Origin of the sequence: Amycolatopsis sp. NPDC051106 (assembly GCF_040682775.1) — a bacterium.
In the GTDB taxonomy this organism is placed as follows: domain Bacteria; phylum Actinomycetota; class Actinomycetes; order Mycobacteriales; family Pseudonocardiaceae; genus Amycolatopsis.
On the sequence record NZ_JBFBBQ010000006.1, the window covers coordinates 56,769 to 112,079 of the forward strand.

The window sequence follows — 55,311 nt, forward strand, 5'->3', positions numbered from 1 at the left end:
GTGACGCCCGGCCGCCCCGGCTCCGAGGTGGTCACCGTCCGGGCCGGGGCGGAGCTTCCCGATGCGCGCGTCGCGACGGAGACCTTCGCGCCCGCCTGGGACGCGCCTGCCGGTGCCGAGATCGTCATCGACCTGTCGGCCGTGACCTACCTGCCGCTGGAAGCCGTCGTTCCGCTGGTGACCCTGGCCCACCACCGCGAGGCTCGGGGCGGCGCGGTGCGGATCATCACCTCACCGCAGGCCCACCGGAAGCTCACGCTGCTCGGGCTGCACGCCGTGCTCACGCTCCACCCCGTCGGCTGAAGACACCACCCGTATGGACACTTCGCGGCTCAGGTCGCGGTGCGCCCACCGTCCACGTCGAGGATGGCGCCTTGCACGAAACTCGCCTCGCCGCCGGCGAGGTAGGTGATGGCGGCGGCGATCTCTTCGGCCGCCGCCGGCCGTCCGGCCGGTGCCGCGGCGGCCATGCGGTCGAGTCCCGGCCCGAAGCTCCGGGTCCCTTCGGTTCGGGTGGGGCCCGGGCTGACCGCGTTGACCCGCACGCCGTCCGGCCCGAACTCGGCGGCCCAGGCTTTGGTCAGCAGGGCCAAGGCGGCCTTGCTGGAGCCGTACACGGCGAAGCCGGGCATCCCGAAACGGGCGGCCATGCTCAGCACGTTGACGATGGTCCCGTGGCCGCGGGCGGCCATGGCGGGTGCCAGTCCGGCCACCAGGAGCAGCGGTGCCCGGACGTTCACCGCGTAGACGGAGTGCAAGTCGTCGTCGTGGACGTCGGCCGTCGGTGCCGGGGGCGGATAGACGGCGGCGTTGTTGACGAGGACGTCGACGTGTCCGCCGCCGAGGTCGGCGGCTTGGCGGGCCAGGGCGCGCACCGAACCGGCGTCGCCGAGGTCGGTGGCGAGGAAGTCGGCCTTGCCGCCCGCACGGCGGATCGCGGAGACGACCGCGTCGCCTCGGGCGGTGTTCCGCCCGCCGACGATCACATGGGCGCCACGTCCGGCGAGCGAGACCGCCACCGCCCGGCCGATCCCGCTGGTGGCGCCGGTGACGAGGGCCGTGGAACCCGGCAGGTCGGTAGTCACTCGAAGAAGTCCTTTCGGTGGTGCACGGGAAAGTTCAGGCTCGGTCGTGGACGGTGATGGCATAGCCGTCGGGGTCGGTGAAGGTGAACGTTCGCCCGAACGGGCCGTCGAAAGGCGCCACCGTGATCGGGACGCCGCCGCCGGCCAGCCGGTCGTGCAGCGCTTGCGGGTCGTCGGCGCCCAGCCACAGGACGACCCCGGCACCGGGATGGGGGGTGACGGCGTCGAGGTCGACGCCGGGCAGCGCCTCGCGGACGGCGAACGCGGGCGTCGTGGCGAAGACGACGGCGTGCGCAGGAGCGCCCGGCACCCGCTGCAGCCCGAGCTGGGATGCGTAGAAGTCCGCGGCGCGGCCGAGGTCGCGAACCTGCAGGCCGATGAAGTCGGGGCCACTGACGGTCATGCCATCTCCTCCGAGAGTGTGTCAACATGCTGACACGCCCATCTTGTGTCAGCATGTTGACATGAGTCAAGAGCAGATTCTTCAGCCGGTCGACGAGTCGGTCGGGTACATGCTGAAGAAGGCGTCCACCGCGCTGCGCTCGGCGATGGATCAGGCGCTGCGGCCGCTGGACCTGACAGTGCCGCAGTACGCGTGCCTCGAGGTGCTGCGACAGCGGCCGGGGCTGTCCGGAGCAGAGCTGGCCCGGGCGGTCTTCGTCTCCCGTCAGTCGATGAACCTGGTGCTGAAGGGCCTGGAAGACCGCGGATTGCTGACGCGGCCGCCCGTGTCCGGCCACGGCAAAGCCTTGCCGACGGAGCTGACCTCCGTCGGCCGGGAACGGTTGCTGGCCGCGAGTCAGGTGCTCGGCGTCGTGGAGCACAAGATGCTCGCGGCGTTGGCGCCGGCCGCCCGGCGTCGGCTGTGCGCGGACCTCGCGTCCATCGCGGCCGCACTGGGCGACGAGGCTGGGCCAGGCGGAAGCTAGCGGCTACGGCAGAGCGTCAATCTCGAGAGACGCTCTTCACGCGTCAGGTCAACCGGGGGTCTCGCGGATCCGCAGGCGGCTGGGGTGGCCGGAACGAAGGCGGGTCACAGCTTCTTGAGCCGCCGCCGGTTGACCGTCAGGACCTCGTCCGACAGGTCCGGGGCCGCGTCGGCGATCGCCCGGGAGAGGAGCAGTGCGCCGACCATCTGGCTGAACAGCGCCACCGCGCGCTCGCGGGCTTCGGCGGGCGTGAGTTCGGTGCCGGACTGGCGGGCGCGGTCGAGCAGCATGTCGGTGATGGTGGCGAAGTAGCCGTCGAGCCCGCGCCGGTATTCGGCCTGGGCGGCGGCGCCGTGGCGGCCGGCGTCGGAGACGAGGGCGGCCGAGGCGCAGCCGATCTCGGGGTGGTCGCGGTGCTCGGCGTTGACGTACTCGTCGATCATGTCGTGCAAGGCCGCGCGCGCCGAGCGGGGATGCGCTTCGCGGATGGCGTCGAGCGTCGCGAGCGAGTCGGTGAAGCCCTGGTGGAGGACTTCGAGAGCGAGGTCGTCCTTCGAGGCGAAGTGGTTGTAGAACCCGCCGTGCGTCATGCCGGCCGACTTCATCAGCTCCTCGATGCCGATGCCGTCGATGCCGCGCAGCCGGAATCCCGCGCCGGCCGCGTTGACGATCTTCTCGTGGTTGAGCCGCTTCTGCTCCTGCGTGATGCGGGGCACGTCGACCACCTCCCTGGCGAGCTCGCTACCGATGATACTCATCATCAAACCGAGTGTCCACGGAGGAGCCCGGCTTGACAGTTAATGATGACGACTGCAATCATAAATTATGATGATGAACGTCATCGAAGACTGAGGGGACGGTCATGGACTTCGGAACCATCGGCGCCGGGACGGTCGCGCAGGCGATCGCGGGCCACCTCGTGACGGCCGGCCACCAGGTGACGCTCGCCAACAGCCGCGGCCCGGACACACTGCTCGACGTCGTGACCCGGCTGGGGCCGCTCGCGAGCGCGGGCACCCCCGCGGAAGCGGCCGCCGCCGACATGGTCTTCCTCGCCGTGAGGTGGCCGCAGGTCGGCGACGCGCTGGCCGGGCTGCCCGAGTGGGACGGCCGCATCCTGGTCGACACCACCAACACCTTCGCCGACCTCGAGGCCGGGACGGCGAGCGAGCTCGTCGCCGACCGCGCGCCGGGCGCGCGCGTGGTCAAGGCCTTCAACACCCTCCACGCCCCGTACATCGCCGCCGATCCCCGGCACGCGGAAGGACGGCAGCTGCTGTTCCACGCCGGTGACGACAAGGCCGCCAAGGCGGATTTCCACGCCGTCGCCGACGCCCTCGGATTCGCGCCGGTCGACGCCGGGACGCTGCGCGAGGGCGGCCGCCTGATGCAGGTCGGCGGCCCGCTCTCGGCACTGCACGCCCTGAAGCAGGACTGAAGCCATGAAAGCCTTGGCCTATGAGAAGGCACACGCGCTCGACGCGTTCGCCATCGAGCTGACCGAAGTCGCCGAACCCCGGCTGCGCGACGGTGACCTGCTGGTCGAAGTCCGGGCGATCGGCATCAACCCGGGCGAAGCCGCGATCCGGCGGACGCGCAGCGCCGAACCCGGCGGGCGGGTCGTCCTCGGCTGGGAGTTCGCCGGGGTCGTCGCCGCGGCCGGGCCCGCGGCCACCGGATTCGCGGCCGGGGACCGGGTGCTGGGTACCGGCGACTTCACCCGCGACGGCAGCTGGGCCGAGCGCGTCGCGGTCGACCACCGGGTGGTCGCCAAGATCCCGGACCGGCTCGCGTTCACCGACGCCGCGTCGCTGCCCATCGGTGTCCTCACGGCCTGGGAATCGCTGTTTCGCGACCAGGACGCGCTGCTGCCCGGTGTCGGCCGCGTGCTCGTCGTCGGTGGAGCCGGCGGCGTCGGGTCGATGGCCACGCAACTGCTCAAGGCCACGACCCCGGCCTTCGTGATCAGCACGGCCTCGCGGCCCGAGTCGCGGGAGTGGGCGACGGCGATGGGTGCCGACCTGGTCGTCGACCACCGCGGCGACCTGGCCGGGCAGCTCCGCACGGCGGGGATCGACCACGTCGACCTGGTGTTCTCGACCTCGGGCACCAGCGGCCACCTGGGGGCGATCGTCGAGGTGCTGCGCCCTTTCGGTCACCTGGCCGCCATCGACCTCACCGGCTCCTTCGACCCGGGGGCCTTGACGGGCAAGTCGCTGTCGCTGCACAGCGAAATGGTGTTCAGCAAGATCGTGGCCGGCGGTGACGCCGGCAGCCAGGGCCGGATCCTCGCCCGGGCGGTGGACGACGTCGCGGCGGGCCGGCTGCGCCCGATCGTCACCACCACGCTCGAGGGGTTGACCGCCGAGACCATGAAGACGGCGCACACCCTTGCCGAAAGCGGCCGGACCATCGGGAAGACCGTGATCCGGGTAGCCGGCTGAAGCCGGTGAACGCGTTACTCGACGAAAGGAATTCCCTGACATGACAACGGATCTGCTCGACGGTGAGTACGTCCCCAGTGCCGACGCGACGACCCGCGGTCAGGTCGAGCTCTACGAGCGCACCGACGGCCGCGAAGGCGCGACGATGGGGGGTGGCCCGGTGGTGGTGGTGACCATGCGTGGCGCCCGTTCGGGCAAGCTGCGCAAGGTCGCCCTGATGCGCATCGAGCGTGACGGCGTCTACGCCATCGGCGCGGCGGCCGGCGGCCAGGCTCGCAACCCGAGCTGGTTCCACAACCTCGTGGCGAACCCGACGGTGCAGCTGCAGGACGGCCCCGACCGCCGGCTGATGACCGCCCGGGTGGCCGAAGGCGCGGAGCGCGAGAAGTGGCTGGCCTACACCGAAGAGCTCTACCCGTTTTTCGCCGGCCTTCGCGCCCGCGCGATCGAGGCCGGCAACCGCGAGGTGCCGCTGATCCTGCTCGAACCCACCGAGGGCTGACTCGCCACGGGCGCCCGGGCTCGCGCCAGGGTGCCGGCAAAGTCGGTCGCCGGTCGCCTCCGCGATGCAGTGAACGACTCTTTCATGGCGCTGGACGACAGGAATGAGTCATTCACTGCATCGCTGCCGCCTGATCGCACCCTTCGAACGGCGTACTGGCGTCGCCAGATCCCCGAGCCGCCCAGGCGGACCTGACTTCGCCGGGATCCCGGGGCTCGCACCCGGGCGCCCGGCCGCCCGCCGGGAATCGCTTTCACGGAATCCATTCGTTCTCTTTTCGTGCTGGCCGGGAGAAGTGAAACTTTCATTTCCGGCTGGACGTCCTTCGGAAATTTGTGCTAGAACGCAAATACCCTTGGGCGGACGTCTTACGCCGAGGGCCGAGGATTTCCGCCGAAGGGATTTCGCATGCCCAGGCTCAGCTCTCCGTTCCGGATCTTGGTGACTGCCGCGCTGCTCGTGCTGGCCGTCGGTGGCTCTCCTCCGGGTGCCGCCGCCACGACGACGGCCCAGACGGCCCAGGCGGCCACGCCGAGCGCCGGGTGCGGCAAGAGCCCCACGCTCACCAGCGGCAAACGCACGATCCAGAGCAACGGCAAGAGCCGCAGCTTCATCCTGAAGATCCCCGACACCTACGACACCAGCACGCCGCACCGGCTGGCCTTCGGCTTCCACTGGCTGGGCGGCACCGCCGAGCAGGTCGCCTCGGGCGGGAGCGACGGCTACGCCTGGGCCTACTACGGCATGCAGTCGCAGTCGGGCAACTCCACGATCTTCGTGGCGCCCCAAGGTCTCAACAACGGCTGGGGCAATTCCGGCGGCGAGGACGTGACCTTCACCGACGACCTGGTCCGGCTGATCGAGAACGACCTCTGCGTCGACACGACGCAGCTGTTCTCCGTGGGCTTCAGCTACGGCGGCGCGATGAGTTACGCGCTCGCGTGTGCCCGGGCGAACGTCTTCCGCGCGGTCGCGGCGATCGCCGCCCCCGGCGCGATCAGCGGGTGCAGCGGGGGCACCCAGCCCATCGCGTACATGGGGATCCACGGCGTCTCGGACAACATCGGCGCCGGCCGCGGGCTGCGGGACACCTTCGTCCGCAACAACGGCTGCACCCCGCAGAACGCCCCCGAACCGGCGGCGGGCAGCAAAACCCACTACCTGACCACCTACTCGGGCTGCCGGACCGGCTACCCGGTGGTCTGGGCCCCGTTCGACGGCGGTCACCAGCAGGGCCCGGTGGACGGCTGCACCGGGTGCGAAAGCGGCGCGCGGAGCTGGACGAAGACCGAGATCTGGAAGTTCTTCAGCCAGTTCGGCACCACCGACCCGAACCCCACATCGCCGGTGCAGGTCGGCGTGAACTACTCCCTGGTGGCCGCGCACAGCGGCAAGTCCGCGGACATCAGCGGGGCGTCCACCGCCGCGGGCGCCACGCTGGTCCAGTGGGCTTCGCACACCGCGGCGAACCAGCAGTTCGACTTCCTGGCGACGAGCGACGGGTACTACCGGATCCGCGCCCGGCACAGCGGACTCGTCCTGCAGGTCGCGAGTTCGGCCTCGGGCGCGGACATCACGCAGCAGCCGGACACCGGCGCGGCGGCCCAGCAGTGGCGGGTGACCGACCTGGGCGGCGGCGCAGTGAGCCTCGTCAACCGGGCCAGCGGCCTCGCCATGGACGTCTGGGGCGCCTCGACCGCCGACGGGGCCCGGATTTCGCAGTACGCCGCCTCCGGCGGCACCAACCAGCGGTTCCAGCTCCAGCGCGCCTGAGGATCGGAGAACGCAGATGCCCGACCTGACCCGGAGACAGGCGATCCGGCTGGGCGCCGCGGTGGTGCCCCTCATGTGGACCGCGACGGCGCGGCCCGGCTCGGCCGCGCCCGCGGACGTCCGGGCGGTGAACGACCTGGCGCTGTGGTACGACAAACCCGCCGGCACCGAATGGCTGCGCGCGCTGCCGATCGGCAACGGCAGGCTGGGTGCCATGGTGTACGGCAACACCGACACCGAACGCCTGCAGCTCAACGAGGACACGGTCTGGGCGGGCGGCCCGCACGACTACAGCAACACCCAGGGCGCGGGGGCGCTGTCGCAGATCCGGCAGCTGGTGTTCTCCAACCAGTGGACGCAGGCGCAGTCCCTGATCGACCAGAAGATGCTCGGCTCCCCGGCCGCCCAGCAGCCGTACCAGCCCGTCGGCACCCTCAGCCTCGCGCTCCCCGGCGGCAGCGCCTCTTCGTACCAGCGCTGGCTCGACCTCACCACGGCCACGACGGTGGTCACCTACGTCGCGAACAACGTGCGGTACCGGCGTGAAGTGTTCGCCAGCGCCGTCGACCAGGTGATCGCCCTGCGGTTGACGGCCGAGACGCCCGGCTCCATCTCGTTTTCGGCGTCGCTGGGCACCCCGCAGCGGGCGACGACGTCCAGCCCGAACGGCACCGCCATCGCGCTGGACGGCGTTTCGAGCGACAGCCGGGGCATCGCCGGTTCGGTCCGGTTCCTCGCCCTGGCGAGCGCCACCGCCGAGGGCGGGAGCACCAGCAGTTCCGGTGGCACGCTGCGGGTGTCCGGCGCCAACGCCGTGACGCTGCTGATCTCGGTCGGCACCAGCTACGTCGACTACCGCACGGTGAACGGGGACTACCAGGGCATCGCGCGGTCGAGGCTGGCCGCCGCCCAGGCGCTTTCCTACGACGCCCTGCGCGGCCGGCACGTGGCCGACTACCAGAAGCTGTTCGGGCGGACCACCCTCGACCTCGGCCGCACCCCGGCGGCCGACCAGCCGACCGACGTCCGGATCGCCCAGCACAACAGCGTCAGCGACCCGCAGTTCGCCGCCCTGCTCTTCCAGTTCGGGCGCTACCTGCTGATCTCCTCCTCGCGGCCGGGCACGCAACCGGCCAACCTGCAGGGCATCTGGAACGACCAGCTGAACCCGTCGTGGGAGTCGAAGTACACCCTCAACGCCAACCTGCCGATGAACTACTGGCCGGCCGACGTCACCAACCTCGCCGAGTGCTACGAACCGGTGTTCGCCATGATCTCCGACCTCGCGGTCACCGGAGCCCGCACCGCGCAGGTCGAGTACGGCGCCCGCGGCTGGGTCACCCACCACAACACCGACGGCTGGCGTGGATCCTCCATTGTGGACTTCGCGCAGGCCGGCATGTGGCAGACCGGCGGGGCCTGGCTCGCCACCATGATCTGGGACCACTACCGGTTCACCGGCGACGTCGAGTTCCTGCGCACGCGCTACCCGCTGCTGAAGGGCGCCGCCCAGTTCTTCCTCGACACCCTGGTGACCGAGCCCTCGCTGGGCTACCTGGTCACCAACCCGTCGAACTCGCCCGAGCTGAACCACCACGCGAACGCGTCCGTGTGCGCGGGGCCGACGATGGACATGCAGATCCTGCGCGACCTGTTCGACGGCTGCGCCGGCGCGTGCCAGGTGCTGGGCGTCGACGGCGCCTTCGCCGACCAGGTCAAGGCGGCCCGGCAGCGGCTGGCGCCGATGAAGGTCGGCTCGCGCGGGAACGTCCAGGAATGGCTCTACGACTGGGTGGAGACCGAGCGGACCCACCGGCACATCTCGCACCTGTACGGGCTGTACCCCAGCAACCAGATCAGCAAGCGCGGCACGCCCCCGCTGTTCGCCGCGGCCCGCAAGACGCTCGAACTGCGCGGCGACGACGGCACCGGCTGGTCACTGGCCTGGAAGATCAACTACTGGGCCCGGATGGAAGAGGGCGCCAAGGCACACGACCTGCTCCGGCTCCTCGTGCGCACGGACCGGCTGGCGCCCAACATGTTCGACCTGCACCCGCCGTTCCAGATCGACGGCAACTTCGGCGCGACGTCCGGCATCGCCGAACTGCTGCTGCACAGCCACAACGGCGAGCTGCACGTGCTGCCCGCGCTGCCGCCGGCCTGGCCGGCCGGCAGCGTCACGGGCCTGCGCGGCCGCGGCGGCTACACGGTCGGCGCGGCTTGGAGCAGCGGCTCGGCGACGCAGCTGACCATCACGCCGGACCGCGACGGCGACGTCAAGGTCCGCAGCCGGATGTTCACCGCGGCCTACGAAGTGCTCGACACCACCAGCGGCGCCAAGGTCCAGCCGGTGACCGTCGAGGCCGATCTGGTCCGCTTCGCGGGCCAAGCGGGCCACACCTACCGCGCCACCGCGCTCGGCGGACCCCCGCCGGTGGTGGAACCCGGGGTGAACTACCGGCTCGTCGCCCAGCACAGTGGCAAGTCGGCCGACATCAGCGGCGGCTCCACCAGTGCCGGGGCGGCGTTGATCCAGTGGCAGGCCACCAGCGGACCGAACCAGCAGTTCGACTTCCTCGCTTCGGACGGCGGTTTCCACCGCATCCGCTCCCGCGGCAGCGGTCTGGTCCTCCAGGTCGCGTCCACCGCCACCGGCGCCGACATCACGCAGCAGCCGGACACCGGCGCGACGACCCAGCAGTGGCGGGTGACCGACCAGGGCGGCGGCGTGGTGAGCCTGGTCAACCGCGCCAGCGGCCTCGCGATGGACGTGTGGAGCGCGTCGACCGCCGACGGCGCGCGCATCTCGCAGTGGACCGTGACCGGGGCCGCCAACCAGCTTTTCCAGCTCCAGCGCGGGTGAGGAGGCCGGCCACGCGATCCGGGACACCGTCGGCCGGATCCTCGAAGTGCCCCGCCCGGGGCGGGGCTGTCATCGGGAGAGCCGGAGGTCGACGAACCGGGGCCGGTTGTTGTCGATGTTCGCGTAGAGGTCGGCGAGCTTCTCGCTGTTGGTGTTGTACGAGATGACCAGGTGCCCCGGCCGGCTGATCTCCGGGTGCGCGGCGACGTTGTAGGTGTAGCGGCCGTTCCCGGCTTCCGGCGCGGTGTACACCGTCTCGCCGCCGGTGAACGGACCGGCCGGGGTCCTCGCGTGGTAGGCGTGGATGGTGTCGGTCAGGCCCGAGTCGAACGTCGTCAGCAGGTATTCGCCGCCGACCGGGGTGACGCCGAAGGAGCTGCCGACGTTGCCGAGCAGCCGCGCCGACGCCGCCGGGTCGCCCGTCCAGCCGGCCGCGGTGCGGAACTGCCACGGCCCGTCGAGCCGGCCGATCGGGGCGCGGGCGAGGTGCAGGTACTTCGTGAAGCCGTCCCCTTCGACGCCGTAGATGTAGGTCCACGCGCCGTCCCGCATCAGCTCGGTGCCCCACTGGACGCCGCCGGCCGAAGGCACGTCGGTCAGTTTCTCGAGCCGGAACGTGCGCGGGTCGAGGGTCGCGAGCTTCGTGCGCGTCCAGGCGAAGTTGAACGGTGGCGGGTCGTCGGTCGGCTGCTGCTCGAATTCGAGGACGCGCAGCTTGCCGCCGTCGACGATGCCGTCGCCGTTCCAGTACCAGTGGTCGTTCGGCACGCTCGGGCTCTGCGGCGTCGGCCCGACGAGCGATTGCGGGTGCTTCGGCGGGCCAGGCGCTATGGTCGTCAACAGGTGCTTCGCGTCCGATGTGGACAGTACGGCCGAGTTGTGCGTGAACGGCGACGACTCGGGCAGGCTGTCGTCGGCGCGCACCGGTCCGAAGAAGGTGTCGTTGAACAGCCACGCGACCAGTCCGGACGGCAGCGTCGTGGAGTAGGTGCCGTCGCCCGCGGCCCAGCCGACGCCGGGCCGGCGGCCGAAGTCCTGCCAGCGCTGGGTGAGCGCGGTGTCGGCCTGCGCGCCGACGATCCGCAGCGGCCGGCCGGCTGCCGCGGCGGGCCCGGCCAGGGCGAGCGAGGCGATGACGGCGGCGCACAGCGCCAAGGTGCGGCGGGCGATCATGAGCCCGGTCCTCTCCGACGAGGCTGACAACGTTGACAACGGCTTCAGTGTCGGGCCGCGTTGTCAGCGTTGTCAACGCATGGAGCAGGACAGAAACGTGGTCAAGAGGCGTTTCGGCAGCCTGCGTACCGGCTGCTTTGGCCGGGCTCGGCGCAGCGCGACGTCTCGGCCTTCACAGGACTCCACGGGAGTTCGCCGGTCTGTCCCGGGGTAGTGGAGTTCGGGTGCATGGCGGGCAGCGGTCGAGACCTGGACTCCGATGGCGACCAGGTGGTGTCCAAGTATCAAACCGTGGCGCTGGAGCGACATACTCGTCAGGCGCGCAGTCCGGCAGTGGAGGCAAAATGGGCGAGCCGTTCACCCTGTCGCTCATCTGGCTGGGCCAGACCGTGGGCGCCGCCATCGTCGGGCGCCTTGCCGAACGGGCGGTGGACCACGTGCTCGGCGAAGCGCGGCAGAGCGTCATGCTGCCGGGAACCCCGCCTCGCCGCCACCGCCTTGGTGAGGAGACCAGCGACATCGACATCGTTGTCCACCACACGCCGGCCGGGCGGCGGCCCGTGCTGCTGGCTTTCCAGACCGCACCTGATCGCGCCCCGGTCGGCGCGCCCTCCTACGGAGTGACCGTGCCAATGGTGCTCGGCGAGACCGCGCACTTGACCTTGCCCCGGGACTACTACCTGATCAGCGCCCTGGTGCTAGACCCGCCCGCGAAGCTCGGCGGCAAGCCGGTATTGCACGGTATCGGCTGGATCTACCACTGGGCCGCGAGCACTACGACCAGTGAGCTCGAAATCAGGACCACGGTGCCGACGAAGAAGCTCCTCGTCGAGCTCGGGCTGCGGTCAAAGGACGGAACCAGCCCGTTCAAGCTCCCCAGGTCGGTGGCCGCCCCTCCGCGACAGCTGCCGCGCGCGGCCAGCGCGCCGGCACCGACCCTGCCCAGTACGCCGCCGTCCGAAACGGAACTCGCCTCGCTCAGAGCCGAGGAAGAGCACAATCGGCAGTGTCGCGCCAGGGCGTTTCCGTACAGTCACCGCTGCACCGACGTGGTCGGCGCTTTCGGCGGCAATGGACTATGTCTAGACCACCGCCGGGCGTGGGAACAAGGCGACACCGTCTTCGACTGGACCAGCCGGCAGCCGATCACCTAGCCCAAGAGCGCGTCCACGATCACGCGCCGGTTCGAACAGTGCCAGGCTGTTAGGGGTGTCCCCAATTCATTGCCTGGTGGTGGGTGCTGATCTGCTGATGACTCGTTGATGAACATCTGGGCAGGCTCGGTGCTGGTGCGGGGTCCGGCGACCGGGCGCGTCAGGGTCCGCCTGATTGCCATGAGTCACCGGTGAACCCGGCCGGACCGGCGGGCCCGGCCGGCGGGTACGGCATGCCGTACGGGACGGGTGCGGCCTGGCGCTTGGCCGAGGTGAGCCTGACGAGACCGATGACCCCGTTGACCACGAGCGCGACGAGGAGGAACGGAATCGCGACCAGCTGGACCACCCGGAACCCGATCGCTTCGGAGATCAGCTGGCCGATGACCGGCGCGAGCAGCAAGGCGAGCACGGCGAGCGCGGCGGTGACCCCGGCGACGACGCCGCGCCGTTCGCGGAGCTTCAGGATCAGCGCGACGGTCGTGCCGGCGGCTGCGCCCGTGCCGAGTCCCGAGAAGGCGCGGCCGGCCATCAGGAGGCCGCCGGCGCCGGCGAAGGCGGCCAGCAGGACGCCGATGAGCAGGAGGCAGGTCCCGGCGATGGCCACCGCCGTGGGGAAGCGGGCGCCGAGCAGCAGTCCGGCGGGCACCGCGAGCGCCGCCCCGGCCAGGTAGGCGACCAGTCCGACCAGGAGCAGGCTCTGGCCGGACAAGCCGAGGGTGCGCTGGAGCTCGGACATGCCGTCGAACCGGTAGATCACGGTCAGCATGAACAGCCCGATCAGCATGGTGAACGCCGGTCCGAGCACCTGCCACCAGGCGGGCGCGGCTGCCGGGCGGGTGACGTGTGGCGTCGGTGGCGTCACATACATGCGTTCACCGTATAACGTCGAGGGCCGGCTTGTACGGCGTTCTCGCAAGTGGGACAAGCTCAGGCCGGTGAATGCGGACGACGGTTCGCCGACAGTAATTTCGCTGCGAAGAACACGCGTTACGCGGCCCGTCTGAGCACCCAGAGACCGCTGCGCAGGGTGTCAGCCTGATTTATAGTCCCACCGTGGCGAGGCATTCCGCCGTTCACCTGGCGAACCTGGATCTCAACCTGCTGGTGGTGCTGCGGGAGCTGCTCCGGGAGCGGAACGTCACCCGGGCGGCGGCTCGGCTCGGGGTGTCGCAGCCCGCGGCGAGTGCCGCGCTCGCCCGGTTGCGCCGGCACTTCGGCGACGAACTGCTCGTGCGGTCCGGGAACGGCTATGTGCTGTCCGCGCTCGCCGTTCAGCTGGCCGACCCGGTCGAGGCGGTGTGCACCGGCGCGGAGCGGCTCTTCGGGACCGGTCACGACTTCGACCCCGGTGCGTCCGCCCGCGAGTTCACGCTGTTCATGGCGGACTACACGATCGAGGTGCTGGGCTCGCGGCTGTCCGCGCTGCTCGCGGACCAGGCGCCGGACGTCCAGCTGCACGTCCGGCTGGTGCGGGAGGCGTTCGCGAGCGACATCGCGGACACGATCCGCTTGATCGACGGGATGGTGGCACCCCCGGCCGGCCGCTTCGAGCTGCCCGACGTGCGCTCGGTCGCGTTGTTCACCGACCGCTGGGTCTGCGTGGTCGACGCGGCCAACGCCCGGGTGGGTGCCGAACTCGGCCTCGAACAGCTCGCCGCGATGCCGTGGGTCGCCCCGTTCCAGCCGGATCGCGGCTTCCCGCCCGCCGCGCCGATGAGCCGTCAGCTCGCGCTCTTCGGCATCCAGCCGAAGATCCGCGTCCGCGTCGAGAGCTACCAGGCCGTACCGCACTTCGTGGCGGGGACCGACCGGGTCGCGCTGCTGCAGGAACGTCTCGCCACGCGCGTCGCCGGACGTCTCGGCCTGCGCGTCCTGCCGTGTCCAGGCGATCCGGAACCGATCGTGGAACGGTTCTGGTGGCACGCCGGCTACGACGGCGACCCGGCCCACCGCTGGCTCCGGACCGTGCTGACCGACCTCGCTCGCGACCTCCAGGTATAACTCCGGCTGATACTCCCGCAGCGCGATTCTCTATTTCCGGGGGCGCGGCACCGCGACCTAGCGTGTGATCCATGCCGCACCCCCTCACCGAGCTGAAGGTCCACACCGTCCGCAAGCCCGCCGGCGCGAGCGCCCACCAGGTCGCCGCCGACGTCTGCGTCGTCGGCGCCGGCATCGCCGGGCTGTCCGCCGCCATCGAGTCCGCCCGGCTCGGCCGCGACGTCGTGCTCGTCGACGCGCTGCCGGTGCTCGGCGGCCAGATGGTCAACTCCCTGATCGGGTTGTTCTGCGGGGTGTTCGGGAACGCCCCGGACTACCGCCAGCTGACGCACGGGATCTTCGACGACATCTTCCGCGACCTGGACGCCACGGGCGACCTCTTCCGGCAGCGACGGCACACGATGACGGTCGGCTACGACGAAGTGGCGCTCGGCCGGTGGGTCGAAGACACCGTGCGGGAGCACGGCATTCGGGTGATCACCGGCGCGGCGATCACCGGCGTCGTGCGCGGCGGCGACCGCATCGACTCGGTCACCTTCGCGACCAGGTACGGCCCGGTCGACGTCGCCGCCACCGGGTTCGTCGACGCGAGCGGGGACGCCTCCCTGGTCTGGGAGGCGGGACTGCCGTGCCGCCTGCCGGAGCGCGAGATCTACGGCTCGCAGCAGCTCGTCGTCGAGCACGTCGCCGAGCAGGCCGCGCCCGAGCCGGACGAGCTGGCCGAGCGGGTCGGAGCCAAAGCCGCCCAGTACGGCCTGCGCCGGCACGACGGGCTCGCCTTCCACTTCCCCGGCCGGGGAACCTCGGTGCTCAACATGACGCACATCGAGGCCCCGCTCGAGCCGATCGCCGCGGCCCAGGCCCAGCTCGAAGGCAAGGCCCAGGCCGACCGGGTGGTGGCGTTCCTGCGGGCGGAGTTCCCCGAGGCGTTCGGGAGCGCCCGCGTCCGGGCTTACGGACTCCCCGGCCGGCGGCAGACGCGCTGGGCGCAGGGGGTGCACCAGCTGACCCTCGACGAAGTGCGGGCCGGCACGCGCTTTCCCGACGCGGTCGCGCGGACCGCATGGCCCGTGGAACTGCACGACACGGCCGAAGGCTACGTGTGGGAGACGTTCGGGCCCGAGCACGTGCACTACGTCCCGCTGCGCTCGATGACCCCGCCCGACGTCCACAACGTCCTGGTCGCGGGCCGGTGCGTCGACGGTGACGCGGCCGCGCTGTCGAGCGTGCGCGTCATGGGCCCGTGCGGGGCGATGGGCATGGCCGCCGCGCACGCCCTGGACCTGGCCGGGAAGGACAGCGTGCACGACATCGACCACGGCGAGCTGGCCGGCCGGCTGGCCCCCAACCTCGAGAACTGAACGGAGGGAACGCGATGGTCCGCAGCGACTTCCCGCCCGGCTCGGTCCGCTGGGCGACCCGCCGCGCGCAGTGGCGCGCACTCGGGCTCACCGACGAAGACCTCCGCAAGCCGAAGATCGCCGTCGTCAACTCTTCGTCGGATCTGGCGATCTGCTTCAGCCACCTCGACGCGATCGCGGCGCGGGTCAAGCAGGGGATCGCGGCCGCCGGCGGACTGGCGTTCGAGGTGCGCACGACCGCGCCGAGCGACTTCATCCACTCGGCCGGGCACGGCGGCGGGTACATCCTCTCGGCGCGGGACCTCATCGTGAACGACATCGAAGTCAGCGTCGAGGGCGCGCAGCTGGACGGCATGGTCTGCCTGGCCAGCTGCGACAAGACCGCACCGGCCCAGCTGATGGCCGCCGGGCGGCTGGACCTCCCGACCCTGCTCGTGGCCTGCGGCTACCAGCCCAGCGGCTGCTTCCGCGGCGGCCACTGCGACATCGAGGACGTCTTCCTCCACGCCTGCGGCAAGTCCACTGTGGACGAGCTGACCGAGATGAGCGACGGTGCCGTCGGCGGCCCCGGCGTTTGTCCCGGCATGGGGACCGCCAACTCGATGCACGTCGTCGCCGAAGCACTCGGCATGGCGCTGCCGGGAACCACCCCCGTCGCGGCGAACTCGACGTCGATGTGGGCCGCGGCCGACGCCGCCGCGGCGCGCATCGTGCGGATGGTGGAGGAGGACCTGCGCCCCCGCCGGATCATGACGGCCGCCGCGTTCGGCAACGCCGTCCGCGTGGCCCTCGCGGTGGGCGCCTCGATCAACACCGTGAAGCACCTGCAGGCGGTGGCCGAAGAGTCCGATGTGGACGTCGACGTCCTCGGCCTCTACGCCGAGCTCGGCGCGGACACCCCGGTGGTGGCGGCGGTCCGGCCGAACGGACCGCACCTCATCGAACAGTTCGAGGCCGCGGGCGGCGCGCGGGCGGTGCTGAAACAGCTCGGCGACCTGATCGACCCGGCGCCGACGACCGTCAGCGGCTCCACGGTGGGCGACAACGTCGCCGCGGCCGAGGTCGCGGACCCGGAGATCATCCGCCCGGCCGATCGGCCGTTCACCGCCGAGCCGTTGCTCGTGGTCCTGCGCGGTTCGCTTACCCCCGACGGCGGGATCGTCAAGCTCGCGGTCGGCGACGAGCGCCCGGCCGCGTTCACCGGCCCCGCACGGTGTTTCGAAAGCCAAGAGGACGCGGTCGCCGCGCTGGCGGACGGAAAGATCACCGTGGGCGACGTCGTGGTCGTCCGCGGGCTCGGACCGCGGGGCCGGCCCGGCATGGGCATGGCGTCGCAGATCGTCTTCGCCCTCGACCGCGCCGGGCTCACCGGCCAGGTCGCGGTGGTCACCGACGGCCAGCTGTCCGGGCTCGTCAACCGCGGCATCGTCGTCGGCGAGGTCCGTCCCGAAGCCGCCGACGGCGGTCCGCTGTCCCTCGTCCGCGACGGCGACACCGTCCACATCGACCTGCCCGGACGGGTCTGCGAACTGCGCGTCGAGCCCGGCGAACTCGCCGCGCGAAAGCCGCAGCCCGTCACGGACCACCACGAGACCGGCTGGTTGTCGGTCTACCGGCGCACCGTGCGCCCCCTCGGCCAGGGAGCCGTGCTGCGTCCTTGACACGAGAGCCCCTCCGCACCCCCCGACCAAGGCACCCCCACGACCCGGAGGCCGCAATGGCGCTGCCCGAAGTCCCCCCGTCCACCGTCATCACCGAGGCCGACGAACGGCGCTCCGCCCGCGGCGGCGCGTTCTCGATGTTCGTCGACAGCTTCGACGTCTACCTGCCCGCGCTCGTGCTGCCGGCCGCCATGGCGTACTTCATGCCCGCGAACCTGTCGCCGGAGATCCGCGCGACGTTCACCACCCTGCTGTTCACGGTCGGCCTGCTCGCGCGGCCGATCGGCAGCGTCATCTTCGGCAACCTGTCCGACCGGATCGGCCGCAAACCCGTCACCATGATCAGCGGCTGGGGCTTCACGATCGTCACCCTGCTCATCGGGCTGCTGCCGGGCTACGCGGTGTGGAACTACGGCGCGATCGCCGTGTTCGCCGTGCTGCGGCTGATCGGCGGGATCTTCCTCGCCGGCGGCTACGCCGCACCGATGCCGCTCGCGCTGGAACAGGCGAAGCCCGCGCGGCGCGGCCGGGTCGGCGGGCTCATCGGCGTCGGCGCGCCCGGCTCGTTCCTGGTGATCAACCTGCTCCTGCTCGGCCTGCTCGACGTCCTGCCGCACGGCGGTTTCCTGTCCTGGGGCTGGCGGATCCCGTTCTTCCTCGGGTTCGTGCTCGGCCTGGTGTACCTGTGGCACTACCGCGGCGTGAAGGAAGACGACTCGGTGTTCCGGGGGCGCCGCACGGGGCGGCAGCCGGTGGCGGAGCTGTTCACCACGCACCGCGCGCTGTTCTTCAGCGTCTTCCTGTTCACCTGCGGGTACTGGTTCGCCACCCAGATGTCGGTGTCGTTCCTGCCGACCCTGCTGGTGCAGGTGCTGGACCAGAGCCCGCGGATGTCCTCCACGGTCGAGATCATCAGCTCGGTCCTCACGATCGTCCTGATCCTGGTGCTCGCCGCGGTCGGCCAGCGGATCGGCAGGCGCGCGCTGCTGATGCGCTGGGCGCTGGTGCTCACGTTCGTCGTGGGCGGCGCGTTCGCGGTGCTCGCGGTGGCCGGCCGGGCCGGGGCGCCGACGTGGGTGATCGGGCTGATCGCCGTGGTGGCGAAGGTCCTGCCGTCCGCGCCGCTCGGCGTCATCCTGGTGTACCTCAACGAGCGGTTCCCGGCATCCGTGCGGGCGAGCGGGTACGGCATCGGCTACATGTTCGGGCTGATCCTGCCCGGGCTCTACACCTTCTGGCTGCTGGCGCTCAGCTCGATCATGCCTTACGAGTTCACCCCGATCGCGTTGATCGTCTTCGGCGGCCTGCTGATGTTCGAGGCCGTGCGCCGGGGCCCGGAGACCAACGGCGTCGCCGACCCCGTCCCGGCGGCCGCCCGGCAGGAGGTCGCGCCGTGATCCTCACCGACGGCGAAAAGGCCATGCGCGACGGCGCCGACGGGCCCGCGGTCGCGGCGGCCATGGACCTGCTCATCCGCTACGGCGACGCGCTGGGTGCCGAGCACCTGTGCGACACCCGCAACGTCGCGGGGACGAGCACCCAGCCGTCCCCGGTGAAGGCGAAGCTGGTGGCCGAAGGGGGCTGGAACAAGGCGTTCGCGGTGCTCAACCTCGACTGCGACGACGTCGTCGAGATCCCGGACATGCGGGTACCGACCTGTCAGCTGCAACAGGGTTTCGGCCCGGATTCCGTCGGCGTGGTGCCCTACCCGAAGGAGTTCGTCGAGCTGCAGAGCGACGCCGAAGCGTTCTACGGGCGGCGCGGGGTGAACATCCTCGCCACCTGCACGCCGTACCAGGTCGGCAACCTCCCGGTCCGCGGCGAGCACTGCGCGTGGATGGAGTCGTCCGCGGTCGTGTACGCCAACTCCGTGCTCGGCGCCCGGACCAACTGCGAAGGCGGGACGTCGACCGGTGCGGCGTCGCTGACCGGCAAGATCCCGTGCTGGGGCAACCACCTGCCGGAAAACCGGTTCGGCACGCACCTCGTCGAAGTGGACGCGGGCGTCCGCGACTTCATGGACTGGGGCATGCTCGGCTACTTCGCGGGCGGGCTGGTCCAGGACGAACGCCCGGTGGTCACCGGGGCGTTCCCGCGGCCTGATCTGGTGGATCTGAAGCACTTCGGCGCGGCCGCCGCGTCTTCCGGCGGGGTCGAGCTGTACCACCTGCCGGGGATCACGCCCGAGGCGCCGACGGTCGAAGCGGCCTTCGCCGGCCGCCCGCCTTCCGCCGTCCACTATGGACCTCGGGAACGGCGCGAGGTCTACGAGACCCTGAACGACCAGGGCCGCTCGACCGACGTCGACTTCGTGCTGCTGGGCTGCCCCCACGCGTCGATCGACCAGATCCGGGCCGCCGCCCGCGCCCTGGACGGCAAGCGGCTGCACTCGGGCACGCAGTTGTGGATCATGACACCCCGCGCGCTCAAGGCAGTCGCGGACCGCAGCGGCTACACGGCCGTGATCGAGGCGGCGGGCGGGCGGCTGCTCGCGGACTCGTGCCCGGCCATGTCCCGCGTCGCGCCGCCGGGCACCCGCGTCTTCGCCACCGACTCGGCGAAACAGGCGCACTACCTGCCCGCGATCCTCGGGATCGAGGCGTGGTTCGGCTCCCTGGAGGACTGCGTGGACGCCGCGGTCACCGGGCGCTGGCGAGGTGACCTGCGATGACGGTCTTGCGCGGCCGGACGATCGTGCCCGGCGTCGTCGAGGGTGAAGCGCTGGTGTCGCACGAGACGATCTCAGGCTGGGGCGGCATCGATCCGGCCACCGGGACCATCATCGAGCGCCGCCACGAGCTGCACGGGGTGTGCTTCACCGGGAAGATCCTGGTCTTCCCCGGGGCGAAGGGCTCGTCGGGCTGGTCGGGGTTCTTCCAGTCGACCCGCCTGCTGGGCACGGCGCCGCTGGGCATGATCTTCACGGTCGTGACGACGAAGGTGGCACTCGGCGCGGTGGTGACCCGGGTACCCGCGCTGAGCGACCTCGACCGCGACCCGGTCGAGGCGATCCACACCGGCGACCGCCTCCGCCTCGACGCCGACCACGGCCTCGTGGAGATCCTCCACCGAGCCCAAGACCGGCTCGCGAACGCTTGACTGTCCTGCGGGCCAAGGGCATCGGCGGCCGGCGGCGCGAATCGTCGACCAGGGACCGGCTCGACCCGTCGACCGAGGCGCAATCGTAGTTGTGCAGGTTGGCCATGGAGACTTAGATGACCCCGGCGTAGGTCGAGTGGTTGCCGGAGTCGGTGAATGTGGTGGCCCAGTCATCGCGCCCCAGCGTGACACCCGGCCAGTGCGAGCCGGACATGGTGTCGGAGGTCCTTGCGCAGACAGTGCCGCCGCCCGAAATGCCCCGCCCGGGCGGGGCGGCTGACGCGGAACCCGCACCGCCGAGCATGGCAACCGCCAGAACCACGCAGAGCGTCGCCGCGGACAAGATGCGCTTTTCGTCCTGGTGACCGGAAGGTCCACGCGCGGATGCGTGATGCGGTTCAGCAGCGGGGCCCGGGCAGCTCGCGGAGCACTGGGAAGCCGCCATCGACGAAGCGGCTCGGGACGGTTCTGGACCGCGCCTGCCGAGCTCGGCTCCAGAGCCTGACGGCTAACCGGAGGTCAGGTTCTGCGTGCCCATCGCCGCCAGGAAGGCGAGCTTGTCCCGCGCGTCGGTGCCCGGCCGGGGTGTGTAGACCACGACCCGGAGGTTCGAGCCCTGGGTGGTGAGCACGTCGGAGTCCAGGTCGACCGGACCGAGTTCCGGGTGCTCGATCACCTTGTGCCCGCTCTGGTGCTCGGCGACCGACGCGGCCGCCCACAGTTCCCGGAAGCGGGGTGCCCGCTGCAGCCGGGTGATCAGCGCCTTGACGTCCGGGTCGCCGGGGTAGCGGCTGGTCGTGGCGCGCAGGTCGGCCACGAGGGACTCCTCGAACGCGGCCCGTTCCCCGGGGCTGAACCGCGCTGGGTTCGGCATGCCCTCGAACTGCATGAGCAGCAGGTTGCGGTGGTCCTCGGTCACCGTCGTGGGGTCGCCGAAGGTCGCGGCGAACAAGGGGTTCCAGTGCAGCAGCTGCCAAGTGGCGTCGTACACGGCGAGCGGGTGGCTCTCGAGCCGGTCCAGCAGGCGGCGGACGCTGCCGGGAATCAGGCGGGGGACGCGGTGCGGGTCGGCCGCGTGCCCGGCCAGCCGCATGAGGTGCGCGTACTCGGCGTCCGACAGCTGCAGGGCCCGGCTCAGCGCGGTGCAGACCTGTGCGGACGGCGTCGCCGCGCGTCCTTGCTCGAGCCGGACGACGTACTCGATCGAGATGCCGGCGAGGACGGCCAGTTCTTCGCGGCGGAGGCCCGGAGCCCGGCGGGGTGCCTTGTGCGGGAGGCCCACGCTCGCCGGGTCGAGGCGATCTCGCCACGTCCTCAGGGCTTGGCCGAGATCGTCCATGCGGTGATTGTGCTCCCCAGGCGCCCCCTTCGTGGTGGTATTGGCTGTACCAGGACATGCCGTGGCTGTTTCCCGCGTGCGTCGCGGCGCACGGTGATCTCATGAACGCGACGAACTCCAGCACCCCCGCCGAACTCGTGGTCGTCACCGGCGCGAGTACCGGCATCGGCCGGGCGACCGCGCGGCGCCTGGCCGCCGACGGCTTCCACGCCCTCGCCGGCGTCCGCACCGAGGAAGCCGCAGCGGAGGTGAAGGCCGAGGGCGTCGAACCGGTGCTGCTCGACATCACCGACGAGGGCCAGGTGGCCGCGCTCGCCGACCGGGTCGGCGCGGACCGCCGCCCGCTGCGCGCCGTGGTCAACAACGCCGGGATCGCGGTGAACGCCCCGATCGAGGCGCTGCCGCTGTCCGGCTGGCGTCGGCAGTTCGACGTCTCCGTGTTCGGTCAGGTGGCGGTCATCCAGGCGCTCATGCCCGCTCTGCTGCGGAGCAAGGGCCGCATCGTCACCATCGGCTCCACCGGCGGGAAGGTCGCCATGCCGGGCTTCGGCGCCTACTCCGGCGCGAAGTTCGCCATGGAAGCCATCAGCGACTCCCTGCGTCGCGAGGTGGAGCCGTTCGGTGTCGCCGTCGCCGTGATCATCCCCGGTGCGGTCCGCACCCGGCTGACCGAACGCGGGAACGCGACGGCGGACCGGCTGATCGCCGGCATGACCCCGGAGCAGCGCACCCGCTACGCGGGACTCACGAAAGCCTTCCGCGCCACCACGGAATCCTGGGGCACCGGCGGTCTGGACGCGAGCGTCGTCGCCGGCGCCGTCGCGAAGGCGATCCGCGCGCGGAAGCCGCGGACCCGCTACACCGTCGGCCGCGACGCCGCCGTGATGACCCGGCTGACGCACCTCGTCTCCGATCGCCTGCTCGACCGGATGGTGCGCCACACGATGGGACTCTGAGTCCGGCGCCGGCCCCGAAAGCCCGGAGCGGTGCACGCACGCAACCGCCGAGGTGGGCTTGCCGCTGGCGCTGCTCGTCGCCGGCGGCAAGTCGAGTGCGGCATCGATCGCCTCAACGGCGCGAAGGAGTCAGCCGCGCGGCACGCCTGCTACCGGTGTGCCGTCGAGGAAGTCCCGCAGGATCTCGGCGAACCGCGCCGGCTGCTCCTCGGCCGCGTAATGGCCGCAGTTCTCGAGAATCACCTCGGTGACGTCGTCGGCCGCGAGCCGCATCGTTTCGGCCACCAGTGCGCCGCTGTACTGCGCGCCGCCGATGGCCAGCACCGGCAGTGTCAGCCGGGTCTTCCGGCGCTGTTCGTTCTGCGCGATCGTCTCGTCCAGCGCCCGGTAGTACCCGAAGCTCGCCCGCAGCCCGCGAGGATCCGCGACGATCGCATCGACGTAGACGTCGACGGCATACGCGGGAATCGCGTCCGGCGTGGCGGCCTTCTTGGCGAACTGGTAGCCGAAGAACAGCCGCTCCCGACCTCGGACCAGTTCCTCGTTGAGGTCGGTGAGCCGGTTGAAGCCGAAGTGCCAGAGCCGCTGGTTGACCGCGGCCGGGCCGAAGACCGACGGGGTCGGCGTGAGACCGGGGATGATGGCGTCGACGACGGCGAGCCGGCCGACCCGCCCGGGGTGATCGGCCGCGAGGGCGTATCCGGTCCACATGCCGATGTCGTGGCCGGCCACGTCGAACCGGTCGTGCCCGAGCGCGGCCATCAGCGCGACCAGATCGGCGGCCAGCGTGCCGGCGTCGTAACCGTCGTCGGGCTTGCCGGAGAGCCCGGCGCCGCGCGAGTCGACGGCGACGATGGTGTGCTCGCGGGCGAGCGCCGGCATCACTTCCCGCCAGGCGTACCAGGTCTGGGGCCAGCCGCCGACCAGCAGCAGCGGCGGGCCGTCCCCGCCGGTGACCGCGTGCAGCCGCAGCCCGTCCAGCTCCACGAGCCGGCTGGTGAAGACGTCGGTGAACCCGTCGGGCAGCGGCAGCGAACCCAAGCTCGTCGGCCTCATCTTGGAACGATCGGTGCAACTTGTCATGCCGGGACCATACGCATGATGGAACGATCGGTGCAAGATGTGTAGGCTGCAGAACCATGGCGGGCCGCAAGCAGTTCGACGTGGACGAGGCGTTGCGAGGAGCGATGCACGTCTTCTGGCGCTGGGGCTATTCGGAGGCCTCGATCGACCGCCTGACCGAGGGGACGGGCCTGGGCCGGAGCTCGCTGTACGGCACCTTCGGCGACAAGAGCACTCTCTTCCGGAAAAGCCTCCAGCGGTACGCGCAGACCTACCACCCGCTGTACGAGCAAGCGCTGTCCGGCCCGCACCCGAGCCCGAGCGCCGTGGTCGCCGCCTACCTGCGGGTCACCCTCAATCGCATCGCCGACCCGACGGTCCCGGACGGCTGCCTGCTCACGGTGTCGGCGACGCAGATCCCGGCCCTCGACGCGGAGGGCCAGGCGATGGTCCGCGAGATGATCGGCGGGTTGCGGGCGATGCTGGAGCAGGCGCTGCTGGCGGCGGGAGCCGATGAGCAGGAGGCGGCCGAGGTGGCGTTGTGCACGCTGGCGACGAACAAATCCCTGGCGGTGCTGAGCCGCGCCGGCTTCTCGAGCGACGACCTGGCAACCGTCGCCGCGGCCGCCGCCCGCATCCCCGGGAGTCACTTCGCCAGTCCGTAGCATTCCGACGTGGACGAGAACCAGGGCCGCTGGGCCGCGATGGTGGAGCAGAGTCAGTCCGGCCAGAGCGCGGAGGTCTGGGCGGTGGGCCCGATCCAGCCTGCGGACAGCCGGGACCACGCCCGGGCTGTCGCGGCCGAGCTCGCCATGACCTACCGGCCGACTCACCCGCGGCGACTGCGGCGCCGGTCGGTGTTCCGGCAAGGCGAAGACACTTTGTTCGTTCTGCTGGAGGGCATGACCAGCAAGTTCCACCTGCGGATCACCGTGGTGCAGCTGGTCGCCGAGCTCGACGGCGAAGGCAGGCCGTTCGAAGGCTGAACTGCCGGGCCGGCTCGCCACGTGTGGTGGGAGTCGGTCAGGGGACATCCCGGGTTGCCTTCACGGAGTCGGGCGGTTCGATTACCCTGAGTGCGATCGTCGACGCCGGACCAGGGAGATGGTTGTGTCAGCCGAGGTCAGGACGGCCGGGGCGAACGCGCCGGTCGGGGTGGATCCGAGCCGGGCCAGCATCGCGCGGATGTACGACTACGTGCTGGGCGGCAAAGACCACTACCAGGTCGACCGGGACGAGCTGGAGCGGCTGCGGCAGGTGATGCCCGAGGTCGCGGACCTGGCCTTCGAGAACCGCCGGTACCTGATCCGGGTGTGCCGGTTCCTCGCCGAGCGCGCCGGCGTCGAGCAGTACCTCGACTGCGGGTCGGGTCTGCCGACCACGGAGAACGTCCACCAGGTCGTCCAGCGCGTGGAGAAGCTGTCGAAGGTCGTCTACGTCGACAACGACCCGGTCGTGGTCGCGCACGGCCGGGCGCTGCTGGAAGAGAACGACCGGACGCGGTTCATCGCGGGCGACATCTTCGAGCCGAAGTCGATCCTCGAGCACGACACGGTGCGGCAGCACCTGGACTGGTCGCGGCCGATCGCGCTGATGTTCGTCGCGACGCTGCACCACCACCAGGGTGACCGGCACCGCCCGGCCGAGATCATGCGCGAGTACGTCGAGGCGCTGCCGTCCGGCTCCTACGTCGCGCTGTCGCACCTGTTCGACCCGGGTGAGGGCGGCGACCACGACACGATGGCGGCCTTCCAGGAGGCCATCGCGAAGGGCTCCCTGGGCGGGGCGACCGCCCGGACCGAGAGCGAGATCCGGGAACTGCTCACCGGTTTGGAACTGGTGGAGCCGGGCGTGGTGCTGCTGGCGAACTGGTGGCCGGACGGGCCGAGCCTCACGCCGCTCAACCCGGCGCAGCGGCTCATCGCCGGGGCAGTGGCCCGAAAGCCCTGATCGGAAACCCCACGCGCCGAGAGTGGCGGTGCTCAACGGCGCGGGGGGAGCAGGGCCTCAGCCGAAGACGCGCCGCTGGATCTCGCGGCGGTAGTCCTCCAGCGTGTTGTCGAGGTGCACCGCGGCGGCTTGGGCGGCCGCGTCCGGGTCCCCGTCCCGGATCGCTTCGTAGATCGCCGCGTGTTCCTCGACCGCCTCCGCGGCGTGCCCGCCCACCGTGCCGTGGAGGCCGATGGTGCTGGACTGGTGCTGCAGCCGCCGGACTTCGCGGACGGCGGCCAGGAGGAACTGGTTGTGGGACGCGGCCGCGATCCCGAGGTGGAAGTCTTCGTCTCCGCGGTCGAACAGCGCCGCTTCGCCGGTCACGTGTCCCTGGCGGCAGGTCTCCGCGGCCGCTTCGATCGACCGGAGCTCGACCGGGGTGGCCCGGGTGGCGGCCAGCTTGCTGGCGGTCATCTCCTGGACCCGGCGGAACTCGAACAGCATGTACACGTGGTCCAGGTCGGTCGGCAGGAAGAGGCCCGACCAGCGGGCCGACCCGAGCATCCCCTCGTCGTCGGCCACGTAGAGGCCGCGCCCCTTCTGCGCGCGCACCCGCCCGATGGCGGAAAGGATCTTGATCGCCTCGCGCACCACGGTCCGCGAGGCACCCAGCCGGGTGGCGAGTTCGTTCTCCGTCGGCATCCGGTCACCGGCCTGCAGCTGCGACTCGGCGATGAGCCGGAGGATCTGCTCGGCGACGCGTTCGTACCCGGGCCGGTAAGCGGCCTCCGCGGGCGGCCCGGGTTCGCCTGCTGCGCGCAACTCGTCCACCCAGTCGTCTCCTTCATCGCCGGCTCAGTGCCATGAACCCTACATCTGCCCGACCTGCACAACAATGTGTATGACTTATTTTCTCCCCTTGAGGTCTTGACGAAGCGGTCTCCACCAGCTGTGATGAGGCGCTATAGAGACCGCCCGCAGAAATGTGTACGACACATCTGACGTGTTCGCTACCTCGTCAGGTGTGACCTGCGGGTCCCACGATGAAGTGGAGTACCTCATGACAGTTCAGGTGCGCGCCTCCGGAGCCAGAGGCTCGTCCGGGCGCCGCAGGCGGTACGCGGGCCTGGTCGCCGGCGTCGCGGCCGTCCTCGCCGCGGTCACGGCCTGCGGCAACGGCGGGAGTGGCGGCGGGGCCCAGGGCGGGTTCCAGCCGGTGCAGCAGACGGGCGGGAAGGTCACCGTCTGGGTCGATGCGACGCGGCTGCCCGCGGCCCAGCTCTACCAAAAGCAGCACCCGTCCGTGCAGATGGACATCGTCACCTACGACGGGGACGCCAACGGCTCGAACTACCTGCAGACCAAGGTGAGCCTGTTCAACCGCACGCGCAGCGGCTGGCCGGACGTGGTGTTCAGCTCGCAGAACAACGAGGTCACCTGGGCGGTGCAGGCCGGGTTCACGGCGCCGCTGAACAAGGGCCAGATCCCGGAGGCCACCCTGAGCGGCTGGACCGCCGGCGCCAATGACCCGTGCACGGTCGAGGGCACGCTGTACTGCCTGCGCAACGACCTCGCCCAGACCGTCCTCTGGTACAACGCGCCGCTGATGCAGTCGTGGGGCTACCAGGTGCCCAAGACCTGGGAGGAGTACCAGGCGCTGGGCCAGCGCGTCGCCACCGAGCACCCCGGCTACCTCGTGGGCACGGCCGGCGACAACTTCACCCCGGAGATCTACCTCTGGGCCTCCAAGTGCGGAGCCAACGAGGTCACCGGCCCGAAATCGGTCAAGGTGAACACCACGAGCGCGAACTGCACCCGGATGGCGTCGCTGCTCGACACGCTCGTCAAGAACCGCACGATGTCGACCAGCAGCGTGTTCAGCTCCGACTTCGCCAAGAACGCCGCGGACAAGATCCTCATGATGCCCGGGCCGTCGTGGTTCGGCGGCTCGGTCTTCCAGGAGTCGTTCAAGACCCCGGCCGGGCAGATCGCCGCGGCCCCGCTGCCGCAGTGGGCCGGGGACCCGTCCCCGTCGGTCGGCAACGTCGGCGGCGGCACCTGGCTGCTGTCCGCCCACAGCGCCAACCTCAAGGACGCCACCGACTTCCTCACCTGGGTCACCACTTCGGACGAGTACCAGGGCAAGGTGTCGCCGGGGTACCCCGCCTACGCGGCGGCGGCGAAGACCTGGCTGGCGAAGCAGTCCTCGAGCAAGTACTACGCCAACGACGTCGCGGCCCCGCTGCAAGCCGCCGCCCCGCAGGTGTGGCCGGGGTGGGGCTACGGCCAGTTCAGCCAGGAGGCGATCTGGGCGTCGACCGTGACACCGGGGCTGACCGCCGGCAAGACGATCGTCTCGATGCTGCCCGAATGGCAGACCGCGATCACGAACTACGCGCGGTCCAACGGGTACGAGGTCAGCCAGTGACCACCGCCACCCCGGCCACCCGGCCGGCCGGGACCCCGTCGCGGCGACGGGTGTTCTGGCCGGGCCGGGCCGGTCACCTGTTCGTCGCCGCCTACGTCGTCCTGCTGATCGCCTTCGGCGTCGTGCCCACGGTGTACGCGGTGTACTTCGCCTTCACCGACGCGGGGGACAACTTCACCGGCTTCTCCAACTTCGTCGAAGCCGCCACGGACTTCCGGTTCTTCTCCGCCGTCGGGCACGTGGCGCTCTACCTGGTGTGCTGGCTGGTCTCCCTGGTCGTGTTCGTCGTCGGGCTCGCGCTGCTGCTGCACCGCCTGACCTCGAGCGGGACCAGCAAGGCGCTGCGCTTCCTGTACTACATCCCGGGTGCGCTGGCCGGGGCCGCGAGCGTGCTGGTGTGGCTGTTCATGCTGGACCCGTCGGTGAGCCCGGTGAGCGCGCTGCTGCGCGCGTTCGGGTTCGACACCTTCGGCGAGGTCGTCGCGCCGGACCACCTCCCGGTCCTGTTCACGCTGATCGCGTTCTGGACCGGGGCGGGCGGCTGGATCGTGGTGATGTACGGCGCCCTGAACAACATCCCGCCCGATCTGCTGGAGGCGGCCCGGATCGACGGCGCGAGCGTGTGGCAGACGGCGTGGCGCATCCAGATCCCGTTGCTGCGCAAGTGGATCGTCTACATGGTCATCCTGGCGTTCGCCGGCGGCACCCAGCTGTTCGTCGAACCGCAGCTGCTCTCGCAGGCGAGCGTCGGCGTCGCCGGCCGGGACTACTCGCTCAACCAGCTGTCCTACGACTTCGCCTTCCAGAACAACAACGTGAACACGGCCGCGGCGATCTCGGTGGAGCTGCTGGTGGTCGGGCTCGTCGTCGCCGGCGTGTTCGTGGCCCGATCGGGGTTCTTCGATGCCGACTGACACCCGCGTTCCCGCGCCGGCGAACGAGTCGCTGCGCCGCCCGGCCCCGCCGCGGCGGCGCGGCACCCGGAAGCTGCCGAACCCGCTCGCGGCCCTGGTGCTCGTGCTGTTCCTGGTGTTCTTCGTGCTCCCGGTGGGGTGGCTCCTGCTGGCGGCCACGAAGACCGACGACCAGCTCGTGCACGGCAACCCGCTGTCCTTCGGCTCGTGGCACGCGCTGGCGGACAACTGGACCGCGCTCACGTCCTTCCAGGACAACGCGATCTTCCTCTGGCTGGGCAACTCCGCGCTGTATTCCTTCGTGGCGCTCGCGATCACGCTGTGCGTGGCGATCCCGGCCGGCTACGCCCTCGCGATGACCGAGTTCCGCGGCCGGCGCACGCTGCTGGTCGCGACGCTGGTCGTGATGCTGATGCCGAACGCGACCCTCGTCGTGCCGTTGTTCCTCGAGGTGAACGCCGTGCACCTGATCGGCTCGATGTGGTCGATCATCCTGCCGTACTCGTTCTACCCGTTCGGCGTGTACCTGACCTACATCTACTTCAGCACCGCGGTACCCCGGGACCTCATCGCGGCGGCGAAGCTCGACGGCTGCTCGTCGTTCGGCGTGTTCCGCCACGTCGCCCTGCCGCTGGCCACGCCGATCGTCGCGCTCGTCGGCTTCTTCAGCTTCGTGGCCAACTGGACCAACTACTTCCTGCCCTACGTCCTGCTGCCGGAAAGCGGCCAGTTCCCGGTCCAGGTGGGCCTGGGCACGTTGCTGAACTCGGTTCCCCAGTTCAACCCGACGGTCGGCACGACGGCCGTGGAGCGGCCGGAACTGGCCCTGGCCACCTTGCTGGCGATCACGCCGGTCCTCGTGGTCTTCCTCTTCTCCCAGCGTTTCCTGGTCGCCGGGATGCTGGCCGGCGCGACCAAGGAGTAACGGATGTATCCCGTCATCACGGCCTCGGTACCCCTGCTCGAACCACCGGGCTGGGCGATCGCCGAGCGCGAGCTCTTTGCCCTGCTCGACCGGGCGTGGCGCCGGTTCGCCCGCGACTTCACCGGCCCGGACGGACGGCTGGCCTACGAAGGCGAGCTCACCACCCGCGACGGCGTCGACGACTTCTACGAAACGTTCTTCAACTGGCCTCAGCTCTACCTGCTCGGCGGCGCCGGCGACCTGCTCGCCGAGTCCGAGCGGCACTGGGAGGGCGTCACCCGGCAGCTGACCGAACTCGGCATGCTGCACGACGAGTACGAACGCGGCTACGACTGGTTCCACCAGGGCGAAAGCCTGCTGCTGCTGTACTTCCTGTGCATGGCCGCGCCCGAGCGGTGGCGCGAGCGCGCCCTGCGGTTCGCGGAGCTCTACGTCGACCCCGCCCACGGCAACTACGACCCCGCGCACCGCATCATCCGCCGTCCCCACAACGGCAGCGACCCGGCGCGCGACGGCCTCTTCGACGGCGGCTCGTACCCGTGGCTGCCCCGGGAAGCCGAGACGTACGGCTTCCCGCTGGAGTGGCTGCTGCCCCCGGACGCCGAGGAACCGCCGCGGGAGCGCGACCCGCGGCTCGGCGAGCAGATGCGGCGCCGGACGGGCACCGGCGACACCGCGGTCAACCTGGCCGCCTCCGGGCTCGTCTTCAACGCGCTGCTGCTGTCCGGCGACCAGCGCTACCGCGACTGGCTCGCCGAATACGTCGGCGCCTGGCGGGACCGCGCCGCGGCCAACAACGGCATCCTCCCCGACAACGTCGCGCCCGACGGCACCGTGGGCGGGCTGCTGGAGGGCCGCTGGTACGGCGGGCACTACGGCTGGTCGTGGCCGCACGGCTGGTACAGCGTCGGGCACGCGGCCGTCGTCGCCGCGTTGTCGGCCGCGCTCGCCACCGGCGACGAGACGTTCACCGACCTGGTGCGCCCGGCACTGGACGAACTCATCGGCCACGGCAAGGTGATGGCCTTCACCGAAGCCGACTCCAGTCTCGGCTCCAAGTGGTCGGTGCAGCTGCGCGAAGACGTCGACACCCCGACACTGCACGTTCCCTTCCGGTACGACGACCGGGGCTGGTTCGACTACAACCCGATGCTGATGGGTGTCCCGGTCGCGCTCTGGCACCACACGGCCGCAGCCGAAGACCGCGAACGCCTCGAGCGGCTGCGCGCGGCCGGCGGCCACGACTGGCGGACCGTGCGGCCGTTCCGCAGCAAGGAGGAGGCCGGGCACGAAGAGCCGTGGTTCGCCTACCTGGCCGGGGACAACCCGGACTACCCGGAGCGCATCCTGGCCGCCGCCCAGGCCCAGGTGCGGCACCGGCTGACCCGCATGGAGCGCTACCGCGACCGGGACGTCTCCGAGGCCGACATCCACCTCTGGCAGCAGTCCAACCCCGTCGTCACCGAGGCGCTGGTCCAGCTCACCTGGGGTGGTCCGCAGGTGGTCTACAACGGCGGGCTGCAGCAGGCCCGCGTCCGGTACCACGACGCGGACGCGCGGCGCCCCGGCCTGCCCCCGTCGGTGGCGGCGCTGGTGTCCGGCATCGACCCCGAGTCGACCGTGGTCGAGCTGGTCAACCTCGACCCGGAGGCACCGCGGTCGGTGATCGTCCAGGCCGGGGCGTTCGCCGAGCACCACATCCGCGGCGCGACGTTCACCGTGTGCGACGACCCGTCCTGGATCGGCGGCCTCTACGACTACGGCCACCGCGAACCGGTCGTGACGACCGCGTCGATCGACCTCGACGGTCCGTGGCTGCGCGTGGACCTGCCGCGGTCCACCCGGATCCGCCTGACCCTGCGGCTCGCCCTGCGGGCCCGCACGCCGTCCTACGCGACCCCGTTCGACGAGTGTGACGCATGAAACGAGGACCACTCGGCGACACCGGGCTGGAGGTCTCCGAACTCGGGTTCGGCGCGGCCCCGCTGGGCCGGCTGCCGCGCGGCGGCGAGCAACGCGGCATCGACGCCGTCCACACCGCACTCGAACTCGGCATCACCTTCTTCGACGTCTCCCCGTTCTACGGGAACGCGGAAGCCGTGCTGGGCAAGGCGTTGCGCGGTGTCGAGCGCTCGGACTACGTGCTCGGCACCAAAGCCGGCCGGTACGGCGAAGCCGACTTCGACTTCAGCGCCGGCCGGGTCACCCGCAGCGTGCACGAAAGCCTCGACCGGCTGGGCACCGATCACCTCGACCTCGTGCAATGCCACGACGTCGAGTTCGGCGACCTCGACCAGGTCGTGCACGAAACGATTCCCGCCCTGCGGGCCTTGCAGGAGACCGGCCTGATCGGTGCCGTCGGCGTGACCGGCTTTCCCTTGCCCGCGCTCGCTCACGTCGTCGAACGCACCCAGGTCGACACGATCATCTCCTACTGCCAGTACACGCTGCAGAACCGGCGGCTCGCCGCGTGGCGGGACCGGTTCGCGCGCCACGGCACCGCCGTGATCACCGCGTCCCCGCTGTCGATGGGGGCCCTCACCAACCGCGGGGCGCCGTCCTGGCACCCCGCACCGGAAGACATCCTCCGGCGGTGCGCGGAGGCCGCCGCGTTGTGCCGGGACCGGGGCGAAGAACTCGCGCGGGTCGCCCTCCAGTTCGCGGTGAACACCGGCGGTTTCGCCTCGACGCTGGTCGGTGCGGCCGACCCGGAGGAGGTGCGCCGGGACGTCCGCTGGCTCACCGAGCCGGTCGACGACGACCTGCTGCGCGCCGTCGAGGAGTGCCTCGAGCCGGTCCGCGACCGCTCGTGGCCCAGCGGCCGACCAGAAAACCAGGACCCGGGAGGAACGGCGTGACCGCGGTCCTCGACTCCCACGTGCACTTCTGGGACCCGCGGCAGCTGCGCTACCCGTGGCTCGACGACGTCGACCGGCTGAACCGGCCGTTCACCCCGGACGACTTTCCCGCCCGGCACGACGTCATCGTGGTCGAGGCGGGGCGGACCCCGGCGGACGCTGCCGCCGAGATCGCGTGGATCCGGCGCGAAGCGCAGCGGCACCCGTGGATCCGCGGAATCGTCGCGCACGCCGACCTCGAGCAGCCGGAGGAGGCGAGCCGGTTCGCCGGCGACCCGTTCGTGGTCGGCGTCCGGCGCAACGTGCAGGACGAAGCTCCGGGCTTCCTCGAGGGCAAGGACTTCCGCGCGGGCGTCCGGCTGCTGGGGGAGACGGGGCTTCCGTTCGACGCCTGCGTCCGCGCGCACCAGCTGCCCGAACTGACCGCACTGGCCGAAGCCTGCCCGCGGACCACCATCGTCCTGGACCACCTCGGCAAACCGTCGCCCGGCGGGCCCGGGTACGACCGGTGGCGCCAGGACCTGCGGCGGCTCGCCCGGCACGGCAACGTGCGGTGCAAGCTGTCCGGCCTGGCCACGGAGACCGTTCCGGGCACTGCCCGCTCGCAGGTGGTCGACGCCCTGAAGGAAGCCCTCGACGCGTTCGGGCCCGGCCGGTGCCTGTACGGCAGCGACTGGCCCGTGATGACCCTGGCCACCGACCACGAGGCGTGGCTGGACGCCGTCCACACCGCGCTCGACGGTCACCCCGCCGAAGCCGTTCTCCGCCACAACGCCGAGAAGACCTACCTCGCACGCGCTGCCCTCGGGCAAGCAGGACGAAAGGACCCGGAATGACTGCCCCACCGCAGAACCCGCCCACCCGGCGGGTCGCCTACTCCGGCCGCCGGAGCCTGGTCGTCGAGGCGGCGGATCCCGTGGCCCCGCCACCCGGCCACGTCCGGATCGACGTGGCCTACACCGGGATCTGCGGCACCGACCTGCACATCTACCACGGAGACATGGACAGCCGCGTCCACCCGCCCGGCGTGCTGGGCCACGAAATGTCCGGGCGGGTCGCGGAGGCCGGTGCCGGCGTCGAAGGCTGGCGGCCGGGCGATCCCGTGACGGTCATGCCCTTGCGGTGGTGCGGCGAGTGCCCGGCCTGCCGGGCCGGCCACACCCACATCTGCCACCGCCTGGTGTTCCTCGGCATCGACGCGCCGGGGGCGATGCAGAGCAGCTGGACCGTCCCCGCCGAAACCCTGGTGCGGCTGCCGTACGACCTCCGGCTCGACCACGCCGCGCTGGTCGAGCCCGTCGCGGTGGCCGTGCACGACGTCCGCCGGGCCGCCCTGAAGTCGGGCGAGCGGGCCTTGGTGGTCGGTGGCGGCCCGATCGGCCTGCTCATCGCCCTCGTCGCCCGCCGGTCCGGCGCGGTCGTCCTGCTGGCCGAGCCGGACCCGTTCCGCCGCTCGGTCGCGGAAGGGCTGAGCCTGACCGCGCTCGACCCGCGTGCCGAACACTTCGCCGAAACCGTCGACCAGTGGACCGGCGGGGCCGGCGCGGCGGTGGCTTTCGAGGTGTCCGGGGCCGAAGCTGGCGTGGCGACGGCGATCGGCGCTCTGGCCACGCGAGGCCGGCTGGTCCAGGTCGCCATCCACCCGGCGCCCCGGCCAGTGGACCTCCACCGGTTCTTCTGGCGTGAACTGACGCTGGTCGGCGCCCGCCTGTACGACCGCGACGACTTCACCGCCGCGGTCGGGCTCCTCGGCGAAGGCGCGATCCCGGCCGACGCCCTGATTTCGCGGACCGAACCCCTCGACCGGGCCGGCGAGGCCTTCGCGGCCCTCGAATCCGGCGCGGGCGTGATGAAGGTCCTCATCGACTGCGGCGCTTCCGGGGAGGCACGATGACCCCGCCTTCCCCGTTCGACCTCACCGGCCGGCTGGCGGTGGTCACCGGCGCGCGCCGCGGGATCGGCCTCGGCATCGCCGAAGCGCTGGCCGCCGCCGGCGCGGACATCGTGGCCGTCAGCGCCCAGCAGGAGCCTTCGGGCAGCGAGGTCGCAAAGCGCGTCACCGCGCTCGGCCGCACCTGCACCGCGCTGAGCGCCGACTTCGCCGACCGGGCCGCCGTCGCGGAGCTGGCGGACACCCTCGCGGATCTCGGGCGCCCGGTCGACATCCTCGTCAACAACGCGGGCACCATCGCCCGGGCCCCGGCCGCCGAACACCCCGACGCCGACTGGGACCGCGTCCTCACCGTCGACCTCTCCAGCCAGTTCACCCTCACCCGGGAGGTCGGCCGACGCATGCTCGAGCGCGGCCGGGGCAAGATCGTGTTCACCGCTTCGCTCTTGAGTTTTCAAGGCGGCATCAACGTTCCCGGGTACGCCGCGGCGAAATCGGGCATCGCCGGACTCACCCGCGCTTTGGCCAACGAATGGGCGGGACGCGGCGTGAACGTCAACGCGATCGTCCCCGGCTACGTCGAAACCGACAACACCCGGGCGCTGCGAGCGGATCCCGGCCGCTTCGCCGCGATCCTCGACCGCATCCCGGCCGGCCGCTGGGCGCGGCCCGAGGACTTCGGCGGCATCGCCGTCTTCCTGGCGTCGGCGGCGTCGGACTACGTGCACGGCGCACTGGTCCCCGTCGACGGCGGCTGGCTGGGCCGCTGAGGCCGCTTCCCGTTTCCCCACCGCAGGATCCTCAAGGAGGATGAGCATGCGTCACCCCGTCAAGAAGGTGCTGGCGGCGCTGGCCGTCACCACCGCCGCCGCGGCACTGACCGCCGTCCCGGCACAGGCAGCCGGGATCCCCGCCTTCACGATCGTCGTGGCTCCCCACGGCGGCGATACCTTGCAGCACGCCCAGAAGCTCGCCCGCACGCTGTCGGCGCGCGCGGACGTCCACGTCGAACTCGCGGGCGGCACGTACCGGCTGAGCGCCCCGCTGAAGTTCACCGGCGAAGACTCCGGCCGCAACGGCCACACCATCACCTGGCAGGCCCGCGCCGGCCAGCGGCCGGTCCTGTCCGGGGGCCAGGCGGTGACGGGCTGGCAGCTGCACGACCCGGCGGCGAACATCTTCGTCGCCGACGTGCCGAAGGGAGCCGATTCGCGGCAGCTCTACATCGACGGCGCGTCGGCTCCCCGGGCCGCGATCACCATCGCGCGCACCGACGTCCAGGTCACCGGCACCGGCCTGACGATCGTCAACCCGGCGTTGAGCTACCTGGCTTCCCTGCCCGCCCAGGACCGCATCGAGGTGGAGAGCCAGAACTCCTTCACCGACCGGTACGCGCCGGTGCAGAGCATTGCCGGCACCACCATCACCATGCAGCAACCGGCCTGGAACAACAACAACTGGGGCTACGACACCCTCGCGCGGCCCTTCGCGGGCGGGACGCTGCTGCTGGAGAACTCGTACGCCTTCCTGCAGACCGGGCAGTGGTACCTCGACCCGGCCGCCGGGAAGCTGTACTACAAAGCCGCACCGGGACAGTCCCCGGCGGGTAAGGACGTGGAGCTGCCGCGCCTGACGTCGTTGCTCCAGGTGAGCGGAACCTACGACCGCCCGGTCCGCAACCTCGCCTTCCGCGGCCTGAGCTTCGAGCACACGACCTGGCTCGAGCCCGGCACGCCGATCGGTTACGCCGACCAGCAAAGCGGCGCGTTCCTCGCCTCGGCCTTCCCCCAGCCCGCCGACTTCTTGACGTCCTGCCAGATCGGCTGCCCGCAGTTCGAAGCGGCCCGCAACAGCTGGCACCAGGTCCCCGCGGCCGTCCAGGTCTCGGCCGCGGACACCATTTCGTTCGAGGGCAACACGTTCGCCCACCTGGGCCAGGTCGGCCTCGGCATCGGCAACGACGCGAACGCCCACGCCGGCGGCGTCGGGCTCGGCGCGTCCGGCATCACCGTCCGGCGCAACACCTTCACCGACGACGCCGGCTCCGGCATCGTGGTCGGCGGCGTGCAGCCCGATGCGCACCACCCGGGCAACCCGGCGATGACCACCAAGAACGTCACCATCACCGACAACCTCGTCACGAACGTGGCGCGGGACTACAAGGACATGGCCGGGATCCTGAGCACCTACGTCACCCACGCGGTCATCGAGCACAACGAGGTGTCCGACCTCGCCTACGACGGCATCGACGTCGGCTGGGGCTGGGGCGCCAACGACCCCGGTGGCAGCCAGGACTACCGCAACCGCGGCCTGTACGCCTACCAGCCCGTGTACACGACGCCGACCACGCTGAAGGACACCGTCGTCCGCTACAACCTGGTGCACGGCACGAAGAAGGTCTTCCACGACGGGGGCAGCATCTACAACCTCTCCGCCAACCCCGGCGCGGTGATCGACCGGAACTACATCTACGACAACCACACCACCGTGGGCCTGTACCTGGACGAAGGATCGCGGTACGTGAGCCTGTCGGGCAACGTGATCCAGGACGCCGGAGTCTGGGCGTTCACGAATGCGAGCAGCACCAACAACACCAACGACAACACGTTCACCGGCAACTGGTACAACACGGGCGCCACCCAGGTCGCGACCGGAGCGCCGCACAACAACGTCCTCGACGGCAACGTCAAGATCACCGACGGGAGCTGGCCAGCTGCCGCGCAGGACGTGATGCGCAACGCGGGCATCTCGCCGCGCCAGCGCCCGGAGCGGTAGTCCGCGATCACGTCATCGGGTGGTCGTCCCCAGGTCGAAGATCCTCGCCGCGTTGCCTCCGAGGTACCGGCGGGTCGTCTCCGCGTCGAGTTTCAGGCTGTCCAAGTGTTCCAGGCACCGTTGCGGGGTGAGCATGGGCCAGTTGGTGCCGAACAAGACCCGGTCACGTCCCCGGCCGCGCAGGTAGTCGATCAGCGTGGCGGGCACGCGATGGGCGGCGTAGGCGGACGTGTCGACGTAGAAGTTCGGGTACTTCGTGGCAAGGGAGACGACCTCGTCGAGCCACGGGTGGCCGACGTGCCCGCCCACGACGACGAGGTCGGGGAAGTCCAGCAGTACGTTGTCCAGGTAGGGGATGGGGCGACCGGGCTCGGAGGGGCACAGCGGGCCGGTGTGACCGATCTGGGTGCACACCGGCACGCCGAGTTCCACGCAGGCGGCGTACAGCGGGTAGTAGCGGCGGTCGTCCGGGGGCAGGTTCCACAGCCAGGGGACGACGCGGAGTGCGACGAACCCGAGTTCGAGCACGGCCCGCTTGAGTTCGCGGATCGCGGCGACCGGGTGGGACAGGTCGACCGCGGCCACGCCGTGGAAGCGGTCGGGGGCCTGGGCCACGGTGGCGGCGACTTCGTCATTGCCGATCAGCACACCGGAAGGGCCCCACCAGCCGCAGATCAGCGCGCGGTCCACCCCGGCCGCGTCGTAGGCGGAAAGCATGTCTTCGACGGACGCCGGGGTGAGATCCGGCGACCGGCGCTCCACTACCGCTTTGTCCTGCGGAGGCGGAGGATCATGAGCAGCAGTCCGCCGAGGACGGTGAGTGACGTCCCGAGCCACACCAGCGGGCCGAACAGCGGGCTGACTCCGGTGCCGGCCAGGCCGGACGTGGTGCCGTAAGTCTCATCGCCACCGTTGGTGCCGCTGGCGGTCCAGCTCGTGCCGAGGCCCGCACCGGGGGAGCCGCTCGTCGTTTCGCCGCCGGTAGCGGATGTCACGGCCGTGGTGGTCGCCGTGCTCGTGTCGGTGTCCGAAGTGGATGGTGCGGTGGTGCCGGTGTCCGACGTGGATGGTGCGGTGGTGCCGGTGTCCGACGTGGATGGTGCGGTGGTGCCGGTGTCCGACGTGGATGGCGTTGTGGTGTCGGTGCCCGGGGAAGTCGTCGTCTCGTCGGTGGTCGGCGGCGGAGTGCAGCCAGGGGTGGTGAACGTGTTGTCGTCCAGGGAGACCTGGCCGTTGCGGGCCAGGGCGCGCCCGGCGACGACGGTGCCGGTCGTCACGGTGATCGAGGTCAACGCCATGATCGTGCCGACGAACTTCGAATGGGTGCCCAGCGTCGCCGAGCTGCCGACCTGCCAGAACACGTTGCACGCCTGAGCTCCGTTGATCAGGTTCACGGTGCTCGCGGAAGCCGTGATCAAGGTGGAGGCGACCTGGAAGATCCAGACGGTGCCGGAGGTGCCCTGGCCGTCCAGGGTCAGGGTCCCGCCGAGGGCGAGCGGCCCGCTGGACTTGTAGACGCCCCCGACCAGTGTCCGGCCGACGAGGTCACCCGCGACGTTCGCGGTGGGCGCGCGGCCGGCGGCGTCGTCGTAGGCGACGACGAGATCGGACTGGGCTTGGCCGGCCACGGCATCACCCGCGTGCGTGGCACCGGCGGCCGTGCCGGGTGGGAACCCGGTGATGGCGGTACCGGGCCAGACACCGAGGTCCCTGTCCAGGGTGCTCGGACCGGTGTTGGTCACCGTCTGCCCGCCCAGCACGGAATAGGACCCCGCGGTGCCGAGCCCGACGGGCGCTTCGGCGGCCACGGCCTGCGGTGCCCCGATCACCAGCCCCAGGGCCAGAGTGCTCACGGCCGCGCACAGACCTGCGACCGCACTGCTCCGGCGCCGGGTCCGGACCGGAAGTGTTCTGCTGGAATGGCCTTTCACGGGTGTTTCCTCCACCGACTCGGCAATCGAAGCCGGCGAGGTCCGGGCCGGGAAGTACGTTCCATCGGAGCACTGGTCCTGCGCCACTTACCCGATTCGGTGAACGCTAGACCGGCCCGAAGCGCTTTACCAGGGAACATCGAATTGTCAACACGAAAGGGGAAGATTGCGCGTCGAGGAAACGCCGAGTGCCGGCCTGGTTTTGTTCCTGGCCGCTGCGAGTGCGGGCGACGGAGCGCCGCGAAACGTTGTCGGAGACGCCCTAGTCCGGCGGCGTGGCACCGGGATGAGCCAGCAGCCCGTCCAGCAGCAGGCTGATCAACCGGGTGGCCAGTTCGCGTTGGTGCTCGTGTCCGCTGATGAGGGTGATGCCGCCGAGCGCCATCAGCACGTCGGACGGCGAGACGTCTGCGCGGAAGTCTCCTGAGGACGTACCGGCGTCGAGTAGTTCGGTGACGGCGCCCGCGAGCGCTTCCCGGCTGTGCAAGCGAAGCCCGTCGCGGGTCGCCAGGATCGCCGGCAGCGCGTCGGCCATGCCCTGTTTGGTGAGCATGTAGTCGACGAACCGCTCCATCCACGTGCGCAGGGCGTCGACCGGTGAGAGTTCGCCGAGAAGCTTCGATGCGGAGTCGCACAGAAGGTCGGTCCTGCTCCGGTAGGTGGCCTCGATCAGGTCCTCGCGGGTGGGGAACCGGCGGTAGAGCGTGGCGATGCCGACTCCCGCCTCGGCGGCGATCGCCTTCATCGAGGTGTCGGCGCCCTCGCGTGCGAACACCTGCGCGGCGACCTCCAGGAGGCGGTTGTAGTTGGCCTGGGCATCGGCGCGAAGCGAGCGTGACATGGTCCTCCTCCTTGCAAGTGGATGCGCATCCACTTATGCTCGGAAGGTAAGCGGATGCGACTCCACTTACATCTTAGAGGAAGACTTCCAAGAGAAGGACAGGACAATGGCAGAACGCATCACCACGCCCTTCGGCGCGCAGTCGACCGCCGATGAGGTGATCGCGGGCGTCGACCTCACCGGACGTCGGGCGATCGTCACGGGCGGAGCCGGCGGCCTGGGCCGCGAGACCGCGCGAGCGCTGGCGTCGGCCGGGGCGGAAGTCACCGTCGCGGCACGCGACCTCGACGCGGCCACGCGGGCCGTGCGGGAGATCGGCGCGGCGACCGGCAACCCGGACGTCCACGCGGCCCGGCTGGACCTCGCCGACCTCACGTCCGTCGCCGGGTTCGTCGAGAACTGGACAGGTCCGCTGCACATCCTGGTCGACAACGCGGGCGTCATGGCGAGTCCCGAGCAGCGCACGCCCGAGGGCCGCGAGCTCCAGTTCGCCACGAACCACCTCGGGCACTTCGCGCTCACCGTGGGCCTGCACGACGCGCTCGAGGCCGCCGGGGACGCCCGTGTCGTGGTGCTGAGCTCCGTCGGGCACGTCAACGGTCCCGTCCGCTTCGACGACCTCGACTTCACCCAGGAGCCCTACGACCCGTGGCTCGCCTACGCGCAGTCCAAAACGGCCAACATCCTCTTCGCGGTCGAAGCGGCCAAGCGGTGGGCCGGTGACGGCATCACGGTGAACGCGCTCAACCCCGGCCGGATCTGGGAGACCGGCCTGGGCCGGCACATCGACGCCCCGCCGCCGACCTTCGACCCTTCGGGCCAGACCGGCGTCTCGGAGAAGAACATCGCCCAGGGGGCCGCGACCTCGGTGCTGCTCGCCGCGTCCCCGCTCGTCGAGGGCGTCACGGGCACCTATTTCGAGGACTGCCGGCAGGCTGAGCCGTTCACGCCCGGCGTCCGCCGAGGTGTCGCGGACTACGCCCTCGACCCCGGCAACGCGCACCGGCTGTGGGACCTCTCGGTCGAGCTGACCGGGGTCGGCAAGTGAGCCCGGAACTCGTGGGGACACGCGCCTTCGTCACGGGCGGCGGCACCGGCATCGGCCGGACCGGCGCTCGCGGATGATCACGGAGGACGCCATGTGGTGGTGATGGAGTGGTCCCCGAGAACACGGGGAACAAGGGCGGCCTCGTGGCTGTCCGGCATTCGTCCAAGGAGGAAACGATGCAGATCCACGAGCTCGGCCATGTCGTTCTTTTCGTCAAGAGCCTTCAGCGTTCCGCGCACTTCTACCGGGATGTGCTGGGCTTCCGCGCCCTGGAGACGCCTGAGCGGATGCGAGTTCAGGTGATGGCGTTCTCGACCGCGGCAACGGCCCCCGCGCCGGGCTCTACCACATCGGGCTGAAAGTCGGCGACAGCGACGAGGAACTCGTAGCCGAGATCTACATCGACGTCGCCGGCTCCGACTGGTCGGACGTGGATCAGGTGCTCGCCGCGACCCGCCCGCTGCGGCTGTAGCCCGGCCGGGAATACGGCGGCCCCGCTCCCTGTCGGGGTGGCGTGAAGACATTTCCGCGGATCGGCAGCATCGTGTTGCCGCTGAAGAGTCTCGGGAGAAAACGCATGAATGGCACAGTGCAGACACTCGATTTGTCCGCTCTGAAGATTCACATCTACACGCCGCCGGAGGACGGGTTCCGCGTCAACTCCACGATCTTCGAGCTGGCCGACCGGCTCATCGTCGTGGACGGGCAGATCTTCGAGCGGTTCGCTCGCAGGTCGGCGACGTGATCGAGGGGCTGGGCAAGCCGATCGACCGGTTCGTGCTGACCCACAACCACCCCGACCACTTCTCCGGGTTCGAGCACCTCACGCAGCGCTTCCCGGGCGTTCAGCTCGCGGCGCTGGCCTCGGTCCGTGCCTACCTGCTCCGGCTCGGGCAGCAGGTGCTGGACGTCCGCAGGGGAATCTTCGGTGCCGGGATCGCGGCGCACGTGGTGGTTCCCGACGCCGTGGTCGTGCCGGGCGAGCTGGTGATCAGCGGAGTGCGCTTCCTGTTCCAGGAGTTCACCGACGCGGAGGCGGAACACACGCTGACGATCACGTTGCCCGAGCACGGCGTCGCACTGGTCTCCGACCTCGTCGGCGGCGCGGGGGACCACCTGTTCACCGTGCAGCCGCACTTCGAGGGATGGATCGCGGTGCTGGAGAAGATCCGCCTCGACACCGCCAAGTTCGGGCTGAAGACCCTCATCGTCGGGCACGGCGCCCCGGTGGGCCCCGAAGCGCTGCCCGCGAACATCGAATACCTGAAGGCCGCCAGGAACGCCTACGACGCGTCCGCGAAGGCCGATGACTTCGTCGCCGCGATCGGTGCCAGCCTGCCCGAGCGCACGCCCGACGCCTGGGTGAACTGGTCGAGCCAGATGCTCTACGGCCACGTCGCCCCGTGATCGGCACGGCACGTTCCCGACCCTGTCGGTCACAGCTCTGGCGAAGAAGGTAGTCGACATGCTCACTTTTGATCTCGCGCTGCGGATGGCCGCCACCGTGCTGGCCGAAGGCGAACGCCGTGGCAGCGCTCCGCTCACCGTCGCCGTCCTGGACGCGGGCGGGCACCAGGTCGTCCTCCACCGGCAGGACGGCGCCGGGATCGCCCGTCCCCAGATCGCGATCGGCAAGGCGTGGGGGGCGCTGGGCGTCGGCTTCAGCTCGCGCGGCATCGCCGACGCGGCCGCTCGCTTTCCCGCGTTCTTCGACGCGCTGGCGGTGGCCTCCGACGGACGGGTCATCCCGGCGGCGGGCGGAGTCCTGCTGCGCGCTCCCGGCCAGGGCGTGGTGGGGCGATCGGGGTCAGCGGCGACAATTCGGACGTGGACGAAGCCTGCGCCATCGTGGCAGCGCGCGAAGCAGGGCTGGAGGGGGAATAAACGCAGCTGCCCGCTTGTCGGCGACGGAGAGCGAAAGGGGTGAGGGTGTGGCGAACCCAGCGGTGGGATCGGGCGAGTCCGCGTACACCGTCGAGGCGGTGGGCTACCGGCCGGAACTGTTCTCCGCGGCGTACCGGATGACGCACAATCCGTCCGACGCCGAAGATCTGGTCCAGGAGACCTACCTCAAGGCGCACAAGAACTGCGAAAGCTTCCAGGGCACTCATCTGCGGGCCTGGCTGAACCGCATCCTCGCGAACACGTTCATCAACGCCTACCACTCGCGCCGCCGCCGGCCCGAGGTCCTGGGGCTCGAGACGCACGACGCCTGGCTCGAGGCCGACCAGGCCGGCGTAGCCTCCGGGATAGGACGGGATCCGGCCGACGTGGTGGTTGCCGCGTTGCCCGATGACGCGTTGAAGGCGGCCCTGGTGTCGTTGCCGCCTCCGTTCCGCGGCGTTGTTCTGCTGGCCGATGTCGAAGGGTATTCCTACAAGGAGATCGCCCGGATCCTGCAAGTGCCGATCGGTACGGTGATGAGCAGGCTCAGCCGCGGCCGCCGGGCACTGCGGGAGGCGATCGAGGCGACCCGGGACCGGACCATCGTCTGATACGGCGGGCCAGGGGCGTGTCTCCTGATTATTTGACCTCTCGGGCCGAGGATGGGCAAATGGTGCGCGCTGAGGGGTTCTCCGATGAGTTGGGGGCGTTGATCGAGCCGGTGTGGCCCAGTCCTGGTGTGCGGGCGGGTCGCCCTTGGAACGATCATCGTTTGACGCTTGAAGGGATCTTGTGGCGGTATCGGGTCGGTGCCCCCGTGGACGGGATGTGCCGGCGGACTTCGGGGCCTGCCAGTCCCCATGGACGCGTCCCCGACTATGGCGTCAACGTGCTGATCGACTCCGCACTACGTCAGCCCGATCATGGTGTGGGGTGACGTGGCACGGCCGACAGCTCGGGTATTGACGTTGCTCGAGTTATTGCAGTCCGGTGGCACCCGTACCTCTGCTGAGCTGGCCGAGCGGCTGAACGTGGATGGACGCACGGTGCGCCGCTACGTGGAGCACCTGCGTGCCCTCGGCATTCCGGTGGATTCCGTGCGTGGTCGTTACGGCGGTTACCGACTGGCGCGCCACTACCGGATGCCTCCGTTGATGCTCACCGACGAGGAAGCACTTGCGGTCGTCTGGGGGCTTCTGCTGACGGGCCGGTCGGGGTCTGGTCCGGCTTCGATCGGTGACGTGGAGGCCGCCACCTCGAAGGTGCGCCGGGTACTGCCCCCGGCCCTGGCACGACAGATTGACGCAGTGGTCGAAACCGTGAATTTCACCCGCGATCGGATCGGCGAGGCAGAGCGCACCGGGGGTGGCGAGGAGGCAAGCGCGAGAGTGCTTCTTGGACTGGCGCAGGCGGCGAGGGACCGGCGACCGATTGCCTTCGACTACCTGCCGCGGCACGGACGTGCACGGTTACGCACCGTTCATCCGCACGGCATCGTTGTCATGCACGGGCTGCTCTACCTCACCGGCCACGACGTCGGGCGCCAGGCGGAGCGGACGTTCCGCCTGGACCGCATCGCCGGCCTGCGCCTGCTGGAGGGCACGTTCGAGGTGCCGGATGACCTGAACCCGGTGCAGCGGGTTGCGGGCCCGCTCGCGGCGGGTCCCGGGCGCCATGAGGTGTCAGTGCTCGTCGACGCTGACGCAATGCATGTGCGAGCGTTGTTCCCGGAGACGCTGGCGTCGGTCGAACCGGTAGCCGGCGTCGCCGGAAATGGTCACTGGCTGAGAATTTTCGTACGTGCGGAACGTTTGGAATGGGTCGCGGGAAGATTGGCCGCCCTCGATCGACCGTTCGTCATCGAGCAGCCGAGAGCTTTGCACGGGGTCGTTGCTGCGCTGGGACAGAAGCTGATCGCCGCGGCGATCGTCGATCCCAGCGGCGACCCAAGCTAGGACCGTGTGGCTCGGCCTGCGTCCGGCATCTTGGGTGTCCGGTTCTGCTGCAGTTGCAGCGCCTGCGGCGTGACCGGCGTGTAGAGGTTGATGAGTGACCCTTCGGGGTCGCGGATCAGAACAGACATGTTGCCCCAGGGCATCATCGTCGGCGCCTGCACGATGTCGAGGTCATCGCCGAGTTCGGTCTTCATGAGGGTAAGCAGGGATTCGACGTCCTCCACGACGAACTCGACGATGGCGGTGCGGTTGGCGGCCGCTCGCGGTGGGTTGTCCGTGATGAAAGCGACCCGCTCCGGCGTGCTGAGCGCGAATGTCGCGGACGGTGTCACCAGCTCGACGAAGTCGTCAGTCAGGTACTGCGGGGTGGCGCCGGTGAGGACCTCGTAGAAGCGGACGAGTTGCGGTAGGTCGTCGGTGATCACGCGGACGGAGGCCAGTTGGACGGTGTTCGTTGTCATGATCATGACGCTATCCTGAATACCGGACAGAACCTGTCCGGATTAGTGCCCAGGGCGGCATCGCCCCAGCCCTCACCGCGGGAAGACGGCTCCTCCGTATCCTGGACGGCGAGGCAACGCGCCGCGGCGGAGGAAATACATGTTCGTGCGCACGTCCACGATCGAAACTGTGCCGCAGGACGAGGTGACGGTGTCGACCTACCGGGACGCCGCGCTCGGGCCGATCACCATCGGCGAGGTCGCGTTCCACGAGGAGCTGCGGCTCGAGACCGACGACGTCGGCACCGGGTTCTACGTCCACCTGCCGATCACCGGCCGGTTCGAGTCCCGGCACCGCGGCGTCGACATGATCGTCAACAGCCAGTCCTCGGCGGTGTACCTGCCCGGCGGCGGGGAGTTCGCCGGGCGGTGGCCGGTCGGCTATCGCGCCCTGTGCGTGCGGATCGACCTGCCGGCCGTGGAGACCGCACTGGCTCGCCTGCTCGGCGACCGCACCTCGAGCCGGGTCACCTTCGACCCCGTCATGAACACCCGGGACGGCTACGGCCGCAGCTGGGCCGACCTGCTGTTCTCCGTCAACCGGCAGCTTTCGCTCCCGGGTGGGCTGCTGTCCCAGCCGCTGGTCGCGGCGCCGCTGGCGGAGAGCATGCTCAACGGCTTCGTCCTCGCGGCGTCGCACTCCCACGCCGACGCGCTCGCCGGTCCCGTCGTCGCCGCGCGGCCGGCGTCGGTGCGCGCCGCCATCGACCTCATCGAATCGGACCCGCAGGCGCCGCTCACGCTGACCCTGCTGGCGACGCGGTGCGGGGTCGGTCCGCGCACCCTGCAGAAAGGGTTCCAGCAGCACCTCGGGATGTCGCCGATGGAATACGTGCGCGACGTCCGGCTGCGCCGGGCGCACGAGGAACTGCGCGCCGCCGACCCGGCCGCCGAGTCGGTCGCCGACGTGGCCCGCCGCTGGGGCTTCACCCACCTCGGCCGGTTCGCCGCCGCGCACGAGGCCAAATACGGCCAGAAACCGCTGCGTACGCTTCGCGGATAACCGAATTCGCATTCTGGACAGTTTCCACTGGTGCGCCGTTGTTCCTGTTAGCGTTCGAATCACGGAATTCGTACGGAACCATTCAGGAAAGCGACCCATGAGCAACGAACCCCTTGCCGACGTGCGCGACATGTACCTGGCGCACACCATGTTCCGCCGGGAGATCGGCCTCGCACCGGCGCTGATCCGCGGCGTCGCCGACGGAGATCTCGAGCGCGCCGCGGTCGTCGCCGACCACGTCCGGCTCGTGGACACCGTGCTGCATCACCACCACGCCAGCGAGGACGAACACCTCTGGCACCGGCTGCTCGACCGGGCCGGCGCCGACGCCGAGCCCGTCGTGCGGGCCATGGAGGACCAGCACGAGGGCATCGACGCGCTGCTGGGCGAGGTCCGCGCGGAGCTGGCGTCTTGGCGTGAAAGTGCCGACCCGGCACGGGGCGCGGCGCTCGCCGAATCGGTGACCCGGCTGCACGAGCGGCTCGTCGAGCACCTCTCCGTCGAGGAGGAGAAAGCGCTTCCCCTCATCGAGAAGCACATCACCGCCGCCGAATGGGGGCAGCTGGTCGCCGCCGGCGCGGCCGACGTCGCCCCGGAGCAGATGCCGCTGATGTTCGGGCTGATGGCCTACGAGGCCGACCCGGGCACGGTGCGGGACATCGTCGCGTCCCTGCCGCCCGAGGTCGGCGCGGTCATCGGAGACCTGGCCTCCCAAGCCTTCGCGGCGCACGCCGAGCGGGTGCACGGCACCGCCACCCCCGAGCGCATCGGAGCGGCACGGTGACCACCCACGACCTCAGCTTCGGGGCCCTGCTCGAACCGCCCGCCGATCGCCCGCAGGACGTCGTCGCGCTGGCCGAGCTGATGGAAGAACTCGGGTACGACGTGGTCACCTTGTCCGACCACCCGTACTGGCCGGAGCGGCTGGACACGATCGCGCTGCTGTCGGCGATCGTGGCCCGGACGACGCGGATCACGGTGCTGCCGAATCTGCTCAACCTCCCGCTGCGCCCGCCCGCCGTGCTGGCCCGCACCGCGGCGACCCTGGACGTCCTCAGCGGCGGCCGGTTCGAACTCGGTCTCGGCACCGGCGCCCAGCAGATGTGGGACGACATCGTCGCGGAAGGCGGGCCGCGGCGCACGGCCGGGCAGTCGGTCGAGACGCTCGAAGAAGCCGTCCACGTCATCCGTGCCCTGTGGACGGCCAAGACCGACGTCGAATTCGCGGGCAAGCACTACCAGCTGGGCGGGGTCAAGCCCGGCCCGGCACCGCTGCACGAGATGGGCATCTGGTTCGGCGCCTACCAGCCACGGATGCTGCGCCTGACCGGGGCCATCGCCGACGGGTGGATCCCGAGTTCGCCGTTCTTCCCGCCGGAAGCCCTGCCGGCCGCCAACCAGGTCATCGACCAGGCCGCGCTGGCCGCCGGCCGTTCACCGGCGAGCATTCGCCGCGGGTACAACATCGAAGGCCGGTTCGACGCCGGTACCGGGTTCCTGCAGGGGGCACCCGAGGTGTGGGCGGACCAGCTCGCCGAGGTGGCGCTGACCCACCGGATCGACACGTTCTTCCTCTACCGCGCCGACTCGGCGGACGTCCTCCGCCGGTTCGCCGCCGAGGTCGTACCCGCGGTCCGCGAACGCGTGGTCAAAGCCTGACTCGAAGGCGCGGCTGCCCGGGCTCGGCGGCAAAGGGGGGCGTCGCCGCCGAGCCGGACCGGCCGGTCAGTCCCAGGCGGACTCGGAAACCTCGCGCCACTTCGCGTCGGAGTCGGCCAGGGCCGCGGCGGCCTGGTCCCAGTACCGCACGGCGTCCTTGCCGAGCAGGAGGCGCACCGGAGCGTCATCGCGGCCGGCCAACTCGGCGATGATCGTCGCAATGCGCGCCGGGTCGGCCGCGTTCGCCTTCGCGGTCTCGGGGTCGGCAGTGCGCAGCATGGCGGCGAACGCGCCGACGGTCTGCCGGTACGGCTCGCTGATCGGTGGCACGGTCATCGACGAACCGGCCCAGTCGGTCCGCATCCCGCCGGGTTCGAGGACCGTCACCTTGACGCCGAACGGCGCGACTTCCTGGGCCAGCACGGTGGAAAAGCCGCCGACGGCCCACTTGGCGCTCTGGTACGCGGCCAGGCCGGCGGAGCCGATCCGGCCACCCAGCGACGAGACCTGGAAGAGGTGCCCGGCACCCTGCTCGCGCAGGATCGGAAGCACGGCCTTGGAAACCTGGACGACGCCGTAGAAGTTCGCGTCGATCTGCGCGCGGAAGTCGTCGAGGGTCACGTCTTCGACGGCGGCGAGGTCGCCGTAGCCGGCGTTGTTGACCACGACGTCGTAGCGGCCGAACCTGGTCAGGCCCTGCTCGACGGCTTTCCGCACGTCGTCGTTGTCGGTGACGTCCAGCGTCACCGGGAGGATCCGGTCACCGTGGGCGGAGACGAGGTCGTCGAGCTGCTCGGGCTTGCGAGCGGTGGCGACCACCTGATCGCCGGCGCGCAGGGCGTTGTCGACGATCGCGCGGCCCAGGCCCCGAGAACTGCCGGTGACGAACCAGACCTTGGACATGTTTCTTCCCTTCAGGAAGCTGAGGAGACGCTTGATCATCTTTTTGGGTACCGGAGGTCCCTTACTGATTCGTCGTTAAGGTACCGGTGGTCCCGTGTCAATGGACTGGCGGTACCTTAAGATGGGCGGATGACGTTCCAGCGTGCCCGCAGCGAAGGGGCCCGGGAGATCCGCCGCCAGGCGATCCTGGACACCGCGGCAGAGATGCTCGACCGGATGCCGGTCAGCGACGTCACCCTCAACGACCTCAGCCGCCGCAGCAACCTCGCCAAGTCCGCGATCCTCAAGTACTTCGAATCGCGGGAAGCGATCCTCCTGGAACTGCTGGACCGAGCCTGGCGACGGTGGACCGCCGACCTCGGCCGCCACCTCGCCGAGCGGCCGAGTGAAGAGACGGCCGCCGAACGCCGTGGTGCCGAGCTGGCCACCATGCTCAGTCAGACGCTCGCCGGCCATCCCCAGCTGTGCGAACTGCTCAGCGCGCAAGCCGGCGTCCTGGAGCACAACGTCTCAGCCGACGTCGCCAGCCGCTACAAGAAGGCCGCGTTCGCCAGTGTCGCGGCCTTGGCCGAACTGGTGCGCGGCCGCCTGCCCGAGCTGGGGGACAGCGCCGGGCGGCTCTGCGGTGAGATCATCATGGCCACCGGCGCCGTCTGGACGCATTCCCGGCCGTCCGCCGGCATGCTCGCCGCTTACGAGGCCGATCCCGAGCTGGCCGAGCACCGCATGTCCTTCGCGCCCACTTTGGAGCACATGATCGCCGTGCTGATCGCCGGGACGCTCAGCATGACTTCGCAGCCGCCCGGCTAGGCGCGCCCCGGGACGGGTCCTCCGGCGCGGCCGGTGCCGAGCCGCGGCTTCAGCGGGTTTCCGGCCGCCGGCTGCCGTCGAGGAAGAGGCCGGCGGCAGCCGCGCTGGCTTCTTCGAGTCCGAGCAGCTTGTGGCGGGTCAGTTTGACCGCGCTGAGGGCGGCTCCGCTGAGGAATTCGCAGAGCGTTTCGACCGAGAGATCATTCCGCAGCGCGCCGCTGTCGATGCCCCGGGCCAGCACTTCGTTGACCGGACCGGCGAACTGCGGGAACACCGCCTTGACCCGCCCGCGGTCACTGAGCAGGACGGCATAGCGGTCGCCGACCGCCACCACCGCGCGCATGATCCGCCCGATCGCGTCTTCGACGCTCGCTCGCGCGAGGCCGGCGTCCTCGAGCCGGCGGACCAGGTCGGCGCCCGCGTCGGTGACGAGGGCGTCGAGCAGGGCTTCGCGGTTCGCGTAGTAGCGGTACAGCGTGGCGCGGCTGACGCCCGCCGCCGCGGCGACCGCACCCAGTCCGGCCGTGCCTTCCTCCTCGGAGAACACGCGGGCGGCGGCATCGAGGATGGCGGCGGACGTGCGGTCGAAACGCGGCGATGCGCCGTCCTGGGTGGGACCGGTCATGGCTGCATCGTAGACAGCCGCGCAGCACTGTGAGACACCACTGTCTAGACAGTGGTGTCTCATCTCAATACAGTGATGTCCTATCAATAGTCATCGGTGTATCGAAGGAGCTCAAGGTGACACGTGTTCTGGTGACCGGGGGCAGCGGGTTCGTCGGCGCCCACTGCCTGGTTCAACTGCTGGCCGCCGGCCACGAAGCCGCCACCACGGTCCGGGATCCGGCCCGCGCGGACGAGGTGCGCGCCATGCTGCGCCAAGGGGGCGCCGGGGCGAAAGCCGACCAGCTGGAGGTGTTCCCGGCCGACCTCACCGCCGACGCGGGCTGGGCGGAGGCGGTGGCCGGCTGTGACTACGTTCTGCACGTCGCCTCGCCTTACCCCGCGGTCATGCCCAAGGACGAGAACGAACTGATCGTGCCCGCCCGGGACGGCGCGGTGCGCGTGCTGCGAGCAGCGCGCGACGCGGGCGTCAAGCGGGTGGTGCTGACCTCGTCCTTCGCCGCGATCGGTTACGGCCAGCACGGGCACGCCGGCACGTACACGGAAGAGAACTGGAGTGACCTTCACGACCCGGACGTGCAGCCGTACCAGAAGTCGAAGACGCTCGCGGAGCGGGCGGCCTGGGACTTCGTCGCCCGCGAAGGCGGCGGGCTGGAGCTGGCCGTCGTCAATCCGGTCGGCGTCATGGGGCCCGTGCTGGGGCCGGACTACTCGACCTCGATCCAGCTGGTGAAACGTCTGCTCGACGGCGCCCTGCCCGGGTGTCCCGACGTCTCCTTCGGCATCGTCGACGTGCGGGACGTGGCCGACCTCCACCTGAAGGCCATGACCGACCCGGCGGCCGGTGGCGAACGTTTCCTCGCCACCAGCGGGGATTTCCTGAGCGCCCGTGAGATCGCCCTGGCCCTGAAGAACGGCGCGGGTGACGCCGCCCGCAGAGTGCCCACCCGGGCGATCCCGAACTGGCTCGTCCGGGCGGTGGCCCTGGTCGATCCCGCGGCCCGGCAGCTCGTCCCGGAGCTCGGCAGGCGTCGGAACGCCTCGGGCGACAAGGCAAGCCGGCTGCTCGGCTGGCAGCCGAGGAGTCCGCAGGAGGCGCTCGTCGCGTCCGCCCACAGCCTGGCGGAGCAGGGGCTCTTGCGGCGGCCGTCCCGGGCCGCCGGGAACTGAACGGCCCCTTCGGACGACCACTGTTCTCGGACACGTCGGCGAGGGCGAGGAGAGCTTCCGTGAAGGCACCGCGCAGGATGGCTTTGGCCGCCGTCGTGCTGTTCGGGCTGTCGGCCTGCGGCAGCGCCGATCCGAGCCGGCCGGCCGAACCGCCTTCGTCGGCGCCGCCCAGCTCGATGACGGTGAGCGGAACTCCGCAATGCCCCGAGCCGCCGGGGTTTCCCGCGTCTCCGCAGCGGGTGGTCACCATGGACGGCGGCGCGGCGGCGGTCCTGGAACGGCTGGGCGTCGCCGACCGGATCGTCGGCACCGCCGCTCCGGACTTCTTCAAGGCTTTCACCGGAGACGAGGCGGCGAAGCTGGCGAAGATCAAGGTGCTCGACCCGGGCCAAGGCAACGCCGAAGCCGTGATCGCGGCGAAGCCCGACCTCGTGGTCGGCATTTCCCGCTTCAGCTTCGGCGGGTTCGACGGCACCCCGAGCGTCGATCAGCTGGCCAAGGCCGGGGCGAAGGCGCTGGTCGCGTGCGATACCGCGCCGGGCGCCGCGGTGCGGGACCTGTCCGCGACGACGACGTTCATCCAGCAGGCCGCGAAGGTCTTCGGCGTCGAGCAGCGCGGCGCCGAGCTGGTCGCGCGGATCACCGCGTCGGTCGACGAGGCGAAAGGCGCCTCGGGCAAGCGGGTTCTCGCTTTGTCGACCCCGCCGGCGGCCGGGCAGCCGGTGCGGGCCCAGGGAGGCACGGGCCTGGCCAACGGGGTCATCACCTTGGCCGGGGGGAAGAACATCGCCGAGGACGTGATGCAGGACTTCGCGAGCCTGAGCGCCGAGCAGGTCGTCAAGCGGGACCCGCAGGCGATCGTCGTCATCTCCGGCTTCGCCCCGGGCAGCGACGACGATCTGCTGAACGCGATCCGCAGCAGCCCGGTGCTCGCCGGCACGACGGCGGTCAAGGAAAGCCGGTTCGCCGTGGTGCCGCAGAGCATCCTGCTCTCGCCGAGCGTGCTCAACGGCGACGCGGTCGCGAAGATCGCCGAAGCACTCCGCAAGTGACCGTGCGCCTGCGACACCCATCCCGGGGAAGTGGCCTGCTGGGCGGGAGCCCGATCGCGGTGGTCCTCGTGGTGCTCGCCGCGGCGCTGGTGGCCTCGGCCCTGGTCGCCGTCGGTCTCGGGCCGGTGGCGATCACGCCCGGCGAGGTGACGTCCATCGTGGGCGCGCGCTTGACCGGCGGTGGTTCGCCCGGGCCGTTCGACTTCATCGTGTGGGACTTGCGCATGCCGCGGGTCCTGCAGGGGGTGTTCGTCGGCGCCGGACTGGGCGTCGCCGGGCTGCTGACGCAGGCGATGGTCCGCAACCCCCTGGGCGAGCCGTTCATCCTCGGGCTCACCTCAGGGGCGGGCGTCGGCGCGGTGCTGGTCTTGACCACGCTCGGCGCCGGCGTCGCCGGGCTGCTCACGGTGCCGCTGGCCGCGTTCGGCGGCGCGGTCGTCGCCGCTCTGGTGGTGTTCGGGTTTTCGCGCTCCGCGGGCCGGATCCAGGCCGGGCGGATGGTGATGACCGGGATCGCGGTCGGGCAGCTGCTGTCCGGGGTCATCTCGTTCCTGGTGCTGCGGACCAATGACGTCGACGCACAGCAGCAGATCCTGTTCTGGCTCCTCGGCAGCCTGGCCGGCGCGCAGTGGCCGCTCGCGCTGACGTGCGCGGCCGTGGTGCTGGTGCTGGTCGTCGTCTCGGCCGCTGGTGCGGGCCGGCTCAACCTGCTGGTGCTCGGCGACGACGGGGCGGCGTCGCTCGGGCTCGATGCCGCCCGCGCGCGGGCCGTGCTGCTCGTCATCGTGGCGCTGGTGATCGGGACCGTCGTCGCCGTCTCCGGCAGCATCGGGTTCATCGGCCTGATCGTGCCCAACCTGACCCGGCTGCTCGTCGGCGCCGACCACCGCCGCGCCCTCCCGGTCACCGCGTTGCTCGGCGGTTTGCTGATCGTCTGGGCCGACACCGCTGCCCGGTTGCTGCTCGCGCCGACCGAACTGCCCATCGGCATCCTCACGGCGGCCATCGGGGTGCCGCTGTTCCTGGTGATCCTGCGCCGCAGCGCGGCGGGAACGGTGGGACTGTCGTGAAAGTGGTCTTCGACGGCGTTTCCGCCGGCTACACCGGAGTTCCCGCGGTCGACGACGTCACGCTGACCATCGCGAAGGGTGAGTTCGTCGCCGTCGTCGGCCCGAACGGCAGCGGGAAGTCCACTTTGCTCAAGACCGTCTACCGGGCGCTGCAGCCCCGTGCCGGGGTGGTGCGGCTCGGCGGTGAGGACGTGTGGACGGCCCGGCACCGCGACGTGGCTCGCCGGGTCGGCGTGCTGGGGCAGGACCAAGCCGGCGGTTACGACTTCACCGCGCGGGAGGCGGTACGGCTCGGCCGCTATCCGCACCTGGGCGCGTTCGACCGGCTGACCGCGTCCGACGAGGTGGTCGTGGCGGAAGCGCTGGAACGCACGGGCGCCGCGGAGTTCGCGGACCGCCCTCTGTCCACATTGTCCGGTGGGGAGCGGCAGCGGGTGCTGCTGGCCCGGGCCTTGGCGCAGCAGCCGGAGCTGCTGGTGCTGGACGAACCCACCAACCACCTGGATCCGGCGCACCAGATTTCGGCGCTGGGCCTGGTCGCCTCGCTCGGCGTCACGGTCGTGGCGGCGCTGCACACGCTGGACCTCGCCGCCCGGTACGCCACGACGATCGTCGCCTTGAAAGCGGGCACGATCGCCGCGGCGGGACCACCGGCGGAAGTGCTCACCCGGGACGTCTTCCGAGAGGTGTTCGACGTGGACGGCAGTGTCGTGCCCGATCCGGTGGACGGGCGACCGCGAGTGCTGCTGCGCGAGCGCCGCTAAGCCGAACCGGTGCCGCGCGCGAACGGATCCCACGCGGGGTCGGTGTGCACCTCGAGTTCGAGGAATTCGGTGACGTCCTGGGCGACTTCGGCGCCGTGCAGGTGCTCGATGAGCGCCGCGGTCATGTCCATCCCCGCGGCCACGCCGGAGGACGTCCACCGGTTCCGGTCCTCGACCCACCGGGCCTGCCGCACCCAGTCGACGTTCTTCCCCTGGGTGGTGACCCAGTCGAACGCGCGCTTGTTGGACGTCGCGCGGTAGCCGTCGAGCAGGCCCGCGGCCGCGAGCACCGCCGAGCCCGTGCACACGGAGGTGATGAGCGAGGCCCGGGCCGCGTAGCCGGCCAGCCAGCTGAGGAACGACTCGTCCCGGACGAGCGTCCTGGTGCCGCGGCCACCGGGAACCAGCACGATGTCGGGGTCCGGGGCGGTCTCCCGGCGGTCGGTCACCGACACCGCGAACCCGGGGGAGCCGGCCACCGGGCCGTCGTCCGGACCGATGAACCGGACTTCGAACAGTTCCCGGGCGGCGCCCAGCAGGTCGACCGGGCCGAACACGTCCAGCAACTGGAAACCGTCGAACAAGATCACGCTGACGCGCCGCTTCGCCATGGTCACAACCCATCCACGAGAGTGTGCAGCGGTGAGACCCGCGTTCCAGTGGTCGGCCCGGTGCCGGGGAAAGTTCCCGCGGACATTCGCGGGAACTACCCGGGAGCCGTGGCCGACTTCTCCGGCATGGACTGTCAAACGGCCTCCGGCCCGACTGTTCGACACGGCGGATGAAGGGAGCCCGATGTCCATCGACGAGCGCGAGGAACGCGCGGCGGAGCCGGTGGCCGAGCCGAGGGCCGGCTGGGCGTCGATCCGTCCGCTGCTGCTGCGGGTGCACTTCTACGCGGGGGTCTTCGTCGGCCCCTTCCTGCTCGTGGCCGCGATCACCGGCCTCGCTTACGTCTGGGCACCCCAG

The 55,311-nt window shown here is 70.7% G+C and carries 58 protein-coding genes (2 of these 58 running past the window's edge); 43 read left to right on the plus strand and 15 right to left on the minus strand.

Annotation, left to right across the window (positions count from 1 at the left end; all coding sequences use genetic code 11):
* Positions 1-303, plus strand: partial view of an anti-sigma factor antagonist gene (locus AB0M83_RS06990; protein WP_364513640.1) — the 3' portion only. It extends 39 nt beyond the left edge of the window; 303 of the gene's 342 nt are visible here — the last part of the coding sequence; its start codon lies off the left edge, out of view; it ends in the stop codon at positions 301-303.
* 29 nt (positions 304-332) lie between these two features.
* On the opposite strand, the gene AB0M83_RS06995 is transcribed toward AB0M83_RS06990, so the two are convergent.
* The gene (locus AB0M83_RS06995; RefSeq protein WP_364513643.1) at positions 333-1,085 is read right to left on the minus strand and encodes an SDR family oxidoreductase; all 753 of its coding nucleotides are present in this window, start codon (positions 1,083-1,085) and stop codon (positions 333-335) included.
* 34 nt (positions 1,086-1,119) lie between these two features.
* Positions 1,120-1,488 (minus strand): VOC family protein, encoded by a 369-nt coding sequence (locus AB0M83_RS07000; protein ID WP_364513646.1) that lies wholly within the window; start codon positions 1,486-1,488, stop codon positions 1,120-1,122.
* Positions 1,489-1,549: 61 nt separating this feature from the next.
* Between AB0M83_RS07000 and AB0M83_RS07005 the strand changes: the two genes are divergently transcribed.
* Complete coding sequence (locus AB0M83_RS07005; protein ID WP_364513649.1) at positions 1,550-2,014, plus strand: MarR family transcriptional regulator; 465 nt, start codon at positions 1,550-1,552, stop codon at positions 2,012-2,014.
* 104 nt (positions 2,015-2,118) lie between these two features.
* Here the strand turns inward: AB0M83_RS07005 and AB0M83_RS07010 are convergent, their stop codons facing one another.
* A complete protein-coding gene (locus AB0M83_RS07010; protein ID WP_364513652.1) occupies positions 2,119-2,775 on the minus strand; it encodes a TetR/AcrR family transcriptional regulator in 657 nt (218 codons plus the stop codon).
* Positions 2,776-2,876: 101 nt separating this feature from the next.
* Here AB0M83_RS07010 and AB0M83_RS07015 point away from each other — a divergent pair, with 101 nt between their 5' ends.
* The 5 genes from AB0M83_RS07015 to AB0M83_RS07035 all read left to right on the plus strand — a co-directional run bounded on the left by AB0M83_RS07015 (position 2,877) and on the right by AB0M83_RS07035 (position 9,596).
* Positions 2,877-3,452: an NAD(P)-binding domain-containing protein gene (locus AB0M83_RS07015; RefSeq protein ID WP_364513654.1), complete on the plus strand. Its 576-nt coding sequence runs from the start codon at positions 2,877-2,879 to the stop codon at positions 3,450-3,452.
* A gap of 4 nt (positions 3,453-3,456) precedes the next feature.
* On the plus strand, positions 3,457-4,458 hold the full coding sequence (locus AB0M83_RS07020; protein ID WP_364513656.1) for a zinc-binding alcohol dehydrogenase family protein: 1,002 nt from the start codon (positions 3,457-3,459) through the stop codon (positions 4,456-4,458).
* A gap of 40 nt (positions 4,459-4,498) precedes the next feature.
* Complete coding sequence (locus AB0M83_RS07025) at positions 4,499-4,960, plus strand: nitroreductase/quinone reductase family protein (RefSeq protein WP_364513659.1); 462 nt, start codon at positions 4,499-4,501, stop codon at positions 4,958-4,960.
* A gap of 408 nt (positions 4,961-5,368) precedes the next feature.
* Entirely contained in the window at positions 5,369-6,733 is a 1,365-nt protein-coding gene (locus AB0M83_RS07030) for an RICIN domain-containing protein (protein ID WP_364513661.1), read from the plus strand.
* Positions 6,734-6,749: 16 nt separating this feature from the next.
* Positions 6,750-9,596, plus strand: a complete 2,847-nt coding sequence (locus AB0M83_RS07035; protein ID WP_364513664.1) for a glycoside hydrolase N-terminal domain-containing protein — start codon at positions 6,750-6,752, stop codon at positions 9,594-9,596.
* A gap of 69 nt (positions 9,597-9,665) precedes the next feature.
* Here AB0M83_RS07035 and AB0M83_RS07040 read toward each other — a convergent pair whose 3' ends face one another.
* Entirely contained in the window at positions 9,666-10,769 is a 1,104-nt protein-coding gene (locus tag AB0M83_RS07040) for a DUF5005 domain-containing protein (protein WP_364513667.1), read from the minus strand.
* A gap of 344 nt (positions 10,770-11,113) precedes the next feature.
* Here AB0M83_RS07040 and AB0M83_RS07045 point away from each other — a divergent pair, with 344 nt between their 5' ends.
* Positions 11,114-11,923, plus strand: a complete 810-nt coding sequence (locus AB0M83_RS07045) for a hypothetical protein (protein WP_364513668.1) — start codon at positions 11,114-11,116, stop codon at positions 11,921-11,923.
* Between the two features lie 160 nt (positions 11,924-12,083).
* On the opposite strand, the gene AB0M83_RS07050 is transcribed toward AB0M83_RS07045, so the two are convergent.
* A complete protein-coding gene (locus AB0M83_RS07050; protein ID WP_364513670.1) occupies positions 12,084-12,794 on the minus strand; it encodes an MFS transporter in 711 nt (236 codons plus the stop codon).
* A 185-nt stretch (positions 12,795-12,979) separates the two neighbouring features.
* Between AB0M83_RS07050 and AB0M83_RS07055 the strand changes: the two genes are divergently transcribed.
* From AB0M83_RS07055 to AB0M83_RS07080, 6 genes are all read left to right on the plus strand, one after another.
* A complete protein-coding gene (locus tag AB0M83_RS07055) occupies positions 12,980-13,927 on the plus strand; it encodes a LysR family transcriptional regulator (RefSeq protein ID WP_364513673.1) in 948 nt (315 codons plus the stop codon).
* 71 nt (positions 13,928-13,998) lie between these two features.
* A complete protein-coding gene (locus AB0M83_RS07060) occupies positions 13,999-15,288 on the plus strand; it encodes an FAD-dependent oxidoreductase (protein ID WP_364513676.1) in 1,290 nt (429 codons plus the stop codon).
* Between the two features lie 14 nt (positions 15,289-15,302).
* Positions 15,303-16,949 carry a dihydroxy-acid dehydratase gene (ilvD, locus tag AB0M83_RS07065; RefSeq protein WP_364513679.1) on the plus strand — a complete coding sequence of 549 codons (1,647 nt, stop codon included), beginning with the start codon at positions 15,303-15,305 and terminating at the stop codon, positions 16,947-16,949.
* 56 nt (positions 16,950-17,005) lie between these two features.
* Complete coding sequence (locus AB0M83_RS07070) at positions 17,006-18,346, plus strand: MFS transporter (RefSeq protein WP_364513681.1); 1,341 nt, start codon at positions 17,006-17,008, stop codon at positions 18,344-18,346.
* A complete protein-coding gene (locus AB0M83_RS07075) occupies positions 18,343-19,620 on the plus strand; it encodes an aconitase X catalytic domain-containing protein (protein ID WP_364513684.1) in 1,278 nt (425 codons plus the stop codon). The genes AB0M83_RS07070 and AB0M83_RS07075 overlap by 4 nt, the downstream gene beginning before the upstream one ends.
* On the plus strand, positions 19,617-20,048 hold the full coding sequence (locus AB0M83_RS07080) for a DUF126 domain-containing protein (protein WP_364513687.1): 432 nt from the start codon (positions 19,617-19,619) through the stop codon (positions 20,046-20,048). Before AB0M83_RS07075 ends, AB0M83_RS07080 begins: the two co-directional genes overlap by 4 nt.
* Before the next feature lie 508 nt (positions 20,049-20,556).
* Here the strand turns inward: AB0M83_RS07080 and AB0M83_RS07085 are convergent.
* Positions 20,557-21,387 (minus strand): helix-turn-helix transcriptional regulator, encoded by an 831-nt coding sequence (locus AB0M83_RS07085; protein ID WP_364513690.1) that lies wholly within the window; start codon positions 21,385-21,387, stop codon positions 20,557-20,559.
* A gap of 101 nt (positions 21,388-21,488) precedes the next feature.
* Between AB0M83_RS07085 and AB0M83_RS07090 the strand changes: the two genes are divergently transcribed.
* Positions 21,489-22,343, plus strand: a complete 855-nt coding sequence (locus tag AB0M83_RS07090) for an SDR family NAD(P)-dependent oxidoreductase (RefSeq protein WP_364513693.1) — start codon at positions 21,489-21,491, stop codon at positions 22,341-22,343.
* Positions 22,344-22,472: 129 nt separating this feature from the next.
* Here AB0M83_RS07090 and AB0M83_RS07095 read toward each other — a convergent pair whose 3' ends face one another.
* A complete protein-coding gene (locus AB0M83_RS07095) occupies positions 22,473-23,399 on the minus strand; it encodes an alpha/beta hydrolase (protein WP_364513695.1) in 927 nt (308 codons plus the stop codon).
* Between the two features lie 83 nt (positions 23,400-23,482).
* Here AB0M83_RS07095 and AB0M83_RS07100 point away from each other — a divergent pair, with 83 nt between their 5' ends.
* The 3 genes from AB0M83_RS07100 (at position 23,483) to AB0M83_RS07110 (ending at position 25,355) form a co-directional block, all read left to right on the plus strand.
* Positions 23,483-24,070 (plus strand): TetR/AcrR family transcriptional regulator, encoded by a 588-nt coding sequence (locus AB0M83_RS07100; RefSeq protein ID WP_364513698.1) that lies wholly within the window; start codon positions 23,483-23,485, stop codon positions 24,068-24,070.
* 9 nt (positions 24,071-24,079) lie between these two features.
* The gene (locus AB0M83_RS07105) at positions 24,080-24,391 is read left to right on the plus strand and encodes a hypothetical protein (protein ID WP_364513701.1); all 312 of its coding nucleotides are present in this window, start codon (positions 24,080-24,082) and stop codon (positions 24,389-24,391) included.
* A 118-nt stretch (positions 24,392-24,509) separates the two neighbouring features.
* Positions 24,510-25,355, plus strand: a complete 846-nt coding sequence (locus tag AB0M83_RS07110) for an SAM-dependent methyltransferase (RefSeq protein WP_364513703.1) — start codon at positions 24,510-24,512, stop codon at positions 25,353-25,355.
* 57 nt (positions 25,356-25,412) lie between these two features.
* Here the strand turns inward: AB0M83_RS07110 and AB0M83_RS07115 are convergent, their stop codons facing one another.
* The gene (locus tag AB0M83_RS07115; protein WP_364513706.1) at positions 25,413-26,168 is read right to left on the minus strand and encodes an FCD domain-containing protein; all 756 of its coding nucleotides are present in this window, start codon (positions 26,166-26,168) and stop codon (positions 25,413-25,415) included.
* A gap of 229 nt (positions 26,169-26,397) precedes the next feature.
* Here AB0M83_RS07115 and AB0M83_RS07120 point away from each other — a divergent pair, with 229 nt between their 5' ends.
* The 9 genes from AB0M83_RS07120 to AB0M83_RS07160 are packed head-to-tail and all read left to right on the plus strand — an operon-like array spanning position 26,398 to position 37,128.
* The gene (locus AB0M83_RS07120) at positions 26,398-27,765 is read left to right on the plus strand and encodes a carbohydrate ABC transporter substrate-binding protein (RefSeq protein ID WP_364513708.1); all 1,368 of its coding nucleotides are present in this window, start codon (positions 26,398-26,400) and stop codon (positions 27,763-27,765) included.
* A complete protein-coding gene (locus tag AB0M83_RS07125) occupies positions 27,762-28,679 on the plus strand; it encodes a sugar ABC transporter permease (RefSeq protein WP_364513711.1) in 918 nt (305 codons plus the stop codon). Before AB0M83_RS07120 ends, AB0M83_RS07125 begins: the two co-directional genes overlap by 4 nt.
* The gene (locus AB0M83_RS07130) at positions 28,669-29,604 is read left to right on the plus strand and encodes a carbohydrate ABC transporter permease (RefSeq protein WP_364513714.1); all 936 of its coding nucleotides are present in this window, start codon (positions 28,669-28,671) and stop codon (positions 29,602-29,604) included. The genes AB0M83_RS07125 and AB0M83_RS07130 overlap by 11 nt, the downstream gene beginning before the upstream one ends.
* Positions 29,605-29,607: 3 nt before the next feature.
* Complete coding sequence (locus AB0M83_RS07135) at positions 29,608-31,527, plus strand: hypothetical protein (protein ID WP_364513717.1); 1,920 nt, start codon at positions 29,608-29,610, stop codon at positions 31,525-31,527.
* Entirely contained in the window at positions 31,524-32,462 is a 939-nt protein-coding gene (locus AB0M83_RS07140; protein ID WP_364513720.1) for an aldo/keto reductase, read from the plus strand. Before AB0M83_RS07135 ends, AB0M83_RS07140 begins: the two co-directional genes overlap by 4 nt.
* The gene (locus AB0M83_RS07145) at positions 32,459-33,298 is read left to right on the plus strand and encodes an amidohydrolase family protein (RefSeq protein WP_364513723.1); all 840 of its coding nucleotides are present in this window, start codon (positions 32,459-32,461) and stop codon (positions 33,296-33,298) included. Before AB0M83_RS07140 ends, AB0M83_RS07145 begins: the two co-directional genes overlap by 4 nt.
* Positions 33,295-34,356, plus strand: a complete 1,062-nt coding sequence (locus AB0M83_RS07150) for an alcohol dehydrogenase catalytic domain-containing protein (protein WP_364513726.1) — start codon at positions 33,295-33,297, stop codon at positions 34,354-34,356. Before AB0M83_RS07145 ends, AB0M83_RS07150 begins: the two co-directional genes overlap by 4 nt.
* Positions 34,353-35,123, plus strand: a complete 771-nt coding sequence (locus AB0M83_RS07155) for an SDR family oxidoreductase (protein ID WP_364513729.1) — start codon at positions 34,353-34,355, stop codon at positions 35,121-35,123. The genes AB0M83_RS07150 and AB0M83_RS07155 overlap by 4 nt, the downstream gene beginning before the upstream one ends.
* A gap of 46 nt (positions 35,124-35,169) precedes the next feature.
* On the plus strand, positions 35,170-37,128 hold the full coding sequence (locus tag AB0M83_RS07160; protein WP_364513732.1) for a right-handed parallel beta-helix repeat-containing protein: 1,959 nt from the start codon (positions 35,170-35,172) through the stop codon (positions 37,126-37,128).
* 12 nt (positions 37,129-37,140) lie between these two features.
* Here AB0M83_RS07160 and AB0M83_RS07165 read toward each other — a convergent pair whose 3' ends face one another.
* From AB0M83_RS07165 to AB0M83_RS07175, 3 genes are all read right to left on the minus strand, one after another.
* Positions 37,141-37,890, minus strand: a complete 750-nt coding sequence (locus AB0M83_RS07165) for an amidohydrolase family protein (protein ID WP_364513735.1) — start codon at positions 37,888-37,890, stop codon at positions 37,141-37,143.
* The gene (locus tag AB0M83_RS07170) at positions 37,890-38,981 is read right to left on the minus strand and encodes an ice-binding family protein (protein ID WP_364513737.1); all 1,092 of its coding nucleotides are present in this window, start codon (positions 38,979-38,981) and stop codon (positions 37,890-37,892) included. Before AB0M83_RS07170 ends, AB0M83_RS07165 begins: the two co-directional genes overlap by 1 nt.
* 340 nt (positions 38,982-39,321) lie before the next feature.
* Entirely contained in the window at positions 39,322-39,900 is a 579-nt protein-coding gene (locus AB0M83_RS07175) for a helix-turn-helix domain-containing protein (protein WP_364513740.1), read from the minus strand.
* A 106-nt stretch (positions 39,901-40,006) separates the two neighbouring features.
* On the opposite strand from AB0M83_RS07175, the gene AB0M83_RS07180 reads away from it, so the two are divergent.
* The 7 genes from AB0M83_RS07180 to AB0M83_RS07210 all read left to right on the plus strand — a co-directional run bounded on the left by AB0M83_RS07180 (position 40,007) and on the right by AB0M83_RS07210 (position 44,787).
* Positions 40,007-40,948 carry an SDR family NAD(P)-dependent oxidoreductase gene (locus AB0M83_RS07180; protein ID WP_364513743.1) on the plus strand — a complete coding sequence of 314 codons (942 nt, stop codon included), beginning with the start codon at positions 40,007-40,009 and terminating at the stop codon, positions 40,946-40,948.
* Positions 40,949-41,124: 176 nt separating this feature from the next.
* Positions 41,125-41,307, plus strand: a complete 183-nt coding sequence (locus tag AB0M83_RS07185) for a VOC family protein (RefSeq protein WP_364513746.1) — start codon at positions 41,125-41,127, stop codon at positions 41,305-41,307.
* 155 nt (positions 41,308-41,462) lie between these two features.
* A complete protein-coding gene (locus AB0M83_RS07190) occupies positions 41,463-41,693 on the plus strand; it encodes a hypothetical protein (RefSeq protein ID WP_364513749.1) in 231 nt (76 codons plus the stop codon).
* Positions 41,690-42,355 carry an MBL fold metallo-hydrolase gene (locus tag AB0M83_RS07195; RefSeq protein WP_364513752.1) on the plus strand — a complete coding sequence of 222 codons (666 nt, stop codon included), beginning with the start codon at positions 41,690-41,692 and terminating at the stop codon, positions 42,353-42,355. The genes AB0M83_RS07190 and AB0M83_RS07195 overlap by 4 nt, the downstream gene beginning before the upstream one ends.
* 58 nt (positions 42,356-42,413) lie before the next feature.
* Positions 42,414-42,875, plus strand: a complete 462-nt coding sequence (locus AB0M83_RS07200; protein WP_364513755.1) for a heme-binding protein — start codon at positions 42,414-42,416, stop codon at positions 42,873-42,875.
* A gap of 19 nt (positions 42,876-42,894) precedes the next feature.
* Positions 42,895-43,443, plus strand: coding sequence for a sigma-70 family RNA polymerase sigma factor (locus AB0M83_RS07205; protein WP_364513758.1), 549 nt, complete (start codon positions 42,895-42,897; stop codon positions 43,441-43,443).
* Between the two features lie 351 nt (positions 43,444-43,794).
* Positions 43,795-44,787: a WYL domain-containing protein gene (locus AB0M83_RS07210; RefSeq protein ID WP_364513761.1), complete on the plus strand. Its 993-nt coding sequence runs from the start codon at positions 43,795-43,797 to the stop codon at positions 44,785-44,787.
* Here the strand turns inward: AB0M83_RS07210 and AB0M83_RS07215 are convergent.
* Positions 44,784-45,248, minus strand: a complete 465-nt coding sequence (locus tag AB0M83_RS07215; RefSeq protein ID WP_364513764.1) for a VOC family protein — start codon at positions 45,246-45,248, stop codon at positions 44,784-44,786. The genes AB0M83_RS07210 and AB0M83_RS07215 overlap by 4 nt on opposite strands.
* A 139-nt stretch (positions 45,249-45,387) precedes the next feature.
* Between AB0M83_RS07215 and AB0M83_RS07220 the strand changes: the two genes are divergently transcribed.
* The 3 genes from AB0M83_RS07220 (at position 45,388) to AB0M83_RS07230 (ending at position 47,949) form a co-directional block, all read left to right on the plus strand.
* Entirely contained in the window at positions 45,388-46,290 is a 903-nt protein-coding gene (locus AB0M83_RS07220) for an AraC family transcriptional regulator (RefSeq protein WP_364513766.1), read from the plus strand.
* 97 nt (positions 46,291-46,387) lie between these two features.
* A complete protein-coding gene (locus tag AB0M83_RS07225) occupies positions 46,388-47,074 on the plus strand; it encodes a hemerythrin domain-containing protein (RefSeq protein ID WP_364513769.1) in 687 nt (228 codons plus the stop codon).
* Positions 47,071-47,949 carry an LLM class flavin-dependent oxidoreductase gene (locus AB0M83_RS07230; RefSeq protein ID WP_364513772.1) on the plus strand — a complete coding sequence of 293 codons (879 nt, stop codon included), beginning with the start codon at positions 47,071-47,073 and terminating at the stop codon, positions 47,947-47,949. Before AB0M83_RS07225 ends, AB0M83_RS07230 begins: the two co-directional genes overlap by 4 nt.
* A 66-nt stretch (positions 47,950-48,015) precedes the next feature.
* Here the strand turns inward: AB0M83_RS07230 and AB0M83_RS07235 are convergent, their stop codons facing one another.
* Positions 48,016-48,852, minus strand: a complete 837-nt coding sequence (locus tag AB0M83_RS07235) for an SDR family NAD(P)-dependent oxidoreductase (protein ID WP_364513775.1) — start codon at positions 48,850-48,852, stop codon at positions 48,016-48,018.
* 129 nt (positions 48,853-48,981) lie between these two features.
* On the opposite strand from AB0M83_RS07235, the gene AB0M83_RS07240 reads away from it, so the two are divergent.
* Positions 48,982-49,662 (plus strand): TetR family transcriptional regulator, encoded by a 681-nt coding sequence (locus AB0M83_RS07240; RefSeq protein ID WP_364513778.1) that lies wholly within the window; start codon positions 48,982-48,984, stop codon positions 49,660-49,662.
* Between the two features lie 49 nt (positions 49,663-49,711).
* On the opposite strand, the gene AB0M83_RS07245 is transcribed toward AB0M83_RS07240, so the two are convergent.
* A complete protein-coding gene (locus tag AB0M83_RS07245; protein WP_364513781.1) occupies positions 49,712-50,287 on the minus strand; it encodes a TetR/AcrR family transcriptional regulator in 576 nt (191 codons plus the stop codon).
* Positions 50,288-50,403: 116 nt separating this feature from the next.
* On the opposite strand from AB0M83_RS07245, the gene AB0M83_RS07250 reads away from it, so the two are divergent.
* From AB0M83_RS07250 to AB0M83_RS07265, 4 genes are read left to right on the plus strand one after another with little or no spacing between them, the layout of a single operon-like run.
* Positions 50,404-51,456, plus strand: coding sequence for an aldehyde reductase (locus AB0M83_RS07250; protein WP_364513784.1), 1,053 nt, complete (start codon positions 50,404-50,406; stop codon positions 51,454-51,456).
* A 59-nt stretch (positions 51,457-51,515) separates the two neighbouring features.
* A complete protein-coding gene (locus tag AB0M83_RS07255) occupies positions 51,516-52,508 on the plus strand; it encodes an ABC transporter substrate-binding protein (RefSeq protein WP_364513786.1) in 993 nt (330 codons plus the stop codon).
* Positions 52,505-53,578: an iron ABC transporter permease gene (locus AB0M83_RS07260; RefSeq protein ID WP_364513789.1), complete on the plus strand. Its 1,074-nt coding sequence runs from the start codon at positions 52,505-52,507 to the stop codon at positions 53,576-53,578. The genes AB0M83_RS07255 and AB0M83_RS07260 overlap by 4 nt, the downstream gene beginning before the upstream one ends.
* Complete coding sequence (locus AB0M83_RS07265; RefSeq protein ID WP_364513792.1) at positions 53,575-54,342, plus strand: ABC transporter ATP-binding protein; 768 nt, start codon at positions 53,575-53,577, stop codon at positions 54,340-54,342. Before AB0M83_RS07260 ends, AB0M83_RS07265 begins: the two co-directional genes overlap by 4 nt.
* Here AB0M83_RS07265 and AB0M83_RS07270 read toward each other — a convergent pair.
* Positions 54,339-54,953, minus strand: coding sequence for a DJ-1/PfpI family protein (locus AB0M83_RS07270; protein ID WP_364513795.1), 615 nt, complete (start codon positions 54,951-54,953; stop codon positions 54,339-54,341). The genes AB0M83_RS07265 and AB0M83_RS07270 overlap by 4 nt on opposite strands.
* 184 nt (positions 54,954-55,137) lie before the next feature.
* On the opposite strand from AB0M83_RS07270, the gene AB0M83_RS07275 reads away from it, so the two are divergent.
* Positions 55,138-55,311: the 5' portion of a PepSY-associated TM helix domain-containing protein gene (locus AB0M83_RS07275; protein ID WP_364513798.1), read on the plus strand. 1,158 nt of this gene lie beyond the right edge of the window; the window shows 174 of its 1,332 coding nt (coding positions 1-174); the start codon lies at positions 55,138-55,140; its stop codon lies off the right edge, out of view.

Bases quoted from the DNA above. Each gene is read 5' to 3' on its own strand.
- AB0M83_RS07085 (WP_364513690.1), bottom strand. From the start codon at position 21,387: ATGGACGATCTCGGCCAAGCCCTGAGGACGTGGCGAGATCGCCTCGAC.
- AB0M83_RS07110 (WP_364513703.1), top strand. From the start codon at position 24,510: ATGGTTGTGTCAGCCGAGGTCAGGACGGCCGGGGCGAACGCGCCGGTC.
- AB0M83_RS07020 (WP_364513656.1), top strand. From the start codon at position 3,457: ATGAAAGCCTTGGCCTATGAGAAGGCACACGCGCTCGACGCGTTCGCC.
- AB0M83_RS07040 (WP_364513667.1), bottom strand. From the start codon at position 10,769: ATGATCGCCCGCCGCACCTTGGCGCTGTGCGCCGCCGTCATCGCCTCG.
- AB0M83_RS07000 (WP_364513646.1), bottom strand. From the start codon at position 1,488: ATGACCGTCAGTGGCCCCGACTTCATCGGCCTGCAGGTTCGCGACCTC.
- AB0M83_RS07225 (WP_364513769.1), top strand. From the start codon at position 46,388: ATGAGCAACGAACCCCTTGCCGACGTGCGCGACATGTACCTGGCGCAC.
- AB0M83_RS07015 (WP_364513654.1), top strand. From the start codon at position 2,877: ATGGACTTCGGAACCATCGGCGCCGGGACGGTCGCGCAGGCGATCGCG.
- AB0M83_RS07175 (WP_364513740.1), bottom strand. From the start codon at position 39,900: ATGTCACGCTCGCTTCGCGCCGATGCCCAGGCCAACTACAACCGCCTC.
- AB0M83_RS07180 (WP_364513743.1), top strand. From the start codon at position 40,007: ATGGCAGAACGCATCACCACGCCCTTCGGCGCGCAGTCGACCGCCGAT.
- AB0M83_RS07235 (WP_364513775.1), bottom strand. From the start codon at position 48,852: ATGTCCAAGGTCTGGTTCGTCACCGGCAGTTCTCGGGGCCTGGGCCGC.
- AB0M83_RS07060 (WP_364513676.1), top strand. From the start codon at position 13,999: ATGCCGCACCCCCTCACCGAGCTGAAGGTCCACACCGTCCGCAAGCCC.
- AB0M83_RS07005 (WP_364513649.1), top strand. From the start codon at position 1,550: ATGAGTCAAGAGCAGATTCTTCAGCCGGTCGACGAGTCGGTCGGGTAC.
- AB0M83_RS07025 (WP_364513659.1), top strand. From the start codon at position 4,499: ATGACAACGGATCTGCTCGACGGTGAGTACGTCCCCAGTGCCGACGCG.
- AB0M83_RS07050 (WP_364513670.1), bottom strand. From the start codon at position 12,794: ATGTATGTGACGCCACCGACGCCACACGTCACCCGCCCGGCAGCCGCG.
- AB0M83_RS07270 (WP_364513795.1), bottom strand. From the start codon at position 54,953: ATGGCGAAGCGGCGCGTCAGCGTGATCTTGTTCGACGGTTTCCAGTTG.
- AB0M83_RS07220 (WP_364513766.1), top strand. From the start codon at position 45,388: ATGTTCGTGCGCACGTCCACGATCGAAACTGTGCCGCAGGACGAGGTG.
- AB0M83_RS07045 (WP_364513668.1), top strand. From the start codon at position 11,114: ATGGGCGAGCCGTTCACCCTGTCGCTCATCTGGCTGGGCCAGACCGTG.
- AB0M83_RS07080 (WP_364513687.1), top strand. From the start codon at position 19,617: ATGACGGTCTTGCGCGGCCGGACGATCGTGCCCGGCGTCGTCGAGGGT.
- AB0M83_RS07120 (WP_364513708.1), top strand. From the start codon at position 26,398: ATGACAGTTCAGGTGCGCGCCTCCGGAGCCAGAGGCTCGTCCGGGCGC.
- AB0M83_RS07130 (WP_364513714.1), top strand. From the start codon at position 28,669: ATGCCGACTGACACCCGCGTTCCCGCGCCGGCGAACGAGTCGCTGCGC.
- AB0M83_RS07030 (WP_364513661.1), top strand. From the start codon at position 5,369: ATGCCCAGGCTCAGCTCTCCGTTCCGGATCTTGGTGACTGCCGCGCTG.
- AB0M83_RS07150 (WP_364513726.1), top strand. From the start codon at position 33,295: ATGACTGCCCCACCGCAGAACCCGCCCACCCGGCGGGTCGCCTACTCC.
- AB0M83_RS07090 (WP_364513693.1), top strand. From the start codon at position 21,489: ATGAACGCGACGAACTCCAGCACCCCCGCCGAACTCGTGGTCGTCACC.
- AB0M83_RS07240 (WP_364513778.1), top strand. From the start codon at position 48,982: ATGACGTTCCAGCGTGCCCGCAGCGAAGGGGCCCGGGAGATCCGCCGC.
- AB0M83_RS07155 (WP_364513729.1), top strand. From the start codon at position 34,353: ATGACCCCGCCTTCCCCGTTCGACCTCACCGGCCGGCTGGCGGTGGTC.
- AB0M83_RS07140 (WP_364513720.1), top strand. From the start codon at position 31,524: ATGAAACGAGGACCACTCGGCGACACCGGGCTGGAGGTCTCCGAACTC.
- AB0M83_RS07100 (WP_364513698.1), top strand. From the start codon at position 23,483: ATGGCGGGCCGCAAGCAGTTCGACGTGGACGAGGCGTTGCGAGGAGCG.
- AB0M83_RS07135 (WP_364513717.1), top strand. From the start codon at position 29,608: ATGTATCCCGTCATCACGGCCTCGGTACCCCTGCTCGAACCACCGGGC.
- AB0M83_RS07200 (WP_364513755.1), top strand. From the start codon at position 42,414: ATGCTCACTTTTGATCTCGCGCTGCGGATGGCCGCCACCGTGCTGGCC.
- ilvD (WP_364513679.1), top strand. From the start codon at position 15,303: ATGGTCCGCAGCGACTTCCCGCCCGGCTCGGTCCGCTGGGCGACCCGC.
- AB0M83_RS07095 (WP_364513695.1), bottom strand. From the start codon at position 23,399: ATGAGGCCGACGAGCTTGGGTTCGCTGCCGCTGCCCGACGGGTTCACC.
- AB0M83_RS07070 (WP_364513681.1), top strand. From the start codon at position 17,006: ATGGCGCTGCCCGAAGTCCCCCCGTCCACCGTCATCACCGAGGCCGAC.
- AB0M83_RS07010 (WP_364513652.1), bottom strand. From the start codon at position 2,775: ATGATGAGTATCATCGGTAGCGAGCTCGCCAGGGAGGTGGTCGACGTG.
- AB0M83_RS07215 (WP_364513764.1), bottom strand. From the start codon at position 45,248: ATGACAACGAACACCGTCCAACTGGCCTCCGTCCGCGTGATCACCGAC.
- AB0M83_RS07185 (WP_364513746.1), top strand. From the start codon at position 41,125: ATGCAGATCCACGAGCTCGGCCATGTCGTTCTTTTCGTCAAGAGCCTT.
- AB0M83_RS07160 (WP_364513732.1), top strand. From the start codon at position 35,170: ATGCGTCACCCCGTCAAGAAGGTGCTGGCGGCGCTGGCCGTCACCACC.
- AB0M83_RS07245 (WP_364513781.1), bottom strand. From the start codon at position 50,287: ATGACCGGTCCCACCCAGGACGGCGCATCGCCGCGTTTCGACCGCACG.
- AB0M83_RS07035 (WP_364513664.1), top strand. From the start codon at position 6,750: ATGCCCGACCTGACCCGGAGACAGGCGATCCGGCTGGGCGCCGCGGTG.